This is a genomic window from Luteibacter sahnii (genome assembly GCF_034063545.1).
In the GTDB taxonomy this organism is placed as follows: Bacteria; Pseudomonadota; Gammaproteobacteria; order Xanthomonadales; family Rhodanobacteraceae; genus Luteibacter; species Luteibacter sahnii.
Genome location: NZ_JAQLOK010000009.1, coordinates 57,672 through 101,104 on the forward strand (window position 1 = coordinate 57,672; position 43,433 = coordinate 101,104).

At 64.1% G+C, this 43,433-nt stretch carries 32 protein-coding genes (1 of these 32 only partly in view); 24 read left to right on the top strand and 8 right to left on the bottom strand.

Features of this window, described 5'->3' with window-relative positions; genetic code table 11:
• From yidC to rpmH, 3 genes are all read right to left on the bottom strand, one after another.
• Positions 1-1,274: the 5' portion of a membrane protein insertase YidC gene (yidC, locus tag PI246_RS16920; RefSeq protein WP_320552498.1), read on the bottom strand. It extends 415 nt beyond the left edge of the window; only the first 1,274 of its 1,689 coding nucleotides appear in the window; it begins with the start codon at positions 1,272-1,274; the stop codon falls past the left edge of the window.
• 67 nt (positions 1,275-1,341) lie between these two features.
• The gene (rnpA, locus tag PI246_RS16925) at positions 1,342-1,722 is read right to left on the bottom strand and encodes a ribonuclease P protein component (RefSeq protein ID WP_320552499.1); all 381 of its coding nucleotides are present in this window, start codon (positions 1,720-1,722) and stop codon (positions 1,342-1,344) included.
• Positions 1,723-1,736: 14 nt separating this feature from the next.
• The gene (gene rpmH, locus PI246_RS16930; protein ID WP_045828244.1) at positions 1,737-1,871 is read right to left on the bottom strand and encodes a 50S ribosomal protein L34; all 135 of its coding nucleotides are present in this window, start codon (positions 1,869-1,871) and stop codon (positions 1,737-1,739) included.
• Positions 1,872-2,062: 191 nt separating this feature from the next.
• Here rpmH and dnaA point away from each other — a divergent pair, with 191 nt between their 5' ends.
• The 9 genes from dnaA to PI246_RS16975 all read left to right on the top strand — a co-directional run bounded on the left by dnaA (position 2,063) and on the right by PI246_RS16975 (position 12,515).
• A complete protein-coding gene (gene dnaA / locus PI246_RS16935; RefSeq protein ID WP_320552500.1) occupies positions 2,063-3,424 on the top strand; it encodes a chromosomal replication initiator protein DnaA in 1,362 nt (453 codons plus the stop codon).
• Between the two features lie 214 nt (positions 3,425-3,638).
• Entirely contained in the window at positions 3,639-4,739 is a 1,101-nt protein-coding gene (gene dnaN, locus PI246_RS16940; protein ID WP_320552501.1) for a DNA polymerase III subunit beta, read from the top strand.
• Between the two features lie 86 nt (positions 4,740-4,825).
• Positions 4,826-5,908 carry a DNA replication/repair protein RecF gene (gene recF, locus PI246_RS16945; RefSeq protein WP_320552502.1) on the top strand — a complete coding sequence of 361 codons (1,083 nt, stop codon included), beginning with the start codon at positions 4,826-4,828 and terminating at the stop codon, positions 5,906-5,908.
• Positions 5,909-5,978: 70 nt separating this feature from the next.
• Complete coding sequence (gene gyrB / locus PI246_RS16950) at positions 5,979-8,420, top strand: DNA topoisomerase (ATP-hydrolyzing) subunit B (RefSeq protein WP_320552503.1); 2,442 nt, start codon at positions 5,979-5,981, stop codon at positions 8,418-8,420.
• Between the two features lie 276 nt (positions 8,421-8,696).
• On the top strand, positions 8,697-9,995 hold the full coding sequence (locus PI246_RS16955) for a tetratricopeptide repeat protein (RefSeq protein WP_320552504.1): 1,299 nt from the start codon (positions 8,697-8,699) through the stop codon (positions 9,993-9,995).
• A gap of 262 nt (positions 9,996-10,257) precedes the next feature.
• Positions 10,258-10,860 (top strand): energy transducer TonB, encoded by a 603-nt coding sequence (locus PI246_RS16960; RefSeq protein ID WP_320552505.1) that lies wholly within the window; start codon positions 10,258-10,260, stop codon positions 10,858-10,860.
• Between the two features lie 58 nt (positions 10,861-10,918).
• Positions 10,919-11,668: a MotA/TolQ/ExbB proton channel family protein gene (locus PI246_RS16965; RefSeq protein WP_320552506.1), complete on the top strand. Its 750-nt coding sequence runs from the start codon at positions 10,919-10,921 to the stop codon at positions 11,666-11,668.
• A 20-nt stretch (positions 11,669-11,688) separates the two neighbouring features.
• Positions 11,689-12,102, top strand: coding sequence for an ExbD/TolR family protein (locus tag PI246_RS16970; RefSeq protein WP_247372052.1), 414 nt, complete (start codon positions 11,689-11,691; stop codon positions 12,100-12,102).
• A gap of 5 nt (positions 12,103-12,107) precedes the next feature.
• A complete protein-coding gene (locus PI246_RS16975) occupies positions 12,108-12,515 on the top strand; it encodes an ExbD/TolR family protein (RefSeq protein WP_320552507.1) in 408 nt (135 codons plus the stop codon).
• A gap of 311 nt (positions 12,516-12,826) precedes the next feature.
• On the opposite strand, the gene PI246_RS16980 is transcribed toward PI246_RS16975, so the two are convergent.
• Complete coding sequence (locus PI246_RS16980; protein ID WP_320552508.1) at positions 12,827-13,570, bottom strand: pyridoxine 5'-phosphate synthase; 744 nt, start codon at positions 13,568-13,570, stop codon at positions 12,827-12,829.
• Positions 13,571-13,698: 128 nt separating this feature from the next.
• Positions 13,699-14,322 carry a 4'-phosphopantetheinyl transferase family protein gene (locus PI246_RS16985; protein WP_320552509.1) on the bottom strand — a complete coding sequence of 208 codons (624 nt, stop codon included), beginning with the start codon at positions 14,320-14,322 and terminating at the stop codon, positions 13,699-13,701.
• Positions 14,323-14,396: 74 nt separating this feature from the next.
• Here PI246_RS16985 and PI246_RS16990 point away from each other — a divergent pair, with 74 nt between their 5' ends.
• The gene (locus PI246_RS16990) at positions 14,397-17,879 is read left to right on the top strand and encodes a hybrid sensor histidine kinase/response regulator (protein WP_320552527.1); all 3,483 of its coding nucleotides are present in this window, start codon (positions 14,397-14,399) and stop codon (positions 17,877-17,879) included.
• Between the two features lie 183 nt (positions 17,880-18,062).
• Here the strand turns inward: PI246_RS16990 and PI246_RS16995 are convergent, their stop codons facing one another.
• Together PI246_RS16995 and acs are read right to left on the bottom strand one after the other, a co-directional pair.
• Positions 18,063-18,728, bottom strand: a complete 666-nt coding sequence (locus PI246_RS16995; RefSeq protein ID WP_320552510.1) for a response regulator transcription factor — start codon at positions 18,726-18,728, stop codon at positions 18,063-18,065.
• Between the two features lie 84 nt (positions 18,729-18,812).
• Positions 18,813-20,756 carry an acetate--CoA ligase gene (acs, locus tag PI246_RS17000; RefSeq protein WP_320552511.1) on the bottom strand — a complete coding sequence of 648 codons (1,944 nt, stop codon included), beginning with the start codon at positions 20,754-20,756 and terminating at the stop codon, positions 18,813-18,815.
• Positions 20,757-20,939: 183 nt separating this feature from the next.
• Here acs and PI246_RS17005 point away from each other — a divergent pair, with 183 nt between their 5' ends.
• The 3 genes from PI246_RS17005 to PI246_RS17015 all read left to right on the top strand — a co-directional run bounded on the left by PI246_RS17005 (position 20,940) and on the right by PI246_RS17015 (position 25,357).
• Positions 20,940-22,412: a hypothetical protein gene (locus tag PI246_RS17005; RefSeq protein WP_320552512.1), complete on the top strand. Its 1,473-nt coding sequence runs from the start codon at positions 20,940-20,942 to the stop codon at positions 22,410-22,412.
• Between the two features lie 12 nt (positions 22,413-22,424).
• Positions 22,425-24,089 carry an MFS transporter gene (locus PI246_RS17010; protein WP_320552513.1) on the top strand — a complete coding sequence of 555 codons (1,665 nt, stop codon included), beginning with the start codon at positions 22,425-22,427 and terminating at the stop codon, positions 24,087-24,089.
• A gap of 203 nt (positions 24,090-24,292) precedes the next feature.
• Positions 24,293-25,357 carry a PA0069 family radical SAM protein gene (locus PI246_RS17015; RefSeq protein WP_320552514.1) on the top strand — a complete coding sequence of 355 codons (1,065 nt, stop codon included), beginning with the start codon at positions 24,293-24,295 and terminating at the stop codon, positions 25,355-25,357.
• 178 nt (positions 25,358-25,535) lie between these two features.
• On the opposite strand, the gene PI246_RS17020 is transcribed toward PI246_RS17015, so the two are convergent.
• Positions 25,536-25,922, bottom strand: a complete 387-nt coding sequence (locus PI246_RS17020; RefSeq protein WP_320552515.1) for a hypothetical protein — start codon at positions 25,920-25,922, stop codon at positions 25,536-25,538.
• 245 nt (positions 25,923-26,167) lie between these two features.
• Here PI246_RS17020 and PI246_RS17025 point away from each other — a divergent pair, with 245 nt between their 5' ends.
• The 11 genes from PI246_RS17025 to PI246_RS17075 all read left to right on the top strand — a co-directional run.
• Positions 26,168-26,785 carry an SDR family NAD(P)-dependent oxidoreductase gene (locus PI246_RS17025; protein WP_320552516.1) on the top strand — a complete coding sequence of 206 codons (618 nt, stop codon included), beginning with the start codon at positions 26,168-26,170 and terminating at the stop codon, positions 26,783-26,785.
• A 148-nt stretch (positions 26,786-26,933) separates the two neighbouring features.
• Complete coding sequence (locus tag PI246_RS17030) at positions 26,934-27,989, top strand: glycosyltransferase (RefSeq protein ID WP_320552517.1); 1,056 nt, start codon at positions 26,934-26,936, stop codon at positions 27,987-27,989.
• A 75-nt stretch (positions 27,990-28,064) separates the two neighbouring features.
• Positions 28,065-28,736, top strand: a complete 672-nt coding sequence (locus tag PI246_RS17035; protein WP_320552518.1) for a class I SAM-dependent methyltransferase — start codon at positions 28,065-28,067, stop codon at positions 28,734-28,736.
• Positions 28,737-28,890: 154 nt separating this feature from the next.
• Positions 28,891-30,126, top strand: coding sequence for a glycosyltransferase (locus PI246_RS17040; RefSeq protein WP_320552519.1), 1,236 nt, complete (start codon positions 28,891-28,893; stop codon positions 30,124-30,126).
• Between the two features lie 86 nt (positions 30,127-30,212).
• Positions 30,213-31,388 carry a glycosyltransferase family protein gene (locus tag PI246_RS17045; RefSeq protein ID WP_320552520.1) on the top strand — a complete coding sequence of 392 codons (1,176 nt, stop codon included), beginning with the start codon at positions 30,213-30,215 and terminating at the stop codon, positions 31,386-31,388.
• Positions 31,389-31,743: 355 nt separating this feature from the next.
• Positions 31,744-33,411 carry an alpha-amylase family glycosyl hydrolase gene (locus tag PI246_RS17050; protein WP_320552521.1) on the top strand — a complete coding sequence of 556 codons (1,668 nt, stop codon included), beginning with the start codon at positions 31,744-31,746 and terminating at the stop codon, positions 33,409-33,411.
• A gap of 32 nt (positions 33,412-33,443) precedes the next feature.
• Positions 33,444-34,610, top strand: coding sequence for a glycosyltransferase family 4 protein (locus PI246_RS17055; RefSeq protein WP_320552528.1), 1,167 nt, complete (start codon positions 33,444-33,446; stop codon positions 34,608-34,610).
• Positions 34,603-35,100, top strand: a complete 498-nt coding sequence (locus PI246_RS17060; RefSeq protein WP_320552522.1) for a VOC family protein — start codon at positions 34,603-34,605, stop codon at positions 35,098-35,100. The genes PI246_RS17055 and PI246_RS17060 overlap by 8 nt, the downstream gene beginning before the upstream one ends.
• Before the next feature lie 62 nt (positions 35,101-35,162).
• Complete coding sequence (locus PI246_RS17065) at positions 35,163-36,413, top strand: aminotransferase-like domain-containing protein (protein ID WP_320552523.1); 1,251 nt, start codon at positions 35,163-35,165, stop codon at positions 36,411-36,413.
• Between the two features lie 95 nt (positions 36,414-36,508).
• The gene (locus PI246_RS17070) at positions 36,509-38,098 is read left to right on the top strand and encodes an MBL fold metallo-hydrolase (protein ID WP_320552524.1); all 1,590 of its coding nucleotides are present in this window, start codon (positions 36,509-36,511) and stop codon (positions 38,096-38,098) included.
• 37 nt (positions 38,099-38,135) lie between these two features.
• Positions 38,136-43,433: non-ribosomal peptide synthetase (locus PI246_RS17075; RefSeq protein WP_320552525.1), on the top strand; the 5,298-nt coding region annotated here is incomplete at its 3' end.

The following is a 43,433-nucleotide window of genomic DNA, read 5'->3' on the forward strand; positions in this document are numbered from 1 at the left end:
ATCGCCTGCTGCATCTTCACGCGATCGTCGCCGTAACGCTCCTTGAGCGCCTGGACACGCGGCTGCAGCTTGCGCATCCGGGCACCGGAGCGGAACTGCGCGTCGGTGAGCTTGAACAGTGCGGCCTTGATGATCAGCACGAGCAGCACGATGGCGACGCCCCAGTTGCCGCTGATGGTATGCAACTGCGAGAGCAACCAGTGCAGCGGGGTGGCGATGATCGTGAGCCAGCCGTAGTTTGCCGTGAGGTCGAGGCCGGGGGCGATCGCGTCGAGCGTGCCCTGCAGCTTCGGACCGATGTACAGACGGGCGGTGCTGTCGACACTCTGTCCCGGCGCGACCTGGATCGCCGGCCCGAACGCGCGCACGAGGTAACGCGGGGTGGCGGCATCCGGATCGATGATCGCGGTGCTATAGGTGACGTTCTGGTCGGCCGGGGGAATCCAGGCGGCGAAGAAGTAATGCTGCTGCATGCTGATCCAGCCACCGGCGAAGGTGCGGTTCAGCGGCTTCTTCGTGAAGTCGTTGAAGAGCAGCGACTCGAACTTGCTTTCCGGGCTGTACCAGGCGGCACCGAAGAAGCTGTGCTGCGCCGGGTCGGTATAGGCCTTGAACCAGTTCACCTTCGGTGCGGGCACGCGCTGCATCTGCTGGTAGGCGTTGCCCGACCACGCGGCCTGCGAACCGTTATCGATGCGCTGGTCGAAATCGACCACGTAACCACCGCGCTTGAGCGTGTAGCGCTTGGTCACCTTCACGCCGGACGGATCGGACCAGGTCAGGTCGAGACCGGTCGAGGCCTGGCCATCGGCGAGCTTGGCGTCGGTGGTGGACGCCTGGAACAGCGCGCGGTGGTCGGGCGCCGCGCCGGTGTTGCTGACGAGCCCGTCCTGCGCGGCGAAGAAGTGCGCCGGATCGTCGTCAAGAAGACGAACCGGCGGGGGGTTGGGGTTTTTCTTCGTGACCGGCTCGTCCGGATAGGCGAGCAGCTCCGAACGCACGATGCTGCCGCCACGGGTGTCGATGGTGAGGCGAAGCACGTCGTTGGACAACGTGACCAGCTGGCCCTTGCCCTCGTTGGCGACGGCGTCGGTCGGCACCGCGGCAGGCGTGCCGGAGCCCGGGACGCTGCCGTCGGCGGCCTTTGCGGCCTCGTTCTGCGCCGTGGGAGCGGCGGCCTGCGGATGGGGGCCGTAATCCTTCTGCCACTCGGTCCACAGCAGGTACGCCACGAACATGAGCGCGAAGAGGAGGAACGTGCGCGTTTGATTCATTGCTTGGGCCAGATCCGAATGGCGCCCGGCGCGAACACCGGGAAAGGCGGGAAGGGCTTTGAACAGGTCAACGCGCGATTGTGCCGTCCGCACCCTCGCGCTTCAACGGCCGGATGCGACGAAGCAGTGCGTCGAGCTCCGCGAGCAGGACGGCGCCCGTCTCGTTCACGGCGGTGTCTCGGGCCATGACCAGGATGTCCACGTGCGGCAGCTCGGCGCGGACGTGGCGAAATGCCTCGCGCGCCAGACGCTTGATGCGGTTGCGGTCGACCGCGCGCTTGGAACAGCGTTTGGAGATCGCCAGGCCCAGGCGGGCGGTACCGGCGCCGTTGTTTCCGAAGCGCAAAAGAAAACAGCGGCCGCCGAGGCGACCGCTGACTGTTCGCAACGCGGCGAAGTCGGCGGCGCGGCGAAGCCGCGCATCGCGCGGCAGGGCTGCGGCACGCACGACAGTGGAGCCGCTTACGGGATCAGGCGCTTGCGACCCTTCGCGCGACGCGCGTTGAGGATCTTGCGGCCATCGGCGGTGGCCATGCGGGCGCGGAAACCGTGGGTGCGGGCGCGCTTGAGCTTGCTGGGCTGGTAAGTACGCTTCATGGCGCTTACATCCGGTTTGGAGATGAAAAGGAGCGGAAGTATGCGCGACAATCTTCAGGGGTGTCAAGCGCTTGGCCGTGGCGGCTTTTTCCGCGCCCCGGCCGGTCGCTCGCCGAGGGGGATGCGGAACACTGCTAGACTTTGACGTCCACCCCGCGCGCACGCGCCTCTTTCCGTGGCAAGAATACCCGATGAGTGATCTCTGGAGACGCTGTCTCGAGCGTCTTGAAGGCGAGTTGAGCGCCGAGGACGTCCATACCTGGCTGATGCCGCTTCAGGCCAGGGAGGATGTGTTCGGGCTGCACCTCTACGCACCCAATCCCTATTCGCTGGACACCGTCCGCGAGCAGTTCCTGGACCGCATCCGCGCCATGGTCGAGCACCTGGGCGGTCAACCCGTGCCCGTGAGCCTGGAAGTCGGCTCATCCAGCGGCCGCCCCGCAACCGCTCGCCCGGCCTCCACGCCCGTGGCCCCGCCTGCGCCCGCCGCCGCGGCCCGGGTGGACGAGCCATCGGCGCCCGAACCGCTGCACGTGCACAACCTCGATCCACACTACACGTTCGAAACCTTCGTCGAAGGCAAATCGAACCAGCTGGGCAAGGCGGCCGCGATGCAGGTGGCCATGAACCCCGGGCGCGCGTACAACCCGCTGCTGCTTTACGGCGGTACCGGCCTGGGCAAGACCCATCTGATGCATGCCGCCGGCAACCTGCTGATGCGCAACAACCCCGGGGCGAAGGTGCTTTACCTCCGCTCGGAGCAGTTCGTCAGCGGCATGGTGAAGGCGCTGCAGCAAAAGAACATGGACGATTTCAAGCGTCGTTTCCGTTCGGTCGACGCCCTGCTGATCGACGACATCCAGTTCTTCGCTGGCAAGGACACCACGCAGGAAGAGTTCTTCCATACGTTCAACGCGTTGTTCGAAGCCAAGCAGCAGATCATCCTCACCTGCGATCGTTATCCGAAGGAGCTGGACAAACTCGAGCCACGCCTGAAGTCGCGACTGGGGTGGGGGTTGTCGGTGGCGATCGAGCCGCCGGACTTCGAGACGCGCGCGGCGATCCTGCTGTCCAAGGCGGCCGACAAGGAGATGGACGTGTCCGACGAGGTGGCGATGCTGCTCGCCCGGCGCATCCGGTCCAACGTGCGCGACCTCGAAGGAGCGCTCAACACCCTGGCCGCCCGGGCCAACTTCTATCGCAAGCCGATCACGACCGACTTCGCCGAAGAGACCCTGCGCGACCTGCTGAACACGCACGCCCAGGCGGTCACCGTGCCGAACATCCAGAAGACGGTGGCCGACTACTACCAGGTGCGCCTGTCCGACCTGCTCTCCAAACGCCGTGTGCGCTCGCTGGCGCGGCCCCGGCAGGTTGCCATGGCCCTGTCCAAGGAACTCACCGAGCACAGCCTTCCGGAGATCGGTGAGGCGTTCGGGGGCCGTGACCACACCACCGTGCTGCACGCCTGCCGGACGATTCGCGGTTTTACCGAGAAAGACGTGCGTATGCGACAGGACTGGGAGCAGCTCATCCGTATCTTGACGGGCTGAGAACCTGTGGATAATAGGTGGATGGGCAGAGGATGGTTTCGGACCCTGAACTTATCCACAGAGCACCCACACGAAACCGGATGGTTCGACCAGTCGATTTCTTGTTTCAAGACCCTGAAAAAAAAGAAGTTTTAAGGGTTTTCAAGATATCCACCGGCCTAACTACTACCACTAAAGAATCTTAAGAACATTTAAAAGCAGGAGTAGGGGACGCATGCAATTCAGCATCCAGAGGGAAGTACTGCTCAAACCCCTCCAGCAGGTGGTCGGTGTCGTCGAACGTCGGCAGACGCTGCCGGTACTGGCCAACCTCCTGGTACGCGCTTCGGGCTCGGAGGTGTCATTCACCGGTACTGATCTCGAAGTCGAGATGATCGCGACCACTGCTGCGGAAAACGTGCAGGATGGCGAAATCACGATTCCGGCCCGGAAGATGTTCGACATCGTTCGCGCATTGCCGGATGGTGCCCAGATCGACATCAAGCTGAGCGGCGAACGCATCGCCCTCAACGCCCGCCGCAGCCGTTTCACGCTGGCCACCCTTCCTGCGAATGAGTTTCCGACCATCGAAGACATCGATCTGGTCGAGCGGGTGATGCTGCCCGAGGAAGTGCTCCGCGACCTGATGGACCGCACCGCCTTCGCCATGGCCAACCAGGATGTCCGTTACTACCTCAACGGCATGCTGCTCGACCTGCAGGAGCACACGCTGCGCTGCGTCGCGACCGATGGCCATCGCCTGGCGCTCAAAGAGACCAAGCTTGAAAGCTCGGTGGGTGCACGTCGCCAGATCATCATTCCTCGCAAGGGCGTGAACGAGCTGGTCGGCCTGTTGGAATCGGGGGAGGGTACGGTCGAACTCGAGTTCGGTCGGAATCATCTCCGTGTCCGCCGAGGCGGCGTGGTGTTTACCTCGAAGCTCATCGACGGCCGTTTTCCGGACTACGAAGCGGTCATTCCGCTCGGCGCGGACAAGTCAGCCACGATCGAGCGTGACGTGCTGCGTAGCGCGCTGCAGCGAGCGGCCATCCTCTCCAACGAGAAGTACCGCGGCGTAAAGCTGGAGCTGTCGCCCAACCGCATCAACATCGTGGCGCATAACCCCGAACAGGAAGAAGCGCAGGAAGAAGTCGAAGCCGAGACCGTGGTGAACGATCTCGCGGTCGGTTTCAACGTGGGCTATCTGCTCGACGCGTTAGGCGCGCTGCGTGGTGACAAGGTGCGGATCAACCTGCGCGACGCCCAGTCCAGCTGTCTCCTCCAGGAAGAAGGTAACGATGAAGCACGCCACGTCGTGATGCCGCTTCGCCTCTGACAGCCGATCACTTACAGTGCGGGCCACGACGCCGGAAAGTCATCGACTTTCCGGCGTTTTCATGTGGGATGGAATAAAGGTAGCGAATGAGGTTCCAGACACTCCGGATCGCGGGCCTCCGCTGCATCGCATCGGTGTCGCTCTCGCCAGCACCCGGGATCAACGTATTCGTGGGCCCTAACGGCGCCGGCAAGACCAGCGTCTTGGAGGCGGCTTATCTGCTTTCTCATGGTAGATCGTTCAGGGCCGGGTCCCGCGACGTTCTGCTCAAGCGTGGGGATGCCCAACTCTCCGTCTTCGCAGAAATCGCAGCGTCGGACGGTCGCGTGCGGCGACTCGGCCTTGGAAAGGAGGGCGGCCGCTGGCGGGCACGGGTCGACGGGGACGACAGCGCGTCACTGGGGTCGCTCGTCCAGGAATGCGCCGTCGTCTGCTTCGAGCCCGGTTCTCATGATCTCATCGCGGGATCCTCCGAGGAGCGGAGGCGGTACATGGATTGGGGCTTGTTCCACGTGGAACACGACTTCGTTTCGCAGTGGCGTCGGTATCAGCGTGCGCTAAAACAGCGAAATGCGCTGCTTCGCCGGGTGAACGGCCCCGACCCGGCGCTACTGGCGCCATGGGAGGCGGAATTGGCCGTATCCGGCGAAGCGATGGGATCCTATCGCCAAGCCTATCTCGCAAGCGTGCTACCTCATATCCAGGCGTTCATGACCGCCGTACTCCCCGAATTAGGCGCCTTTACGGTCCGCTATCGATCGGGCTGGGACGAATCGATGTCACTGGCTGACGTGCTCGTCAGCCGGCGAACCCGCGACGTCGCTCGTGGGCACACGACGGCGGGCCCCCATCGCGGCGACTTCGCCGTGTCGTTCGAGCACGCACCGCTCCGGGAACACCTGTCGCGTGGCCAGGAGAAGCTCTGCGCGCTCGCGTGCCTGCTTGGCCAGGCGTCCCTGTTTGCCGAGTCGAGGGGGGAATGGCCCGTGATATGCCTGGATGACCTTGCATCCGAGCTGGACCGCACCCATCAAGCGTGGGTGGTGGAGCAACTTCTTGGGCGCGACGCCCAGGTATTCATTACGGGCACGGACGTGCCCAGTGCCCTCGCCGACCAGCCCATCGCGGTGTTCCACGTGGAACAAGGCGACGTGACGGGTTTGCTATAATCGATCGACTTGTCCCGCCGCCGCCGCGTGCGGCCACCCGGCCGTCCGCGGCGCCATGACCAGGCACCGCATGAACGAACCTATCGATCCGACGAACTCGAACGCCTACGACTCAGGCAGCATCAAGGTCCTGAAGGGCCTCGAGGCCGTCCGTAAGCGCCCGGGCATGTACATCGGCGACACCGATGACGGTACCGGCCTCCACCACATGGTGTTCGAGGTGGTCGACAACGCCATCGACGAAGCCCTGGCCGGCTACTGCGATTACGTGACCGTGACCATCCACGACGATGGCTCCGCGAGCGTGAGCGACAACGGCCGTGGCATCCCGGTCGACATCCATCCGGAAGAGGGACGGTCCACGGCGGAAGTCGTCATGACCGTGCTGCACGCGGGCGGCAAGTTCGACGCCAACTCCTACAAGGTGTCCGGCGGCCTGCACGGCGTGGGTGTGTCGGTGGTCAACGCGCTCAGCGAAAAGCTTTGGCTTACGATCTGGCGCGAAGGGAAACAGCACGACCAGGAATACGCTCATGGCGAACCGGTCGCGCCGATTGCCGTCACCGGCGAGAGCTCGCGTCGCGGAACGATGGTCCGTTTCCTGCCCAGCAAGCTCACGTTTACGAACAATAACGAGTTCCACTACGACATCCTCGCGAAGCGTCTGCGCGAGCTGGCGTTCCTGAATTCGGGCGTCACCATCGAGCTGACGGACGAGCGCAACGATCGCAAGGACATCTTCGCTTACGAAGGTGGCATCAAGTCGTTCGTGCAGCACCTGGCGCAGCTCAAGACCGCGTTGCACCCCACGGTTGTCAGCTTCAGCTCGTTCTCTGAAGGCATCACCGTCGAAGTCGCCATGCAGTGGACGGATGCTTACCAGGAAACGATGTTCTGCTTCACCAACAACATCCCCCAGCGCGACGGCGGCACCCACCTGACGGGTTTCCGTGCCGCGCTGACCCGGACCCTGCAGAGCTATATCGAGAAGGAAGGCATCGCCAAGAACGCCAAGGTGGCGCTGTCCGGCGACGACATGCGCGAAGGCCTTATCGCCGTGCTGTCGGTGAAGGTGCCCGACCCGAAGTTCTCCTCGCAAACCAAGGACAAGCTGGTATCCAGCGAGGTGAAAACCGCGGTGGAGCAGGTCGTCAACGACAAGCTCGCCGAATTCCTCCTCGAAAACCCTAACGAAGCCCGATCCATCGCCTCCAAGGCCGTCGATGCCGCGCGTGCCCGTGAAGCGGCGCGCAAGGCCCGGGAAATGACCCGCCGCAAGGGCGCGCTGGACATCGCCGGCCTGCCGGGCAAGCTGGCCGACTGCCAGGAGAAGGATCCGGCGCTGTCCGAGTTGTTCCTGGTGGAGGGTGACTCCGCAGGCGGCTCCGCCAAGCAGGGCCGCAACCGCCGCACGCAGGCCGTGCTGCCGTTGAAAGGCAAGATCCTCAACGTGGAGAAGGCCCGGTTCGACAAGATGATTTCCTCGGCCGAAGTCGGCACGCTGATCACCGCGCTGGGCACGGGCATCGGCAAGGAGGAATACAACCCGGACAAGCTCCGCTACCACCGCATCATCATCATGACCGACGCGGACGTGGACGGATCGCATATCCGCACCCTGTTGTTGACCTTCTTCTACCGTCAGATGCCCGAACTGATCGAGCGTGGCCACGTGTACATCGGTCTGCCGCCGCTCTACAAGGTGAAGCAGGGCAAGCAGGAGATGTATATCAAGGACGATGCGGTGCTCAACGAATACCTCATCGCCAGTGCGGTGGATAACGCGTCGCTCACGCCGGAAGAGGGCGCACCGGGTATCGACGGCATGGCACTCGAAAAGCTGCTGCGCGACTTCCAGGCGGCCCTCGATCAGATCGAACGGCTCAGCCACCGGTTCGATCCGGCGTCGCTCAATGCGATGATCGAACACTCACCGCTCGAGGAGACGTTCTGGCAGGATGCCCAGGCGATGCAGGCCTGGCTTGACGGCGTGGCCACCCGTCTCAGTGCGAGCGGCCTTGGCAAGCCGACGTACACGCTGCGCTTCCGCTCCGCCGTCAACGAGCAGGGCGCCGCCGTGGAAGTCGAGCGCATGCAGCACGGGCTCAGCCACACCTGGATCATGCCGCAGGCCTTCTTCGGTGGCGCCGAGTTCAGGGCGATCCACACGATGTCCCGCCAGCTCGCCGAGCTTCGCCTGCAGCCTGGCGCGGTGGTGCGCCGGGGCAACGCCTCGCGCGGCGTCAACAGCTTTGCGGAGGTGCGTGGCTGGCTGCTCGACGAGGCGAAGAAGGGGCGCACGATCCAGCGCTTCAAGGGCCTGGGCGAAATGAATCCCGAACAGCTGTGGGAAACCACCGTCAACCCGGAAACGCGCCGCATGCTCCAGGTGGGCATCGAAGATGCCGTGGCGGCCGACCAGATGTTCTCGATGCTCATGGGCGAGGCGGTTGAGCCACGCCGCGACTTCATTGAATCCAATGCGCTGAAGGTGGCCAACCTCGACGTGTGACGGTTCGTGTCGCGCAGGTAGCCGTCAAAGGCCCGGTCATCACGATGACCGGGCCTTTGTATTTGGATCGTGGCAGTTCAGTGGTACGAAAATGGCGTTTTCAAGGCCCGAAAGTTGGGCTAAAAAGGTAAGCGCCAACATTCTTCTAACAAGTCATTGTTTTGACACGTCTTTTTTGATGCGTCGCGACTTGTTCTTAGGAATCGAATCGGGTTAACCTCTGTAATCCCCCGAAGCACTTCATTGTGCGACGAGTCCTTCAACAGAGGTCAGTCAATGAAACAGGGTTCCTTCATCAAGATGGCGCTCGCCGCAGCGATCGCACTCTCCTTCGCCAGCGGCGCGACGATCGCGCGCGACAAGCCGGCGGCGCAGGATAAGAAAGAAGCGCTGTATCCGAACGCCACGCGTCAGGAACCCAAGCTCGACCTCAAGAGCGAAAAAGACCAGAAGGCGATCAACGAAGGTCTCGACGCCGCCAACAACGGCGACAAGGACAAGGCGGTGCAGATCCTCACGCCGCTCGCCGACGGCAGCGGCACCAGCAGCAAGTACGCCCAGGCGCTCGCGCTGCAGGGCCTTGCCAACATGAAGTACAACGACGGCGACGTCAAAGGCGCGATCACCACGCTGAAGAAGGCGCTCGACATCGGCGTGATGCCGAACGACACCTACTTCCAGCTCAAGTACATGTACACCCAGTTCCTCGTGGCCGACGAGCAGTACGCCGCCGCGCTGCAGTCGCTGCAGGAGTGGCGCAACGAAGGCAAGAAGGAAACCGCCGACTCGTATGCGCTCGAAGGCAACATCGACTATCGCCTCGAGAAATACCCCGAAGCCATCGCGGCCATCAACAAGGCCAAGTCGATGCCGGATGCGAAGCCGCAGGCGTCGTGGGACCAGATCCTGATGGCGAGCTATTCGGAGACCGGCCAGGGCGACCAGGCGGCGAAGATGGCGGCGGACGAACTGGCGAAGAATCCCAACGACGCCACCGCGTTGAACAACGCCACCTCGTCGCTCATCCAGGCGCAGAAATATTCCGACGCCATCGCGCTGCTCGAGAAGGCGCACACCGCCGGTGCGCTGAAGGACGAGAAGCAGTACGTCAACTTCGCCAAGGTCTACCTGATCGACGGCCAGGATCATGCCGAGCGCCAGAAGGCCAACGCCGTCAAGGCCGTGGCCATCCTGAAGGAAGGCATGGACAAGGGCGTGGTGCAGAAGACCGCCGACAACTACAACCTGCTCGGCGACGCCGCGGTGACGGGCGACGACATGAGCGGGGCGCTCGCCGCCTATCAGCAGGCCGCCGCAGTCGCCACCAATGGCGAGCCGGCCCTGAAAGCCGCGCGTGTGCAGCTCCAGGAAAACCAGTTCGCCGCCGCTGAAAAGTCGGCGACGGATGCCATCAGCAAGGGTGTGCAGCATAAGGGCCAAGCCTACATGGTGCGCGCGGAAGCCAAGCGTGGTCAGAAGAACAAGCAGGGCGCCATCGCGGACATGAAGCTCGCGGCCCAGGACCCTGAAACCTCTGCCAAGGCGAACGCCTGGTTGAAAACCGCAGGTAAGTAAAGCGGCCTTGTAAAGTGCCCGAAGGGGGGCTTGTGGTAAGCCATAAATCCTCCCTTCAGGTGCTATACAAACGCCATATGCTGGTGTAACTTGCGTATCTTTCCGCTTGCAGAAAATGGCGCTTTTTCGGCAAAGTCAATTGCCGGGCGCCGGAAGTGCAGTGCGGGTCTCACTCCGCTTGATTAGCTCTTGATAGTGACTGATGGCCTCAAGTAACGAATCAACCGGCCAAGCGCCGTTCAGTTGGGGGCGCACCAGTGCAATGGCCGTGGCCATCGCGCTGCACTCGTTCGCTTTCCTCGTGCTGGTAGCGCCGATGGCGCCGCCGAAGACGCAGGAAAAGCAGAAGGACAAGGTCGTGCAGGTCGATTTCATCGAACCGCCGCCGCCGCCCCCGCCGCCGCCGCCGCCGCCGCCGGAACCCCCGAAGCAGCCGCCGCCGAAAATCATTCAGCAGGTGAAGCCGCCGCCGACACCGCCGCCGCCGGCTCCGCCGCCGCCGGCCGTCGAGGAAGCGAGCACCAACGCGCAGCCGGCTCCGCCGCCGGCGCCTCCGGCACCGCCTGCGCCGCCGGCCGATATCGCGCCGAGCGAAAATCTGTCGTACCGTCAGCGGAACCCCCCAAGGTATCCGCCGCAGGCTATCCGCCAGCGTCATGAGGGTACGGTGGTACTTCTGGTCCTCGTGGGTGTCGACGGTTCGCCGAAGGACATCAAGGTCGACCAGTCGAGCGGTTTCCGCGAATTGGACAAGGCTGCGGAGGATGCCGCAAGGAACTGGCGATTCAACCCGGGCAAGCGAGGCGGTCAGGCCGTCGAAGGCTATGCACGTGTCCCCGTTACGTTCAACCTAAACCAGCTGTAAGTTCGTCCTCACACTTACTTACAGCTCCGTTCCTGATTGATTTCCCAAGGGTAGCGTTATGTTGCAAGACACCTCCGCTCAGCCTGCTAATCCAGGTCAGAACTCCAACGCCGACGCCCTCAAGCAGATGGGCTTCGACCACCTGATTCACAACTTCGACCTCCTGGGTTGGATTGTGTTCGTCGTGCTGGTCGCGATGTCGGTCCTCTCGTGGTACTTCATCGTCGCCAACTTCATCCGTAACAGCATGGTCCGCTCCCGTGCCGACAAGGTCATCCAGGGCTTCTGGAACACCTCGTCGACGCAGGAAGCCATCCGCGTGCTCGAAGAGCAGCCCAAGGGTGAGCCGTTCTCGAAGATCGCGCTCGACGCCGCTTCGGCCGTCGCTCACCACCAGCAGGCTGCTGGCGGTCGCCTCGCCGAGTCGCTGTCGCGTTCCGAATTCGTCGACCGCGCCCTGCGCCAGGCCGTGGCTCGCGAGAGCCTGCGCCTCGAAGGCGGCCTGACCCTGCTCGCCACGGTCGGTTCGTCGGCACCGTTCATCGGTCTTCTCGGTACGGTGTGGGGCATCTATCACGCGCTGATCGGTATCGCCGCGGCGGGTGAAGCTTCGATGGGCAAGGTTGCCGGCCCCGTCGGTGAGGCGCTGATCATGACCGCGTTCGGTCTGTTCACCGCTATCCCGGCCGTGCTCGCATACAACTTCTTCATGCGCTCCAACCGCCTGACCTACGCCAAGTTCGACGAATTCGCGCACGACCTGCACGACTTCTTCGCCACCGGCGCCCGTGTCGAAGGCACGAAGTAATTCGCTAGAGGATTCGACCCATGGCTATGAGCAGCGGGGGCAACTCCGGTGGTCCGATGTCGGAAATCAACGTCACGCCGCTCGTCGACGTGATGCTGGTTCTCCTGATCATCTTCATGATCACGGCGCCACTGATGTCCCACAAGGTCCAGATCGATCTGCCGAAGGCTAATCCGAACACCAAGGATGAGGCCCCGGTCGAGCCGATGGATCTCGCGGTCAAGCCGGACGGTACGTACTTCCTCAATGACAACGAAGTCAGCGAGGCTGAATTGAAGGCCCAGTTCGCGGTTGCGGCGGCCAAGTCGCCGCAGCCCGAGCTCCAGATCCGTGCCGACCGCACCACCGAGTACAAGGTGGTGAAGAAGATCCTTGGTGACGCCAAGGAAGCCGGTATGGTCCACGTCGGCTTCATGTCGACCGGCAAGGAGTAACGAACATGGCATTCAGCTCAGGCAACTCCGGTGGCCCGATGTCGGACATCAACGTCACGCCGCTCGTCGACGTGATGCTGGTGCTCCTGATCATCTTCATGATCACGGCTCCCCAGCTGTCGCATAAGATCAAGATCGATCTGCCGCAGCCGAATCCGAACATCGTCAACCCAGAGAATCCGCCGGATCCCGTCCGGTTGCAGATCCGCCAGGATGGTTCGCTCTACTGGAACGACACACCGGTCGACGAATTGGGCCTCAAAGCCCAGATCGCGGTGATCGCCCAGCAGTCCAACCAGCCGGAACTGCAGATCGACGCGGATGACGCGGCTCAGTACGAGGCCGTGGCTCGCGTGCTTTCCGACGCGAAGAGCCAGGGCCTGACCAAGATCGGTTTCGTCAATTCGAACTGATCGTCGGTTGTCCGGTAAGACCAAAAAACCCCGCTTCGGCGGGGTTTTTTTTGTTCTTCGCGGAAGGGCGGGGATGCTGCATGGATGCAGGCGCTGCCATCGGATCGGACGGTGAGGCCGTGAAGCCGTGAAGCCAAAGCCTTCGGTGGGCACCAAGGTCTCCCCACGACACCGACCGGGTGCAAGGCGCCCTTGCGCCACAAGGTCGCAAGATCACCACGACTCGGCCGGCCGAACCATCCCCCGGGTCGTCAGGTGGATAGCCGGGATGCCCCCAGGTCATACGCGAAGAACGTTTTTCCTGCGTCAGGTCAGGCGAGAATGCCGAGATACGCTCGCACGGTGTTCGAAAGACCGTGGTAGAGCGCTTCGCCGATCAGCGCGTGGCCGATCGACACTTCGGCAAGGCCGGGAATCGCGGCCTTGAACGTACCCAGGTTGGCCTGGCTGAGGTCATGGCCCGCGTTGACCGCAAGACCTGCCTGCTGCGCCCGGCGAGCGGTATCGGCGAATGCGGCCAGTTCGCTGCGCGCATCGCCGTCATGGAAGGCCTTCGCGTAGGGCCCCGTGTAGAGCTCGATGCGTTGCACGCCGATCTCGCGCGCGTGGACGAAGCCCTCGGCACCGGCATCCACGAAGACGCTGACGCGACAACCGAGTTCGCGAAAAGCCGCGACCACGGGGCGAAGGGTCTCGATGTCCTTGGTCAGGTCGAACCCGTGGTCCGAGGTGATCTGTCCGTCGGCGTCGGGCACGAGCGTGACCTGGGTGGGACGCACCTCGCGACACAAGGCGAGCAGGCCAGGGTAATCGCCTCGGGGCGGCGCAAACGGATTGCCCTCGATGTTGTATTCGACGCGACCACGCAACAGGCCGGCCAGCGTGCGTACGTCGGTCGGCGTCACGTGCCGCATGTCCGGTCGGGGGTGCACGGTAAGACCACCGCACCCGGCGTCGATGCAGGTGTTCGCCGCCGTGGCGATATCGGGCTCGTTGCCACCACGCGAGTTGCGCAGTACAGCGATCTTGTTCAGGTTGACGCTGAGAAGGGTCATCGACGGTCCCAAAAAAAACGCACGCCATCGTGACGTGCGTAACGACTGTCTTCCCAGCATAACGCGCCGCCTCCCTGCGGCGCACTCCACGGTTCCATGGAGTGAGACTCACCTCGCCGGGAAAAGGTTCAAATCGCCGTTGTGAAGACGCGCACGCGCCGTTCAGCGCCCCGCCAGGCGACGGCGGCGACGTAGCCGGCGCCGACGTCCAGCCGCCGGAACTGCCACGCCGACGCGGGCGCGATCTCGCCCTCGAAGGCGAGCGGCCGCCAGTCGTCGTCGCGTGGCTGAAAGGTCACCCGGTGCAGCCCGTACGACAGACCGCCTCCGTGCGCCTTGAGCACGGCTTCTTTCAGGGTCCACACGTCGAGGAAGGCACGGAGCCTGGCGTCTTCGTCCACCGACGCCAGCCAGTCCGCCTCGACGGGGGCGAAAAAGCGCCGCGCCAGTTCGAGTGCCCGTGGTCGCGGGCGGAGGTGTTCGACGTCGACGCCCAGTTCAAACCCTTCCGCACCACGACCGATGGCGAAGAGGGCCAGGGGACCGCTGTGCGATCCATTGAAGCCCAGCGTGTTCCAGGGCGCGGGTAGCATCGGCTTGCCGTGCATGCCGCGAATCGGTGCCGGCGCGTCGGACGACGCGTAGGCCGAGAGCAGTTGGTCGAACGCGGAGCGCCCGGGCACGGTCGCCGGCCAGGGCATGCGCCAGATGTGGATCTCATCGGAAGGAAGGTGCGGAACATCGAAAGCCATCGGGCGATGCTATCCCACAACCGGTGGCGACACGTCCTAGAATGCCCCATGATCGACGGGGGAGCGACAACGGCGTGATCGCGGGCTGGCTTCTGTTGCTGGTGTCGTTGCTGTACGTGGGCATGCTGTTCGGCGTGGCCTATTTCGGCGACCGTAACCCTTTCTACCCCCGCCACGCGCGGCTGCGACCCCTGATCTATGGCCTCGCGCTGGCGGTGTATTGCTCGTCGTGGACGTTCTACGGCGCCGTCGGCACCGCGGCCCGCTCGGGGCTTTCCTACCTGCCGATCTACCTGGGGCCGCTGTTGCTGTTCGTCTTCGGCTTCGGTCTGCTCGAGCGCCTGGTGATCGTGGCCCGCGAACGCAACATCACGTCGATCGCCGACTTCATCGCCGCCCGTTTCGGCAAGTCCCACGGCCTCGCCGCCCTGGTCGCCGTCATCGCGGTGATGGCGGTGATCCCGTACATCGCGCTGCAGTTCAAGGCGGTGGCCATGTCGTTCGCCGTATTGGGGGTAGGCGGCACCACCTGGTGGTTCGGCGACACCGCGCTGTGGTGCGCGAGCCTGCTGGCCGTGTTCGCGATCCTGTTCGGCACGCGCAACATCGACGCCACCGAACACCATCACGGCATGATGCTGGCGGTGGCGCTGGAGTCGCTGGTCAAGCTGCTTGCGTTCGTCGCGATCGGCATCTACGCATGGATGCACGGACCGGGATTGCAGGAAACCCTGCGCGCACCGCTCGCGCAGATCGACAAGGGCAGCATGCCACCCGGCTTCGTCGCGCAGACGCTGCTCGCATTCTGTGCGATGTTCTGCCTGCCCCGGCAGTTCCAGGTCGGTGTCGTGGAGTGCGAGGATCCCCGTGACCTGCGTCCGGCGCGGTTCTTCTTTCCGCTGTACATGATCATCATCTCGCTGGGCGTGCTTCCCATCGTCAGCGCCGGTCTGGGCCTGCCCCAGGTCACGCAGGGCCATGTCGATGCCTGGGTGCTCAACCTGCCGATCGCGCTCGGTAACCAGGGCATGGCGCTGCTGGCCTTCGTCGGCGGCTTTTCCGCCGCCACGGGCATGGTCATCGTCGCCGCCGTCGCGCTCGCCACGATGATCAGCAACGACCTGGTGATGCCGACGTTGCTGCGCATCGAGCGGCTCGGACTCGAGCGGCGCGGCGACCTCTCGCACATCGTGCTGCTCGTGCGACGCGTGGCGATCGTTGGGCTCGCAGCGATGGCCTACGTCTACTATCGCGTGATCGCCGACGCCGAAAACCTCGCCGCCACGGGCCTGCTGTCGTTCGCGGCCGTGGCACAGTTCGCGCCGGCGATCGTCTCGGCGTTGTATTGGCGCGGTGCCAGCCGACTGGGCGTTTACGTCGGCTTACTCGCCGGGTTCGCGGTGTGGGGTTACACGCTGTTGCTGCCGGCCATGACCCGCACCGGCTGGATCGACGCACGTTGGACCGACGAGGGCCCGTTCGGCGTCGGGTGGCTCAAGCCCCAGGAGCTGTTCCACCTGACCGGCTGGGAACCCGTGACGCACGGCACGTTCTGGTCGCTGCTGGCTAACGTGGGCTGCCTCGTCTTCATTTCGCTGCGCTTCCGGCCCAGCGTGGCCGATCGCCTGCATGCCGCGCTATTCGTCGATCCGTTCGTTCGCAGCGCCACGGGCGCGGGGGACTGGCGTGGCCGCGTGACCGTGCGCGACCTGGGCACCATCGCCGGTCGCATCGTCGGCGAGCGCGTCACGCTGCGCGCATTCAACGAATACGGGCAGCGCCACGGCGTGACACTCGTGCCGGGAGACGCCGCGGATCGACCGCTGATCCAGTTCACCGAACGCCTCCTCGCCAGCGCGGTCGGCGCCGCCAGTGCGCGACGCATCCTCATGGGCGCGCTCTCGGGCACGGGCCTGGACATCGCCGAGGCCATGGCCCTGCTCGACGAAGCATCGCAGGAGTTGCGATTCAATCGCGAGCTGCTGTCGACCACGCTCGAAAACGTCTCCCAGGGCATCAGCGTGGTGGACGGCGACATGCGCCTGGTCGCGTGGAACCGTCGTTATCTCGAACTGTTCGATTATCCCGACGGCATGGTCTACGTCGGCTTGCCCGTCGCCGACCTGATCCGCTGGAACGCGGAGCACGGCGAGTGCGGACCTGGCGAGGTCGACGAACACGTCGCCAAGCGTATCCGCTACATGCGCGCGGGATCGCCGCACGTGTTCCAGCGCGTGCGCCCCGACGGCACGGTGATCGAGATGCGTGGCCGGGCGCTTCCCGGAGGCGGCTTCGTCACCACGTTTACCGACGTCACCGCATACAAGACGGTGGAGCAGGCGCTGATCGACGCCAACGAAACCCTCGAGCAGCGGGTGGAGGTACGCACGGCCGAACTGAGCGACGCATTGAACGCGACCGCGATCGCCCGCCGTGACGCCGAAGCCGCCAACGCCTCGAAAACGCGCTTCCTCGCGGCGGCCAGCCACGATCTCCTGCAGCCGCTCAACGCGGCGCGTCTGTTCACCTCCGCGCTGCGGCAGGATCCGACCTTGAACGGCGAGGCCGCGCAGCTGGCCGAACGCATCGATGCGTCGTTCCGCGCGGCGGAAGACCTCCTCGACGCGTTGCTCGACGTTTCGCGCCTCGACGCCGGTAGCTATCGACCCGAGATCGCACCGTTCGCATTGGCGGATGTCTTCGACTCGCTCAAGCAACAGTTCGTGGTGGTCGCCGAGCAACGGGGGCTTTCGCTTCGCGTGGTCACCACGCGGTTGGCCGTGCGGTCGGATGCGCAACTCCTGCGCCGGGTCATCGCCAATTTTCTTTCCAACGCGTTGCGCTACACGCGCGTCGGCGGCGTGGTGCTCGGCGCGCGCCGCGTGGGCGACACGGTGCGCATCGAGGTATGGGACAGCGGGCCGGGCATCGCGCAGGAGCAGCAGGCGCGTATCTTCGGCGAATTCCAGCGACTGGATCGTCCCTCGCCCTGGGGCGAGAAGGGATTGGGATTGGGGTTATCGATCTGCGAGAGACTCGCCGGCATCCTCGGCCATTCGCTTGGCTTGCGCTCGAATGTCGGGCGTGGGAGTGGTTTCTCCATCACGGTGCCACGCGCCGAAGCGGTGCCGCGCAAGCGCACGCCATCGATGGCCCGTCCGGGCGGCGAGCAGCTGCCGTTGACCGTGTTGTGCCTGGACAACGACGAGACGATTCTGGAGGGCATGCGTGCGTTGCTGGGGCGTTGGGGCGTGGACTGCCACACCGCGGTCGACGTGCAGGGCGCGGCGGCGATACTGTCGACGACGCACGTGGATCTGATCCTCGCCGATTACCACCTGGGCGAAGGCATCGACGGGCTGAACGCGCTGCGACAGCTCGGCGATGCCGTGCCGACGATGCCGCCCGCGGCGATGGTCACGGCCGACGGCAGCACGGAGTTGAAGCAGCGGGCGCGTGCCCTGGGCTATCCGCTGCTACACAAGCCCGTGCGTCCCGCCGCCTTGCGCGCGCTCCTGGTCGCCCTGGCCAAACGCAGTGGAAGCCACGCGACCTGACTACCGCATGTCTGGGCGCGGCCGGCGTGCCGGCTGCCGCCGGGATCGCCGACACGGTCGATTCCCACTCCTTCGGTAGGGAGCGATCACGGGAAACGAAGCGGACCGTGTCCGCGAACCCTCCGCACAACGATCACGAACGAAGCCGTGCGCCCAAACAAGCGACAACCCTACCGCTCCGGCTCACTCGTCGCCCGATACGCCCGGCAGCCCTTCCTTCTCGACATCCAGGTGACTCGCCGCAAGCGCTACCTGCGTGCGGTTGGACACGCCCAGCTTGCGCATGATTGCCGTCATATGCGCCTTCACCGTCGCCTCGGACACCCCGAGTTCGTATGCGATCTGCTTATTGAGCAGCCCTTCCGCGATCATGTTCAGCACGCGAAACTGCTGCGGGGTAAGCGACGCCACGCGCGCGGCGACGTCCGCTTCGTCGGCCTTCAACTCCACGTGGCCCAGCACGAACTGGGGCGGCAACCAGACGTCGCCGTCCAGCACGGCGCGCACCGCTTCGACGATGGTTTCCACCGCCGCGGACTTGGGGATATACGCCGATGCGCCATGCGCCAAGGCGCGCCGCGCGATCTGCGCTTCTTCGTGGCCGGACACCACCACGGTTGGCAGGCCCGGGTATTGCCCGCGGATGTGCGCCAGCGCCGAATACCCGCGCGCGCCGGGCATGTGCAGGTCGAGCAGCAGCAGGTCCGCCTCGGGCATCGACTCGATCAGCGTAAACAACGCCGGCACGCTATCGGCCGCGTGCACGTCGGCGCCCGGCACGGCCGCCAGCACCGCGCGCTGGAGCGCGTCGCGGAACAGCGGGTGATCGTCGGCGATGAGAACGTGCATGCGTAAGACCGTAGCAGGGATAGACGGTGATGGCGCCGAAAGCGCGTTCCCCCAGCACGTTGCCGGCGGAACGCGTATCGATCGTCACGCCTTGACCAGGCGCTCCTCGACAAGGCTCCTCACTACGCCGGGATCGGCCAGCGTCGAGATATCGCCGAGCTGATCGGGCTGGTTCTCGGCGATCTTGCGCAGGATGCGGCGCATGATCTTGCCCGAGCGCGTCTTGGGCAGGCCGGGTGCCCATTGCAGGTGATCGGGCGCGGCGAGCGCACCGATATCCTTGCGCACGCTGGCGATGAGTTCCTTGCGCAGTTCGTCGCTGCCACTCTCGCCCGCGTTGAGCGTCACGAAGGCATAGATACCCTGGCCCTTGATCTCGTGCGGGCAACCGACTACCGCCGCCTCGGCGACCTTCGGATGCGCCACCAGCGCGCTCTCCACCTCGGCCGTGCCGATGCGATGGCCCGATACGTTGATCACGTCGTCGACGCGCCCGGTGATCCAGTAGTAGCCATCCGCATCGCGGCGCACGCCGTCGCCGGTGAAATAGTTGCCCGGGTAGGTCTTGAAGTAGGTATCGATGAAGCGCTGGTGATCGCCATAGACCGTGCGCATCTGGCCCGGCCACGAATCGGTGATGACCAGATTGCCGCTGGCCTCGCCCTCGAGGGGCTTGCCGTCCGCATCGACCACGGCGGGCACCACGCCGAAGAACGGCAACGTGGCCGAACCGGGCTTGAGGTCGACCGCGCCGGGCAGCGGCGTGATCATGAAGCCGCCGGTCTCGGTCTGCCACCAGGTGTCCACGATGGGCACGCGCGAGTCGCCCACCACCTCGTGATACCACTTCCAGGCTTCGGGGTTGATCGGCTCGCCCACGGTGCCGAGCACGCGCAGGCTCTTGCGCGAGGTGGCCTTCACCGGACCGTCGCCCTCGCGCATGAGCGCACGGATGGCCGTGGGCGCGGTGTAGAACAGGGTCACCTGATGCTTGTCGACCACCTGCCAGAAGCGGCTGTAGTCGGGATAGTGCGGCACGCCGTCGAACATCACCACGGTGGCGCCGTTGGCGAGGGGGCCGTACACCACGTAGCTGTGTCCCGTGATCCAGCCCACGTCGGCCGTGCACCAGTAGACGTCGTCCTCGCGCAGGTCGAAAGCCAGTTCGTGGGTGAGGCTGGTGTAGACCAGATAGCCGCCGCTGGTATGCAGCACGCCCTTGGGCTGGCCGGTGGACCCGGACGTATAGAGGGTGAACAGCGGGTCTTCCGCGTTCATCGGCTCGGCCGGGCATTGCGCCGACTGGCCTTCCATCACGGTGTGGTACCAGCGATCGCGCGGCGACTGCATGTGGATGGCACCACCGGTGCGGCGTACGACGATCACCGTCTCCACGCTGTTCGTGTTCGGCTTGGTCAGCGACTCGTCGACATTGGCCTTGAGCGGGATCTTCTTGCCGCCGCGGGTGCCTTCGTCGGCGGTGATAACCAGCTTGGCTTTCGAATCGGCGATGCGGCTGGCGAGCGACTCGGGCGAAAAGCCGCCGAAGACCACCGAATGGATGGCGCCGATCCGCGCGCAGGCCAGCATCGCGACGGCGGCCTCGGGAATCATCGGCAGGTAGATCGCCACGCGATCGCCCTTGGCGATGCCCAGGTTCTTCAGCGTGTTGGCGAAGCGGCACACCTCCGCGTGGAGCTCGCGATAGGTGATGCGCCGGGTTTCACCGGGGTCGTCGCCCTCGAAGATGATGGCGGTCTTGTCGCCGCGCGTGTCCAGGTGACGGTCCAGGCAATTGGCGGCCACGTTGAGCTGGCCGTCCTCGTACCAGCGGATGTGCAGGTTGGCCGGATCGAAGGAGACGTCCTTGATGCGGGTGGGCGGCACGATCCAGTCCAGGCGTTCGCTCATCCGCTTCCAGAAGCCCTCCGGATCACGGACCGATTCGGTGTACAGGCGTTCGTAGTCGTCCTTGCGGATGCGTGCCTTTTCGGCAAAGGCGGGATCGACCGGATACTTCTCGGACATGCGGGCTCCTGCGTCAAACGTGGGTGCGGCCAGGCCGGATGGACAGATCCCGAAGTGTACCTTCGCCACGTCGCACAAGGCTGCGGCTCCCCTTCGACTTTGGTCGAGATTCGACCTTTGGCGAATGGAAGGCGCGCTCGGGGGTGACCCATGCTCGGCGTGCCAATGGTTGGGGAGACCATGATGAAACCGATCCGTAACGGGGGCCGGAAGGCCGTGGCCTTCAGTATCGCCTGCGCGCTGATGTTGCCCATGGCGGCATGGCCCGAGCTCGCCCATGCGCAGTCCACGCCTAAGAAAACAGCGGCCCGCGAGGCGGAGCTCGAAGCGCGGGTGAACCAGCTCGAGCAGCAGCTGGCCGAACTCAAGGCGATGATCCAGGCGCAGCGTGATGCCACCACCCAGGCCACCGCCACCGCGCAGGCCGCGCAGACCCAGGCCCAACAGACCGACGAGAAGGTGACCAAGGTCGAGAAGACCGTGGCCGCGGCGCCGGCGAAGCCCAGCTTCACCACGGCGCCGGGGGTGTCCGTGGCCTTCCACGGTTTCATCAACGCCAGCGCCTTCAGCCAGAGCAAGGGCTACACCTTCGGCAACGGCGCCAACGCCGAGTATCCCATTCCCGGCACCGGTGGCCGGGTGAACGACTCGCTCAGCGGCGTGGACGTGCGCAACACCCGATTCTGGCTCGACTTCACCGGGGCGAAGCTCAACGACCAGTGGAGCGGCGGCGGTCGTATCGAGATGGACTTCTTCGGCGGCTTCAACGGCACCGGCGCGTATAGCCAGCAGCAGCCGACGCCGCGCCTGCGCCAGGCCTACATGGACATCGCCAACGCCGATACGGGCACCACGTTCCGCATCGGTCAGATGTGGAATCTCATGTTTCCGCTGGAGTACATCCCGCAGTCGCTTTCGCACATCGCCTTTCCGCTGGGCTACGGCACCGGCGTGATCGGCTGGCGCTACCCCGGCATCATCCTCATGCAGGACCTCAACCACGGCGCGCAGGGCGTGAAGTGGCGCTTCGACCTCGCCGTACTCGAGGGCAGCTGGAACGGTCCGGGCAACACCACCAACTACCTCACCGCCGGCAACGCGGGCTTCAAGCCCCAGGTGGAGGCGCGCCTCACCGCCAAGGGCGGCAACTGGCAGGCCTTCGTCGCCGGCCATTACTCCAAGCTCGACCTGCACGGCGTCGACGGCGCCACGATCACGCCGATCAAGAGCAACATCACCAGCTCGGCCGTCGAACTGGGCGGCCTGTGGACGCCGGGCAACTTCATCCTCAAGAGCGCCGTCTACACCGGCAACGCCATCGGCCAGATCTTCGGCAACCTCTCGCAGTTCGGCGACATCAAGGACAAGGGCGGCTACCTGCAGGTGGGCTACAAGTTCACCCCGAACTGGTCGGCCTACGGCACCTACGCTACCGCCAAGCCGAACACCAGCGACGTGCTGCGCTGGCGCGCGGCGAACACCGCGGGCCTGCTGAAGAACCGCCAGAACGCGCTGAGCCTGCAATACACCGCCGGCGCCTACGACTTCAGCGTGGAATGGATCCATTCCAACCTGGATTCGACCACCACCAACGGCCTGGCGCGGCAGAAGACCTCGGCGAACGAATTCACCCTCAACGGCAACTATCGTTTCTAACGGGAGACCGACATGGCGAGCACGGCATCCGGCCTCCGCGCCGACGGCAACATCGGCACCAGCCATCGACGCGTGATCTTCGCGTCGAGCCTGGGCACCGTCTTCGAGTGGTATGACTTCTATCTCTACGGCTCGCTCGCCGCGATCATCGGCAAGCAGTTCTTCACCGGGTTGAACGAGACGAGCCAGTTCATCTTCGCCCTGCTTGCCTTCGCCGCCGGCTTTGCCGTGCGGCCGTTCGGTGCCATCGTGTTCGGTCGCATCGGCGACCTCATCGGGCGCAAGTACACCTTCCTCGTCACCATCCTGATCATGGGTACGTCCACCTTCCTCGTAGGCGTGCTGCCGGGCTATTCGACGATGGGCACGCTCGCGCCCGTGCTACTGATCGCCTTGCGCCTGTTGCAGGGCCTCGCCCTCGGCGGCGAGTACGGCGGCGCGGCCACCTACGTGGCCGAGCACGCGCCGCCGGGCAAGCGCGGCCTGTATACGAGCTTCATCCAGATCACCGCGACGTTCGGCCTGTTTCTGTCGCTGCTGGTGATCCTGGGCACGCGCCTGTGGCTGGGCGGCGAGACCTTCGAGGCCTGGGGCTGGCGCATCCCGTTCCTGGTGTCGTCGATCCTCGTGGGCGTGTCGGTCTACATCCGCATGCAGCTGCACGAGTCGCCGGTGTTCCAGCAGATGAAGGCCGAGGGTAAGCAGTCCAAGGCGCCGCTGACCGAAGCCTTCGGCCAGTGGAAGAACCTGAAGGTGGTGATCCTCGCGCTGCTCGGTGCCACCGCGGGCCAGGCCGTGGTCTGGTACACCGGCCAGTTCTATTCGCTGTATTTCCTCACGCAGAGCCTGAAGATCGATGCGACCACGGCGAACCTGCTGATCGCCGCCGCGCTGCTCATCGGCACGCCGTTCTTCGTGTTCTTCGGCTGGCTGTCCGACCGGGTGGGGCGCAAGACGATCGTGCTGGCGGGCTGTCTCATCGCCGCGCTGACGATGTTCCCCATCTTCAAGGGCCTCACCCACTTCGGCAACCCGGCGGTGGAAGCCGCCGCGGCCTCCGCGCCGGTCACGGTAGTGGCCGACCCGAACGTGTGCAGCTTCCAGTTCGACCCGGTGGGCAAGAAGACCTTCACCAGCTCGTGCGACGTGGCCAAGAGCGTGCTGGCGAAGAAAGGCATCCCCTACACCAACACCACGGCCGCGCCGGGCGCGTTGGCGACGGTGAAGGTCGGCGATCAGGTGATCGAGTCGTTCGAAGGCGGCGGGCTCGACAAAGCGAGCTTCACCGCGAAGAGCAAGGCCTTCACCGAGCGCGTCGTCGCCCAGGTGAAGGCGGCCGGCTATCCGGAAAAGGCCGACCCCGCCACGGCGAATTACCCGATGCTGGTGCTGCTGCTCGCGATCCTGGTGATCTACGTCACCATGGTCTACGGTCCGATCGCCGCCTGGCTGGTGGAGATGTTCCCCACGCGCATCCGCTACACCTCCATGAGCCTGCCGTACCACATCGGCAACGGCTGGTTCGGCGGCTTCGTGCCCACCATCGGCTTCATGCTGGTGGCGTGGAAGGGCGACATCTACTACGGCCTCTGGTATCCGGTGATCGTGGCGCTGATGACGTTCGTGATCGGCCTGCTGTTCGTGCGCGAAACCAAGGACCGTTCGCTGGATTCCTGACCGGATCCCCGCCCCCGGCCGTCTGCGAACGGGGGCGAGGGGCTGGCCGAGCTCGCCGACGGACCATGCGGCCTGGACAGTGTCCACTCAGCGGACTACGAGGTCTTCGATCAGCCCGAACTCTTCCGACGGGAATAGCGACCGGTTTCGCACTGGCTGAGACGGGAGTGTCGTACATTTGTACGATGTCCGAGCCCATCCCCATGATCCGTGTCCACAAAGGCCGGGGCGCCGCCTCAAACCCTGAAGGTCGCTTCGAATCCACGCGCCACCAGGCCGAGGACGACGGCTGGTACCGCGAGACCGACGAGCGCCGCCCCGCCACCGAAGTACGCGAGGAACTCGCACGCAGCGTCATCAGCCGCAACGATTCGCCGGACATCGGCTTCGACCAGGCCATCAATCCCTATCGCGGTTGCGAGCACGGGTGCATCTATTGCTATGCCCGCCCGTCGCACGGCTATCTCAATCTCTCGGCCGGCCTGGATTTCGAGACCAAGCTCTTCGCCAAGAGCAACCTGGCCGACACCCTGCGTGCCGAACTGGCGAAGAAGCACTACACCTGCAAGCCGATCAACATCGGCAGCAACACCGACCCCTACCAGCCGATCGAAAAAACCTGGCGGCTCACCCGCGCAGCACTGGCGCTGCTCAACGAGTGCAACCACCCGTGCACTATCGTGACCAAGAACGCGCTGATCGAGCGCGACCTGGACATCCTGGCACCCATGGCCGAGCGCAATCTGGTGCAGGTGTTCATCTCCATCAACTCGCTCGATAACAAACTCGCGTCGAAGCTGGAGCCGCGCGCCTCCGCACCGCATCGCCGCATGCAGGCGGTAAAGGCGATGCATGACGCCGGCGTACCCGTGGGCGTCATGGTGGCGCCGCTCATCCCCGCGCTCAACGAGCGCGACGTGGAAGCCATCATCGAGCAGGCGGCGGCAAACGGCGCGAACTCCATCGGCTATACCTGCGTGCGTTTGCCGCACGAGTTGAAGCAACTCTTTCGCGAATGGCTGGAGCTACACTTTCCCGACCGCGCGGCGCATGTCATCAGCCTCATCCAGCAGATGAACGGCGGCAAGGACTACGATTCGAGCTTCGCCACGCGCATGCGAGGGCAGGGGATCTTCGCAGACATCATCCGCAAGCGGGTGCAGGTGGCGTGTCGCAAGGCGGGATTGCACCGGGCGTGGGATACGGTGCTAGATACGTCGAAGTTCGTTGCGCCGCGGATTCATTCGCCGCAGGGTGAGCTGTTCTGAGTAGAGCAATCACGACAATTCGTCACCTCGTATCGATAATTGCCAGAGGATCGGATCGCTCCTGAGGGGCAAGTCCTATCCGCCAGACCCAGTGCCTTGCTCAGGGCGGGACGGCGAAGATTGACCTCATGCCGCGTCTTGTTCGCGGCTGCCTGGCCGAGATAAGCCGTTGCGCGGATCAGGTCGGATCGGACCTCCATGGTGTCATCGTCTTTGGCATCCGGAAGCGCGATGTTGTCCATGGCGGCGGCAACGGGCTGGAGCAGCGCCCTGTCGATATTGGCCTTGGCCGACGCGAGCGTTCCTGCACGCCTTCGTGACGCTGTAGCCATGCCGTGAACTCCGCGATGAAGTGATCGAAGCCGGAGCGCTCCTGCAACAGCAGCTTGCCGTCGAGCCGGGCACGAAGCGCGCTGCGGCCGTTGAGGATGGCGACAAGAATCCGTGCCAGGTCGTTCACGCCGTAGGTAGGCGTTCGCTTTGCCGCATAGGTGAGCAGGGTGGTGCCAAGGCGCTCGCGGGCGTGCTCGATGTGATCGGGGTCACTGTCGCTGACGTTGAGCACCTGGCCGTTGCTCGACGTCCTGCTGTGACGCGCGGATGAGGCCCTTCATGCGGCGAAGTCTCGCGGGCGCAATCGAGTGGTGGTCCATGGCTTCATCGCAGACGGCGAACCATTTTCAGCAAGTCGTGGGGGCAAGCCTCAGCCGGGATAGGGCAGCCAGACAGGACTATACACTGTGCTGCCGGAACGCACGGCGAGCCTGAGGAAATTCACCTCGTCCACTGCATTGGAAACCCGAGGAGGCCATGGTCCCGTCGCGAAGTGAAACGCCTTCCATCCTCATCGTCGGCGCATCCCGCGGATTAGGATGTGCGCTCGCGAACGCGTTCCTGGCGAAGGGGTGGAGCGTGACGGGCACGGTCCGCGGAGGCGGCCACACGCCCTTGCATGACCTGGTCGACACGAACGATGGCGGACTGGTGATCGAGCGAGTGGACATGACATTGGCCGACGATGTCGAAGCGCTAAGCAATCGCCGATCGAAGGAGCGCTTCGATATTCTTTTCGTCAACGCCGGCACCACCAACGGACGTCCCGGCGATACCATCGCCGAGATTACGACCGACAAGTTCACCCACGTCATGGTCACCAATGCGTTGAGTCCGATGCGCGTCATCGAAGGCCTTGAAACACTGGTGGCCGACGACGGCCTCATCGGCGTGATGTCGTCGGGTCAGGGAAGCATCGCCAACAACGAGCGCGGAGGGCGCGAGCTCTATCGCGGCTCGAAGGCGGCGTTGAACCAGTTCATGCGTAGCTACGCCGCGCGCCACGCCGGTTCGCGACGGGCGCTGCTCCTGATTGCGCTATACTATCGAGGAAAGCATCCCGCTCCTCCTCGACGTGATACGGAAGAAACGTAGCCGCCCAGGCCTCGAGTACCTTGATCGGGACGGCCGCACCGTGCCTTGGTGACCAGCGGCTGATTCCGACCGTCCCAGCGAACCGCGAACGAAAAAACAAGTAGTATCCGATTCGAAAAGCGGGTTCACCTGCAAGGGAGACGGGTGCGTGGAAGACCGGAAAGTCATCAACTTCGATGCCAGGTGCCTTCAGGACCTGGGTTACCGGTCCAGCGGCATAGGCACGTATGCCAGGTGGCTCCTCGGGCGACTTCGGGAATCGCAGGGGTTTCGCGTCAAGCTCGTGGTCCATCCAGAGGACCGATACTTCATGGGTCTGTCCGAGGGACCGGATGTCGAAATGATGCCTTGGGGCGATATGGGTTCGGGGATCTACTTCAACCCGTCCCTCATGACGCACGGCAGCGATCCTCTGGACTTAGCGCGCGCACGTGGATTGACGACCGTCGGCGTGATACACGATCTCATACCACTTCGACGCCCGTCGGAGAGTAGCGACTATGACCTGAAGCTATTCAAGGGGATGCTCGACAAGAGCCGCGGGCTTGACGGCATCGTGACGAATTCGCTTTGCACGCTGGGGGATTATCGATCATGGCGGGAAGCGGACACGCCGTCGTTCGTGATTCATCCCGGATCGAGGTTCGAGGGATGCCGGCTCGAGGTTGCTGCAGCAAAAGACGTCGTTCGGTCGGTACTGAAGATCGATTCACCATACGTCTTTTTCGCTGTGGCCGACCATCCGAGGAAGAACATGGCGCTGGCGTTGCGTGCCGCCCCGGCACTGAGGGCCCTGGGATTCGCCACCGTCGTCGGCGGCGGGGTGTCCGCCGCCACCGTCCGCCATCTCGGCCGGTCGCACGATCTCTCTGCCATCACCTTTACGCCGCGACTGTCCGACCACGACCTTGCAGCTACCTACGTCGGCGCGGAAGCCGTTGTCGTGCCTTCCTTCGATGAGGGTTTTTCGCTTCCTGTCACCGAGGCCCTCAACCTGGGATGCAAGGTAATAGCTTCGGCTATCCCCGCACATCGGGAGCAGGTACTAGACTCCCGGCGTCTCTTCGAGCCCGATGATCTCGACGGCTTTCTCGCGTCGTTCCACGCGACGTCGACCTGCATGGGTACACGGCACGTTACGTTCGAGCATTCTAGGGAGATGGCATGTTTTCTCGATTGGGTGGAGAACCGCCCACCACGATGAGCATCGTTTGGCCGGCCATGGGGCCAGACCTGGCTTTCGCATGTCGCGTGGCAACCATGGCAGAAATAGAAGTTCATGACTCCTGACCCAGAGCAGGTCTCGTCGCCAGCCGACGCGCTCGAGCTGACGTTCGACGACATATACCGCCGGGGTCTGTGGGGCTCCCATGCCAGCAGTCCTTACTATTCCGGTGTGGGATCGCACAAGCCGAACATCGTCGGTCCATACGTGGACGCGGTCCGCTCCTTCTTTTCCACCACCATGCGGGATGCCGACGCCGTTGACCTTGGATGCGGAGATTTCAACGTGGGTAGCCAACTGCGTGATCTTTTCCGGCGGATGACGGCATGCGACATCGTCGGCGGGTTGCTGGAACACAACAGGTCGAGATTCACAGAACCCGGGCTCGAATTCGTGAAACTGGACATCGTCCGAGACAAACTTCCCGAAGGTCGCGTGGCGTTCCTGCGTCAAGTCTTGCAGCACCTTAGCAACGAATCCATCGGCAGGGTCATCGAAAAACTACGTGCGTACCAGTACCTGGTCATCACCGAACAAGTGCCGTTCGACCTGTATTTCGAGCCCAACATGGACAAGCGCGATGGCGTTGATATCCGGCCCGACCATGGGAGCGGAGTCGTGCTGACGGCGGCTCCTTTTTTACTGAACGTACGATCCGAGCAACGGCTATGCGAGATAGCCGACGGGATCGGCCTTATCACGACGATGGCGTACAGGCTGTGGTGATTCGATGTTGAAGTATCCGCGCGGGGAGCTTACGCTACGGCTATGCTCCCGGGGGGGGAGACTCTTTCACGTGCTGGAATTCGCCGCGTCCGACGGCGAGCGGCAGCGAGACGGCACCAAGCCAAGAAAAGAGTGATCTACAGCGATGGAAGCCATGAGTGCGACGCTAGCTCCTCCAAAGGAATACGGTTTGCCGATAGAGCGTGCGTGTCCGCCGTTGGATCGAGAGCACGCATCGATTATCGTTTTTTCGACGCTTGGGACCTTCGGCGATGTGCTTCCCTTCGTCTTGCTGGGTCGGCACCTCAGGGACCGCGGCCACCGTATCGTGTTCCTGGCGAACTCCAATCACGAGACGTTCGTCAGGTCGCACGACTTCGATTTCATCGCCATCTGCGGCGCGGAAGATCCCACATCGGGGGTCGATACCGATACCTTCATGGTGAACGAGGCCATTCCAGCCTATCGACGCACGGTCGAGGCGATCAGTGCGTTGGCGGCCGAGTTTCCACGCACCACGATCGTCAACCGCTCCGGCAACTGGGGTGGGATCTTCGCGGGCGAACTCTACAAGCTGCCGCGGGTTTCCGTCATGCTGCAACCTGGGGCGGTCATGCCCGGTGGGCAGCCGATCGGCCGTCGCGTATTGCGCGCGACCAATGATTTTCGTCTAGCCATCGGACTTCCGGCGCTGAAGAAAGCGCGCATTCCCGACCAGGACTGCGCGCTCATTTCGTTCTTCCCCGATTGGTTCGGCTACCCGGAAAGCGACGTCGACGAGGCTGGCACGTGCGTGGGTTTCCCGTTCTCGCGCGAAACTCCCGCCGACTTGCCTCCGGCGATACAAGCACTGGTTGCCGAGCGCGGGCCCTTGGTGGTTTTCACCGCGGGTACGAACATGCCCGAGACGAACTTCTTCGAGTTGGCGAGCCAATTCGCCGAGCGTACCGATCTGCCGGTCGTTGCACTGGGGCATGAAGGCGCGGCTCGCAACATGGCTGGCGTGTTGACGTCCGCGTTCGTGGATCATGCTAGCTTGTTTCGGTACGCGCGACTGGTGGTGCACAACGGAGGGATCGGCGTCACGGCGCAAGCCATGCGTGCCGGCGTGGCGCAGATCGTTATTCCTTACGTATGGGATCAGCCCGATAACGCAAGGCGGGTCGAGGAGATCGGTGTCGGCAGGACGATACTTCCCACGGATCTGTCGTGCGAGCGATTGGTCGAGGTGCATCGCCAGATCGAGGCGATGGAAAGCAATACACGTAACACGGTGGTCCAGGCGATACGGCGGGTGGATGCCATCGCCGAGGCTGGCGCCTTGATCGAGCGGCATATCGGGCGACGGCTCGGGCTCGAGCCGTCGAGGGAGCCGCTTGGCGTGACATAGCGTGACGTGCATGACGCCCGCGACGCCGAGATCGCGGTGTACCCGATGGGTCGATACTTCATGGAGATAAGAAGATTACTATCATCGTGATCGACAGCTCGCTGGCCGCGTCTTATCACAGGGGGCACCCCGAGCACTTCGCCACCGGCTTTGCGGAGAGCTGCGTCAGGAAAGGGCATCCGGCGAGAGTCATTTGCCATAAGAGGCATTTCGCGGACTTCTCCTGTGCCGTGCCCGTCGTTCCCGCGTTATCCGCCTCGCTTCACGACAGGTCGTCCAACGACGAGTACGACGGCGGGCTGGACGATTTCCACGTCTTCGAGAGCCGTTTCGTGGAAGACCTGCTGGCCAGTGGGGAGACGGTATCGGCCGGCGACCTGATCCTGATGCCCACGGCGAGCGCCCGGGAACTCGCGGGATTGGGCAAGTGGCTATGCCACCTTGGCACGCCGGTCCGGGTGGCGGCCATCTTTCATTGGGGCAACGCGCGCTCGTTGAACGCCGGAACGTTGGACGCGGCCTTGATGCGCCGTGCGGGCAGGAGCATCAAGGCAGCCAGGCCAGTCGAGGTCCGGTACACGGCGACCACGGTCGAGTTGGCGCGTGCGCTGTCGGGCCCGTTGGACCAAAAGGTCGATCTGACGACGTCGTTGACCTTTCTCGGGGCGATGTCCCGGAAGTCACGACAAAGCGAACGGAAGAGGATCGGCATCCTGGGAGGAGCGCGGCGGGAAAAGGGTGAGGACATCATCCGGGATCTCATCGGACGCGCCCTGGCCGATCGGCACGATATCGAGTTCGTCGTACAGGACCACCGCGTACCTCAGGGCGATCCATCGATGCTTGCACCGGAATCCCCGAGGGTGACCCTGCTCGGCGGATGGCTCGACGAGGACGATATGCAGGAGATCTGCGGGACGCTCGATCTGGCCGTGTTGCCCTATGAGCGCCAGTTCTATGGCGATGCCGTGTCCGGCGTGTTTACCTTGATGTCCGGCTTCGGCGTGCCCTGCATCGTTCCTTCCGGAACCTGGATGAGCCGGCGCATACAGGAAGGTGAAGCCGCGGGCATCGTATACCACGGCGACGACGCGCAAGCGGTGCATGCGGCCCTGGTGGAAGCCCTGGATACGCTGGGACCCTTGCAGAATGCCTCAGCCGAAAAGGTCCCTCAGTGGAGATCGAAGTATTCGGCGGAAAGTTGGATCGGCACCCTTCCGGGTATGGAAACGTTGCCGTCTCGTCCGTCCGCGTATCGATGATCACATGGTTTCGTGACATTTTGACGATCACGTTGCAGATCACAGTACGGCAAACAGGGCACCGTCGATGGCCAGGAGTTGCTTGACAGGTGGAACCGTGCAAGGGCATATAACGCGAGTGTGCCGATTCGAGCGAGCGATCCTTCGCGAGCAACGCTTGAATCGTTCCCGTGGCGAGATCATCGCCGGGACACACTCTCGTCGACCAAGGCAGCGGCAAGACGCGCGCCCTCGACATGCGCCATGCGGGGAAGGAAACACTGCTATTTGCCAGTCCGGATGTTTCAGGCTGATCCGCGTCGTCGGCACGGCCAAGGGCTACACAGACCATCGCTAAGTACGGAGACCGGCTTTCATGGATGTGCCGAACACTCGCAGTAAGCTCGTCGATGATGCATTCGCCGAAAATCCGATCGTCTACTTCCTGCTGACCGATCGTTTCTGTCGCGGTGGCGGTACGCCGCCGTCGCGAGCCGCCGTCAACGAGCCGGGAACGTTCCACGGCGGCAAGTTCGCAGGTGTGACAAGGCGGATCCAGGAAGGATGGTTCAACGCGCTGGGCGTCAATGCGCTATGGATAAGTGCTCCCTATGAACAGATCCGCGGCTGGGTCGCGTCGGAGAACGACGAATTCCGCCATGAGGCATACCACGGCTATTGGCCGCTGGATTTCACCGTCGTCGAGCCCAGGTTCGGTTCGCGCGACGACTTCAAGGACATGGTCGACTGCGCCCATGCGCACGGGCTCAAGGTTATCCTCGACGTCGTCATGAGCCATGCCGGTTATCCGGATCTCGCGACGCTGCTGGCGTTCGTGCCCGATGCCGTCCTCCCGGGCTGGGAAAATGCCACGCCGAAGGACTACAAAAGCTTCATGGCGATGGACACGGTCCGCATGGCGAAATGGTGGGGACCCGAATGGGTTCGCGCGGAGATCGACGGCTACCCCGACGGTGGGGATGACGATCTGACGCGGATATCGTACGGCCTTCCCAAATTTCTCACCGAGTCGGATGCGCCCGTGTCGCTGCCGGCATTTCTTCGGGACAAGCCCGACACCGAAGCGATCCACCTCGACGACACTCCTGTGCGCGGGTATCTCATCTCCTGGTTGTGCGCATGGGTGCGGCGTTACGGCATCGACGGTTTCCGCTGCGATTCGGTCAAGCACGTCGATGGCCGTTGCTGGTCGGAACTGAAAGCCGCCGCGGGCGAAGCCCTCCGGCAATGGCGTGCGGAACACACTCCGGATGTCGACGACGCGGACTTCTGGATGACCGGCGAGGTGTTCGGCGGAGGCATCGAATACGCCAGGCATTACGACCATGGCTTCGATAACCTCATCAATTTCCGGTTCCAGGGCGAGGCAAAAGCCGTATTCAGGAACGTGGACATGAACAGTGCATTTTCACGCGGCATGGCATGGCGCCGCCTGGACAAACTCTATGCGCGCTATGCCGACGTGCTGTCGGAGTCACGCCATAACGTGTTGTCGTATCTGTCTTCCCATGACACCGAATTGTTCGACCGGGCCCACCTCAGGAACGCCGCCACCGCACTGATGCTCTTACCCGGTGGCGTGCAGATCTTCTATGGCGACGAGAGCGGGCGGAAGGAGAGCGACGACGTGTCCACCTTGACCGACGCTTGCCAGGTGGCACGCTCGGACATGAACTGGGAAAGCATCGATACGGCGCTGCTCGACCACTGGCGCAAGCTCGGACGATTCCGTGCCGGCCACCCGGCGATCGGGCGCGGCAAGCACATCCGCCTGAGTGAGGAACCTTACGTGTTCGCCCGCATGCATGGGGCGACTGGGGATACCGTGCTGGTCGCACTGGGGCCGGGCGATGCCAGCATCGAGGTCGGCGCACTTCTTCCCGACCATGCCACGCTCCACGACGCCTATTCCGGCGAATGGTTCGATATCGACGACGGCATCCTGAGCTTTCGCGTCGACGAGTTGCGCCTGTTCGAACTGGCGCCATCCCTTGCGCGCTCTTCCGGGAGGCTTGCCGCATGAATGCCGCACCGGCGCGTTCCATACGGTTGCTAATGTTTGGTTGGGAATACCCGCCCGACATCACCGGCGGCCTGGGCATGGCATGTCGCGGCATGACCCGCGGCCTGGCGCAGGTCGGCGGCATCGAGGTCGCCCTCGCCCTGCCTCGGGTGAGCGGAAACGAGGATACGCGCGACATCCGGCTGATCGCGCCGCCGCCCGAAGCGGTCCTGCGCGCGATACGGATAGCCCGGCGTCCGGAAGCGTATGCTCGGGGCAGCGCCATGGAATGGGTACGCCATTACGACCGGCTAGCCGCACACGTCGTCGAGAGCGCGGGAGAGTTCGATCTCATCCATGCGCACGACTGGCTGACGGCACCGGCCGCGATGACAGCCCGGGCGCTTAGCGGCAAGCCCCTGCTGCTGCACATTCATTCGACCGAGCACGATCGCGCCGGCTCCGGCGCCGATCCGGCCATCCTGGCCATGGAGAAGGAGGCCATGGACGCCGCGGACATGATCGTGGCGGTCAGCGAGACGACGCGCCGGCAGATCATTTCCCGGTTTGGTCAACCCGCGGCCAAGGTCCACGTCGTGCATAACGGCATCGACGCCCAGGAATCGCGCGTTCGCCAAGCGCCGCGGCAGTCGACCGTGTCTTTCGTCGGCAGGGTGACCTACCAAAAGGGGCCGCTGCTCTTCATCGAGGCGGCGGCCAAGGCGCTGGAACGTCGTCACGACCTGCGCTTCGTGATGGCCGGCGACGGCGATTTGTTGAAGGCCGCCAAGTCGTTGGCGAAGGCGAAAGGCCTTGCCGGCAGGATCGATTTCCCGGGATTCCTGGGCAAGGACGATCTGGGATACCTGCTCGAACGCAGTTCGGTCGTAGTGATGCCTTCTCGCGCGGAACCGTTCGGGCTGGTCGCGCTCGAGGCGATCGAGGCGGGCGTCCCGGTCATCGTCGCCGCGCACGCGGGCGTCGCCGAACTGCTCAAGCACGTGGTCAAGGTCGACCCCGAAGATACCGTCGCGCTGGCGACGGCCATGGTCGAGGTCTGCGCGGATGAGGCCTATGCCGATCGCTTGCGCACGGGATCGCAGGCGGAGATCGCCACGATGACCTGGGCCAGCTGTGCCGATCGATTGAAGTCCCTATATCGAACCTTCCTGAATCCGAAAACGCATGAGATGCGAAGCAAGGAGCTGATCGATGCATGACGAAGCGCGAGACGGCACGCCCTACGGGCGAATCGACCACGTAGCCATCGCCGTCAGGGATCTCGAGGACGGCATCCGTTTCTTCGTGGACCTGCTGGGTTTCCAGTTGATGCAGCGACGCGTCATTACCGGCAAGCGTACCGGCATGGTCTCCGCCGAGCTGGAACACAACGGCATCAAGTTCGTGCTTTGCCAAGGCACGGAACCGGAGTCGCAGGTTTCCATGCTTATCGAGAAGTTCGGCCCCGGCGTCGCGCACATCGCCCTGGCGGTGGATGATGTGGAAGCGACCTCGGCGCAGCTCAGAAAGCGTGGCATGAGCTTCGATACGAGCATCATCCGCGGGCCGGGATTGATTCAATTGTTTTCCAGCCGGGACATGAATTCCGGCATGAGCTTCGAGTTCATCCAGCGCGACGGAGAAGCCAATTTTTCGGAAGACAACGTGCGCGCATTGTTCGCTCAGCTCGAGAATTCGGGAGCCTACTGATGACGCCCGGGGCCGTCATGCAGGCGCCGCCGGCCGGCGCGGAGCGCGGCGAGGTGGTGGCCGTGCGCCTGGAAGTCATGAACTTCCTGAACGAGATGGCCGAACGATTCCCTGCCGCCATCTCCTTCGCCTCGGGACGGCCCGCCGAAGGTTTCTTCGACATGCGGGCCTGGATCGAATCCATGCACAGCTATGAAGAGCACCTGGCCGAGCAACGGGGAACGAGCCGCGAACTCGTGGAGCGCAGCCTGGCTCAATACGGCGCGACCGCGGGCATCATCCGCGACCTGATCTCAAGGCAGCTGCGCGTCGACGAGGGAATTGACGTCGCCAGCGACCGCATCCTGGTGACCGTGGGGTGTCAGGAAGCGCTGGATATCTGCGTGCGGACCCTGTGCCGTGATGAGGACGACGTGCTTCTGGCGCGCAGTCCCACCTATATTGGCATCACCGGCGCGGCCTACCTCGGCCGCGCCGGCATCGTGTCCTTCCGTGAGGCGGAAGGATCGGGCCTCGTCGCCGCCCTGGAGAAGGCGATCGAGAGCGCGCATACGCAAGGAAAGCGGCCGCGCGCCCTGTACCTGATACCGGATTTCGACAACCCCACCGGCGAGGTGATCGATTTGCATGTGCGACGGGCGATCCTCGCCTTGTGCGCCTTGCACGACATCCTCGTGCTCGAGGACAACCCGTACGGCATGTTTCGATACGAGGGAACGCCGGTCCCTACCATGCGATCCCTGGACGACGATCGGCGCGTGATCTACGTCGGTACGTTTTCCAAGACGTTATGCCCCGCGTTGAGGGTGGGTTATGCCGTGGTGCCGCCGCGTGCCGTGGGTCGTTGCGATCTCATGGAAGCGATGGTGCAAGCCAAGAGCTTCGTATCGGTCAACACCAGCCAGCTCGCCCAGGCCGTGGTGGGGGGAGTGCTCATGTCGCAGCGGTATTCGCTGCGCGACATCGTGAGCAAGCCGTTGGCGCACTATCGGCGCAATCGCGACGAAATGCTCGACGCACTGGATCGGCACTTCGCCGACCTCCGTTCCCAGGTGCACTGGAACCGGCCGGAGGGCGGTTTTTTTCTCGTGGTCGAACTGCCGTTCGACTTCGGCGACGAGCACGTGAAGCGTTGTGCAGAGGCCTATGGCGTGCTGGTCATGCCGCTGCGCTATTTTGCGCTCGATTCGAACGACGGCCGTCGGGTGCGGCTCGCCTTCAGCAATACCTCGCCGGAGAAGATCCGCGACGGCATAAGCCGGTTCTCGCATTTCGTACATGACCACCTCGATCGGAAAGGCGCATCCGGATAGTGCCGATCCGCCCGGAATGACTACTGCATTTCGCTTGGCCTGTCGACGGATGCCCCCGACGGCGGGTCTGGACAAGTGGAAAAGGAAGAAAGTCGATGTCCGAGAAATTGATGTACCTGCGTCCCGAAGTGAAGATCGAGCCGCTCGTGGGTCGATGGCACGCGTGGCCACACCTGGTGTCGCCCGTGCAGCTCGCGTTGCATGTGGCGTACCGCCTGCTGCCGTTGCTCAAGTCCTTTGTGGGCAGCCCCGCGGCGCACGTCACCGCGAACCAGGATCCGAAGATGTATGGCGGACCGTTCGTCGGACTGCGCGACGAGGACGTCGATGCGGCGAAGGCGCTGATCGCGAAGCTGGAAGTGGACGCCGCGCCGCTCATCGCGCTGGCCGCCGACCTTCGCCAGCTGGTGGCGATGCTCGACGAAGAGGCGTCCGGCTATTCGTTGGATGCGTTTTACGCGAGGCTCCCGGAGTCCCTGCGCGGACTCGTCGAACTCGTCTACGATCTCAACCACCGCGCTGACTTCCGCCTCTTCGAGGAACTGCTCTACGACGAAGACATGACGCGTTCGCTGCAGGAAATCTGGATTCACACCACGCCGGAAAGCGAGCGCGACTTCTTCATGAGTACGCCGCGCCTGGATAACCGGCCCGGCATGACGCTGCCGCTGCATTTCGGCGATTCCCGTCTGGATGCGCTGAGCCGCTCACGCAACGAGCCGGTGTCGGTGATGGCATTGTGCGCCGAGCTGGGCGTCGCGGAAGAGCAGCGGCCGTACTTCGAAAGCCTGTTCACCGACGAAGAGCCACCGAGAGCGGCGTTGCCGGCCTGCGAGGCTGACGGCGTCCGGATGCGCTATTTCGGCCATGCCTGCGTATTGTTCGAATCGGCGGACGAGACGATCCTGATCGATCCCTTCATGAGCATGCAAGACGCGAAGGACGGAAGGTTCACCATCAACGACTTGCCCGATCGCATCGACCGCGTCGTGATCACCCATTGCCATCAAGACCACTTCTGCATGGAGATGCTGCTGCAACTGCGACCCAGGATAGGCAGCATCGTGGTTCCGGGAAACAACAATGGCAGCATCGCCGACCCGTCGATGGCCCTGGTGTTGCGCGACATGGGGTTTCGCGAGATCGTCACCTTGCGGCCCTTCGATCGCATCCAATTGGCGCACGGCTATCTGGAGAGCCTGCCGTTCACGGGTGAGCACGCCGATCTCAATATCCACAGCAAGCACGCCCTCGCACTGCAACTCAGGGGGCGAAAGTTTCTCTTCCTGATCGATTCCGATGGTCGCGACCTCGCGCTCTACCGGCGACTCAGTGCGCGCCTCGGGCCGCTGGACGCCATGTTCATCGGCATGGAATGCCACGGCGCACCGCTCAACTGGCTCTACGAACCGCTGTTGATGAAAGCCGTGTCCCGGCGGAACAACGAATCGCGGCGACTCTCCGGGGCCAACGCGGAGCGCGCGCGAAACATATTGCAGGAGGTGAATACCCGGCGGGTCTTCGTCTACGCGATGGGACAGGAGCCCTGGATGAAATTCATCATGGGCCTGCAATACGAGCCGGACAGCATCCAGTTGCTCGAGTCGGATCGGTTCATCCAGGACTGCCAGGGAGCCGGCATCGAGTGCGAACGTCTGTACTTGAGCCGGCAGGTTGAGTTCTGAGTTCCCCCAACGCCCTCGTCGAATACAGGCTCAGACCATGGAACACGGCATTCCGGCTCATATCTCATCGATCGTCGATCTGCTGCGATACAGGGCGTCGGAGGCGTCGGGATCGCGCGACCGCCCGGCCTATACGTTTCTGGAGGATGGCCGGGAGGTAACGGATCAGATAACGTTCGGCCAATTACGGGCGCGCGCCGAGTTGTTGGCGACGCACCTCCAGGCTCATACGCGGCCCGGTGATCGCGTGGTTCTGGCGCATTCGGTGAGCCTCGACTACATCATCTCGTTCTTCGCGTGCGCATGCGCGGGCGTCATCGCCGTCCCCGCCGTGCCGCCGACGAACACGCGCATGCTTCCGCGGCTGAAGCATCTCGTGCGGGACTCCGGGCCCAGCGCCATCCTGGCGTCGCGGGCGGGGGTCGATCGGCTCGCGCGGCTGAATGCCGACGCCGGCGGCCCGCTCGACGGCGTGGCGCTGATCGCCAGCGATGATCCGGACATGCCGGAGCGTGGCTGGGTCGATCCCGGTGCGCGAGGCGAAGACATCCTGTTCCTGCAATACACCTCCGGTTCCACGGGATCGCCCAAGGGCGTGATGGTCAGCCATCGCAACCTGTTCGCCAACATGTCGCTTTTCCAGTCGACGCTCGGACTCGAAGTCGGTGACGTGCTCGTGTCCTGGTTGCCTCCGTATCACGACTTCGGCCTCATGTGCGGGATCTGCTATCCACTGTATCGGGGATTGCACGCGGTCCACATGCCGCCATCGGTATTCATGCGCCGGCCGTTACGCTGGCTCAAGGCGGCGAGCGACTATCGTGCTGCCCTTACGGGTGCGCCCAACTTCGCGTTCCAGCACTGTGTGGAAGGGATCTCCGCAGAGGAGAAGGCCACTCTCGATCTTTCCGGACTGCGATACACCATCAACGGCGCCGAGCGGGTACGCGCGGAAACGCTGGACGCGTTCGCCGCCGCGTTCGCCGATTGTGGTTTTCGCGCGGAAGCGATGACACCAGGCTATGGCCTGGCCGAGGCCACCTTGGCATTCAGCATGCATGTCGGCTCGTCCCACCACACGCTTTCCGTCAAGCGCACGGCGTTGGCGGCACACCGCATCGAACCGGCGATTGACGAGGCCGACTGCATCCGGCTGGTGTCCAACGGTCGTGCGCACGACGCCATGCACGACGTGCGCATCGTCGATCCCGAGACGCGACGGCCGCTGGCCTCGGGTGAGGTGGGCGAGGTATGGCTTCGCGGTCCTTCGATGGCGGAGGGGTACTGGAAGAAGCCCGAAGCCACGGCGCAGACGTTCCGCGTGAACACGGCGGACGGCGAAGCGGGCTTCCTGCGGACCGGAGATCTTGGCTTCCTGAGGGATGGGGAGTTGTTCCTGACCGGCCGCCGCAAGGAAATCATGATCTTCGGCGGTCGCAACTTCTATCCCCAGGATATCGAGGCGACGGTCGAAGCCGTTGATCCCGCGCTGCGTTCCAACGGTTCGGCTGCGTTCGCGCACGAGCCGCCCGACGGGGCAGCCCGGCTCATTCTCGTATTGGAGGTGGAGAGTCGAAAAACGCCCCGCACGGCGGATATCGCAGCGCGCATCCAGGCTGCCTTGCTGGAGGAGCACGAGCTGCAGGAACTTGCCGCCATCCTGCTGGTGAAGCCGGGGCGCATTCCGCGCACGTCCAGCGGCAAGATCGAACGTCTGCGCTGCTGCGAACTGTACCTGGCGGGCGAGCTGGAGCCGATGTGGCGATGGGAGCGCACCGCCGGCACCCAAGACGGTAGCCGCTTGCCCGCGACGCGGGTCGAACGGCGGGTAGCCGCGCTCGTCGGCAGGATCCTCGAGCGCGAGGTGCCTTGGGCCGACGCGGACCTCTTCGCTTCGGGACTGACCTCGCTGGCGGCCATGGAGACGTTGGCGCGGGTCGAAACCGAGTTCGGCATTGCCGTCACGCCCGAGGCGTTGTTCTCGGCACCGACCGTGGAAGGTATCGCCGCGGCGGTCGAGGCGCGGCGAGTCGAAGTTCCCGCCACGGAGGTCGACGCGACGGATGCCGAGTCCGCGGATGAGGCATTTCCGCTCACCCACATGCAGCGACAGATATGGTGGGTCGGTCGCATGGGGCAGGACGCGGCGCAGGCGTTTCACCTGGCCACCGCCTGCCGGATGGACGGCGTGCTGGAGATCGACGCCCTCGCGGCCGCCTTCGATGAACTGGTCCGGCGGCGCGAGGCATTGCGTGTCGCCTTCGTGGAGGAGGACGGCATCGTGGTGCAGCGCGTCGTCGACGCACCCGCGCACGCACTGGAAGTGATCGATCTGCGTGCCTCCGAACACGACGCCTGGTCGCGGTTTTTGTCCACGCGGGTGGCCATGCCATTCGACCTGGCGAGTGGACGTCCATTTCGCGCATGCCTGGCGCGGCTTCCCGAAGGGCGCCATGGTTTGCTTATCGAGCAACACCACTTGGTGTCCGATGCATGGGCGGCCGGCGTGCTGTTCGCGGAGCTGGCCGCTCTCTATGACGTGCATCGCCAGGGCCAGGTTGGACCCTTGCCACCGGTGATGCCCTACGCGCAAATCCTGCGCGACGGGATCCTGCGTCAGGAAGGTGCACAGGAGGAGCGGCACCTTTCGTACTGGAGAGAGCACCTGCGCGGTGCGCCGGACGTGATCGATCTTCCGCTCGATCGCCCTCGGCCGCGACGCCAGTCCTATCGCGGGTCGCGTGTTCCGCTCGCGCTGTCGTCCGCCCTGATCGATAAGCTGCACGTGTTTTCGCGCACGCACGGAACCACGGTCTTCATGACGCTGCTTGCCGCTTGGGCGACGCAGCTTTCACGCATCAGCGGGCAGGCGGATGTCGTCATCGGCGTACCTTTCGCCAACCGCCATCGCCCAGGCGCCTCCGACTGGAGCGCCTTGTTGACGAACATCCAGGCCTTGAGGATGCACATCGACGCGCAGTCCAGCGTCAGGGATTGCGTGATGCAGGCAAAACGCGTCGTCCTGGAAGGTCTCGCGCATCAGGACGTCGCGTTCAGCGACGTCGTCCATGCCTTGAATCCGCGACGCTCCGGCAGCCATAGCCCGGTGTTCCAGGTCATGCTGGTACTCGACAACGCGCCCCTGCCGAAGGCGCCGTACCTGGAAGGGTTGCGATGCGAGCCTGTCGAAACCGCTCTTCCGGGCGTCGCCTACGACCTCGTGCTTACCCTGAGCGAACGCGATGGGACGATGGCCGGGCATCTGGAATATTCGTCGGCGTTGCTGGACAGGACGACGGTCGAAGCGATGGCCGGGCAGTTCCTGCACATGCTCGGGGCCTTCCTGGCCAATCCTGATGGCGAGGCCGTACGCGTCCCGTTGATGGACGAGGCGGCGTGGCAGACCTGGCAGGACCGGCACACGTCGTCGGAAAGCACCTGGAACCCGAGACAGCATGTATCGGTGCTGTTCGGGCAACAAGTCGTCCGGCATCCGATGCGTCGCGCGATCAAGGATGCCCAAGCTCAGGTTTCGTATGGCCAACTCGACCGACGCGCGAATCGGGTCGCGTGGCGGTTGCGCGACGTCGGCGTACGACCGGGCGATCGGGTCGTCGTTTGCGGAACACGGAGCGCCCGGCTCGTCGCTTGTCTCCTTGGCGTGTTCAAGGCGGGTGCCACGTATGTGCCCTTGCCGGCGGATCTTCCGCGGGAACGCATGGCGTATATCCTCGCAGACGCGTTCCCACGCCTGGTGCTCTGTACCGACGACGCACCCGTCACGCCGACGTTGCGCGAACTCGCGCAGTCGACCACGACACCGTTGTATCTCTGCGACGATGACGAGTCCGAAGAAGCCCCGGATGCCGACGCGCTCGGTCTATCGCCGGATCATCCCGCGTACGTGATCTACACCTCCGGCTCGACAGGCCAGCCCAAGGGCGTGGTCAATACCCACGCCGGCCTGGCGAACAGGTTGCTCTGGGCGAGGGAGCGCGTTCTCGCGCCGAACCCGTCGTGTGCGTTCAAGACCCATATCGGCTTCGTCGATTCAGTGACCGAGATGCTCCAGCCCCTGCTGTCCGGTGGCGAGCTATGCGTCTTCGATGCACGGACGGCGCGGGATCCGGGCCGCTTCGCGCAGCAGCTCGTCGCCGAACGCATTTCCCACCTCGTGCTGGTGCCTTCGCTGTTGCAAGTGCTGCTTGAACGGCATGCAGCGGAGCTGGCGAGCGTACGCGCCGTGGTCTGCAGCGGCGAGCGGCTTCCCGGGGCTCTGGTACGGCAGATGCGCGAACGGTGTCCGCACACCCGGTTATTCAATTTCTATGGGTCCTCCGAGGCAAACGGAGACTCGGTATTCCACGAGCATGAGGAAGCTCCCGATGCGGTGGATGGGCAGCGGTCCATCATCGGCCGTCCGATCGCGAACACGCGGATCTACGTGCTGGACGCGGCGGGACAGCCGGTGCCGGAAGGCGTGACGGGTGAGATCCACGTCGGCGGTGCGGGCGTGGCAAGGGGGTATCTGAACCGGCCGGAGCTCACGGCGGAACGTTTCATCCCCGACCCGTACGCTGGCTCAGCGCACGCGTCGATGTACCGCACGGGCGACCTGGGCCGCTGGCGCCGGGACGGAACGCTGGAATACCTGGGGCGCAACGACTTCCAGGTGAAGTTGCGGGGCTTCCGCATCGAGCCGGGTGAGATCGAAGCCCATCTGGTAGCGCAACCGGGCATCCGTCAGGCGGTGGTACTGGTGCGGCAGGAGCGCCTGGTGGCGTATGTGGTCGGCGACGGCACGCCGCCGTTCCAGCCGGACGAGTTGCGTGCGGTGCTGGCGAAGGCTTTACCGGACTACATGCTGCCCTCGGCATACATGTCGCTGGATGCCTTGCCTCTGACACCGAGCGGGAAACTGGATCGCAACGCACTGCCGGCACCGGGCCTTCAGTCGCTGACGCAGCACGCATACGAGGCGCCGCAGGGGGACATAGAGCAGTTGCTTGCTGAACTGTGGCGGGAGCTGCTGAACATGGAGCGGGTGGGTCGTCAGGACCATTTCTTCGAGCTGGGCGGCCATTCGCTGCTGGCGGTGCGGCTGGTGTCGCGGATTCGCCAGGCGTGCGGCGTGGAGTTGGACCTGCGCGAGCTGTTCGCCCACCCGCGGCTGGAGGCTTTGGCACGGGCGGTGCGCGAGGCGGCAGTGTCGGAGTTGCCACCGCTGTCGGCGGTGGATCGGGGCGAGGATCCGCCGTTGTCGTGGTCGCAGCAGCGGCTGTGGTTCCTGGACCGCCTGGACCGGGCGTCGAGCCAGGCGTACCACATCGCGGCG

Excerpts from the sequence above, each read along its gene's own strand:
- PI246_RS17005 (WP_320552512.1), top strand. The coding sequence starts at position 20,940 with ATGAAACCGATCCGTAACGGGGGCCGGAAGGCCGTGGCCTTCAGTATC.
- PI246_RS16965 (WP_320552506.1), top strand. The coding sequence starts at position 10,919 with ATGTTGCAAGACACCTCCGCTCAGCCTGCTAATCCAGGTCAGAACTCC.
- PI246_RS16960 (WP_320552505.1), top strand. The coding sequence starts at position 10,258 with ATGGCCGTGGCCATCGCGCTGCACTCGTTCGCTTTCCTCGTGCTGGTA.
- PI246_RS16955 (WP_320552504.1), top strand. The coding sequence starts at position 8,697 with ATGAAACAGGGTTCCTTCATCAAGATGGCGCTCGCCGCAGCGATCGCA.
- PI246_RS17035 (WP_320552518.1), top strand. The coding sequence starts at position 28,065 with ATGACTCCTGACCCAGAGCAGGTCTCGTCGCCAGCCGACGCGCTCGAG.
- rpmH (WP_045828244.1), bottom strand. The coding sequence starts at position 1,871 with ATGAAGCGTACTTACCAGCCCAGCAAGCTCAAGCGCGCCCGCACCCAC.
- PI246_RS16975 (WP_320552507.1), top strand. The coding sequence starts at position 12,108 with ATGGCATTCAGCTCAGGCAACTCCGGTGGCCCGATGTCGGACATCAAC.
- PI246_RS17015 (WP_320552514.1), top strand. The coding sequence starts at position 24,293 with ATGATCCGTGTCCACAAAGGCCGGGGCGCCGCCTCAAACCCTGAAGGT.
- PI246_RS17060 (WP_320552522.1), top strand. The coding sequence starts at position 34,603 with ATGCATGACGAAGCGCGAGACGGCACGCCCTACGGGCGAATCGACCAC.
- PI246_RS17010 (WP_320552513.1), top strand. The coding sequence starts at position 22,425 with ATGGCGAGCACGGCATCCGGCCTCCGCGCCGACGGCAACATCGGCACC.
- PI246_RS16995 (WP_320552510.1), bottom strand. The coding sequence starts at position 18,728 with ATGCACGTTCTCATCGCCGACGATCACCCGCTGTTCCGCGACGCGCTC.
- PI246_RS16970 (WP_247372052.1), top strand. The coding sequence starts at position 11,689 with ATGGCTATGAGCAGCGGGGGCAACTCCGGTGGTCCGATGTCGGAAATC.
- gyrB (WP_320552503.1), top strand. The coding sequence starts at position 5,979 with ATGAACGAACCTATCGATCCGACGAACTCGAACGCCTACGACTCAGGC.
- dnaN (WP_320552501.1), top strand. The coding sequence starts at position 3,639 with ATGCAATTCAGCATCCAGAGGGAAGTACTGCTCAAACCCCTCCAGCAG.
- PI246_RS17040 (WP_320552519.1), top strand. The coding sequence starts at position 28,891 with ATGAGTGCGACGCTAGCTCCTCCAAAGGAATACGGTTTGCCGATAGAG.
- PI246_RS16985 (WP_320552509.1), bottom strand. The coding sequence starts at position 14,322 with ATGGCTTTCGATGTTCCGCACCTTCCTTCCGATGAGATCCACATCTGG.
- PI246_RS17050 (WP_320552521.1), top strand. The coding sequence starts at position 31,744 with ATGGATGTGCCGAACACTCGCAGTAAGCTCGTCGATGATGCATTCGCC.
- dnaA (WP_320552500.1), top strand. The coding sequence starts at position 2,063 with ATGAGTGATCTCTGGAGACGCTGTCTCGAGCGTCTTGAAGGCGAGTTG.
- PI246_RS16980 (WP_320552508.1), bottom strand. The coding sequence starts at position 13,570 with ATGACCCTTCTCAGCGTCAACCTGAACAAGATCGCTGTACTGCGCAAC.
- PI246_RS17025 (WP_320552516.1), top strand. The coding sequence starts at position 26,168 with ATGGTCCCGTCGCGAAGTGAAACGCCTTCCATCCTCATCGTCGGCGCA.
- PI246_RS17070 (WP_320552524.1), top strand. The coding sequence starts at position 36,509 with ATGTCCGAGAAATTGATGTACCTGCGTCCCGAAGTGAAGATCGAGCCG.
- PI246_RS17055 (WP_320552528.1), top strand. The coding sequence starts at position 33,444 with ATGTTTGGTTGGGAATACCCGCCCGACATCACCGGCGGCCTGGGCATG.
- recF (WP_320552502.1), top strand. The coding sequence starts at position 4,826 with ATGAGGTTCCAGACACTCCGGATCGCGGGCCTCCGCTGCATCGCATCG.
- acs (WP_320552511.1), bottom strand. The coding sequence starts at position 20,756 with ATGTCCGAGAAGTATCCGGTCGATCCCGCCTTTGCCGAAAAGGCACGC.